This is a genomic window from Amedibacterium intestinale (genome assembly GCF_010537335.1).
Taxonomy (GTDB): domain Bacteria; phylum Bacillota_I; class Bacilli_A; order Erysipelotrichales; family Erysipelotrichaceae; genus Amedibacterium; species Amedibacterium intestinale.
Genome location: NZ_AP019711.1, coordinates 692056 through 749726, shown reverse-complemented (window position 1 = coordinate 749726; position 57671 = coordinate 692056). Strand labels below are relative to the sequence as shown.

Annotated in this window: 59 protein-coding genes and 2 other annotated features (2 of these 61 only partly in view); of the genes, 51 read left to right on the top strand and 8 right to left on the bottom strand. The window is 33.7% G+C overall.

The window, feature by feature from the left end; translation table 11 throughout:
• On the bottom strand, positions 1-351 hold the start of the coding sequence (locus tag A9CBEGH2_RS03785) for a LysR family transcriptional regulator (protein WP_163104260.1). It extends 546 nt beyond the left edge of the window; the window shows 351 of its 897 coding nt (coding positions 1-351); the start codon lies at positions 349-351; its stop codon lies beyond the left edge, outside the window.
• A 175-nt stretch (positions 352-526) separates the two neighbouring features.
• On the opposite strand from A9CBEGH2_RS03785, the gene A9CBEGH2_RS03780 reads away from it, so the two are divergent.
• The 13 genes from A9CBEGH2_RS03780 to A9CBEGH2_RS03720 all read left to right on the top strand — a co-directional run bounded on the left by A9CBEGH2_RS03780 (position 527) and on the right by A9CBEGH2_RS03720 (position 12942).
• On the top strand, positions 527-2521 hold the full coding sequence (locus tag A9CBEGH2_RS03780) for an oxidoreductase (RefSeq protein WP_118277212.1): 1995 nt from the start codon (positions 527-529) through the stop codon (positions 2519-2521).
• Positions 2522-2707: 186 nt separating this feature from the next.
• Positions 2708-3580 carry a shikimate dehydrogenase gene (locus tag A9CBEGH2_RS03775; protein WP_118277211.1) on the top strand — a complete coding sequence of 291 codons (873 nt, stop codon included), beginning with the start codon at positions 2708-2710 and terminating at the stop codon, positions 3578-3580.
• Between the two features lie 81 nt (positions 3581-3661).
• The gene (locus tag A9CBEGH2_RS03770) at positions 3662-4834 is read left to right on the top strand and encodes an MFS transporter (RefSeq protein WP_118277210.1); all 1173 of its coding nucleotides are present in this window, start codon (positions 3662-3664) and stop codon (positions 4832-4834) included.
• Positions 4835-4889: 55 nt separating this feature from the next.
• Positions 4890-5399 carry a TRAP transporter small permease gene (locus tag A9CBEGH2_RS03765; RefSeq protein WP_118277209.1) on the top strand — a complete coding sequence of 170 codons (510 nt, stop codon included), beginning with the start codon at positions 4890-4892 and terminating at the stop codon, positions 5397-5399.
• The gene (locus A9CBEGH2_RS03760) at positions 5396-6691 is read left to right on the top strand and encodes a TRAP transporter large permease (protein WP_118277208.1); all 1296 of its coding nucleotides are present in this window, start codon (positions 5396-5398) and stop codon (positions 6689-6691) included. Before A9CBEGH2_RS03765 ends, A9CBEGH2_RS03760 begins: the two co-directional genes overlap by 4 nt.
• A gap of 3 nt (positions 6692-6694) precedes the next feature.
• Positions 6695-7741, top strand: coding sequence for a TRAP transporter substrate-binding protein (locus tag A9CBEGH2_RS03755; protein WP_118277207.1), 1047 nt, complete (start codon positions 6695-6697; stop codon positions 7739-7741).
• Positions 7722-8483 (top strand): type I 3-dehydroquinate dehydratase, encoded by a 762-nt coding sequence (gene aroD, locus A9CBEGH2_RS03750; RefSeq protein ID WP_115714889.1) that lies wholly within the window; start codon positions 7722-7724, stop codon positions 8481-8483. The genes A9CBEGH2_RS03755 and aroD overlap by 20 nt, the downstream gene beginning before the upstream one ends.
• A gap of 132 nt (positions 8484-8615) precedes the next feature.
• Positions 8616-9458, top strand: coding sequence for a sulfide/dihydroorotate dehydrogenase-like FAD/NAD-binding protein (locus tag A9CBEGH2_RS03745; protein WP_115716048.1), 843 nt, complete (start codon positions 8616-8618; stop codon positions 9456-9458).
• A 2-nt stretch (positions 9459-9460) separates the two neighbouring features.
• Positions 9461-10852, top strand: coding sequence for an NADPH-dependent glutamate synthase (gene gltA / locus A9CBEGH2_RS03740; RefSeq protein WP_118277206.1), 1392 nt, complete (start codon positions 9461-9463; stop codon positions 10850-10852).
• A gap of 105 nt (positions 10853-10957) precedes the next feature.
• Positions 10958-11194, top strand: coding sequence for a hypothetical protein (locus tag A9CBEGH2_RS03735; RefSeq protein ID WP_118277205.1), 237 nt, complete (start codon positions 10958-10960; stop codon positions 11192-11194).
• 35 nt (positions 11195-11229) lie between these two features.
• Positions 11230-11667: a hypothetical protein gene (locus A9CBEGH2_RS03730; RefSeq protein WP_118277204.1), complete on the top strand. Its 438-nt coding sequence runs from the start codon at positions 11230-11232 to the stop codon at positions 11665-11667.
• Between the two features lie 73 nt (positions 11668-11740).
• A complete protein-coding gene (locus A9CBEGH2_RS03725) occupies positions 11741-12427 on the top strand; it encodes a hypothetical protein (RefSeq protein WP_118277203.1) in 687 nt (228 codons plus the stop codon).
• A complete protein-coding gene (locus A9CBEGH2_RS03720; protein ID WP_118277202.1) occupies positions 12424-12942 on the top strand; it encodes a hypothetical protein in 519 nt (172 codons plus the stop codon). Before A9CBEGH2_RS03725 ends, A9CBEGH2_RS03720 begins: the two co-directional genes overlap by 4 nt.
• 477 nt (positions 12943-13419) lie before the next feature.
• Here the strand turns inward: A9CBEGH2_RS03720 and A9CBEGH2_RS03715 are convergent, their stop codons facing one another.
• The gene (locus A9CBEGH2_RS03715; RefSeq protein ID WP_118361036.1) at positions 13420-13884 is read right to left on the bottom strand and encodes a hypothetical protein; all 465 of its coding nucleotides are present in this window, start codon (positions 13882-13884) and stop codon (positions 13420-13422) included.
• 654 nt (positions 13885-14538) lie between these two features.
• Between A9CBEGH2_RS03715 and A9CBEGH2_RS03710 the strand changes: the two genes are divergently transcribed.
• From A9CBEGH2_RS03710 to leuS, 7 genes are all read left to right on the top strand, one after another.
• Positions 14539-14871 carry a hypothetical protein gene (locus A9CBEGH2_RS03710; protein ID WP_147360238.1) on the top strand — a complete coding sequence of 111 codons (333 nt, stop codon included), beginning with the start codon at positions 14539-14541 and terminating at the stop codon, positions 14869-14871.
• Positions 14872-14913: 42 nt separating this feature from the next.
• Positions 14914-15708 (top strand): inositol monophosphatase family protein, encoded by a 795-nt coding sequence (locus A9CBEGH2_RS03705; protein WP_118277640.1) that lies wholly within the window; start codon positions 14914-14916, stop codon positions 15706-15708.
• 3 nt (positions 15709-15711) lie between these two features.
• Positions 15712-16275, top strand: coding sequence for a GNAT family N-acetyltransferase (locus tag A9CBEGH2_RS03700; RefSeq protein ID WP_232057308.1), 564 nt, complete (start codon positions 15712-15714; stop codon positions 16273-16275).
• A 17-nt stretch (positions 16276-16292) separates the two neighbouring features.
• The gene (locus tag A9CBEGH2_RS03695) at positions 16293-16619 is read left to right on the top strand and encodes an NUDIX hydrolase (protein WP_232057307.1); all 327 of its coding nucleotides are present in this window, start codon (positions 16293-16295) and stop codon (positions 16617-16619) included.
• Between the two features lie 116 nt (positions 16620-16735).
• A complete protein-coding gene (locus A9CBEGH2_RS03690; protein WP_115714885.1) occupies positions 16736-17104 on the top strand; it encodes a nuclear transport factor 2 family protein in 369 nt (122 codons plus the stop codon).
• A gap of 29 nt (positions 17105-17133) precedes the next feature.
• A complete protein-coding gene (locus A9CBEGH2_RS03685; RefSeq protein WP_115714884.1) occupies positions 17134-17718 on the top strand; it encodes a sugar O-acetyltransferase in 585 nt (194 codons plus the stop codon).
• A 221-nt stretch (positions 17719-17939) separates the two neighbouring features.
• Positions 17940-18137: a binding site (T-box leader), on the top strand.
• Positions 18138-18175: 38 nt separating this feature from the next.
• A complete protein-coding gene (leuS, locus tag A9CBEGH2_RS03680) occupies positions 18176-20560 on the top strand; it encodes a leucine--tRNA ligase (RefSeq protein ID WP_115714883.1) in 2385 nt (794 codons plus the stop codon).
• 217 nt (positions 20561-20777) lie between these two features.
• Here the strand turns inward: leuS and A9CBEGH2_RS03675 are convergent, their stop codons facing one another.
• On the bottom strand, positions 20778-21785 hold the full coding sequence (locus A9CBEGH2_RS03675; protein WP_115714882.1) for an aldo/keto reductase: 1008 nt from the start codon (positions 21783-21785) through the stop codon (positions 20778-20780).
• Positions 21786-21831: 46 nt separating this feature from the next.
• On the bottom strand, positions 21832-21957 hold the full coding sequence (locus tag A9CBEGH2_RS03670) for an acyltransferase (RefSeq protein WP_269473684.1): 126 nt from the start codon (positions 21955-21957) through the stop codon (positions 21832-21834).
• 214 nt (positions 21958-22171) lie between these two features.
• Between A9CBEGH2_RS03670 and A9CBEGH2_RS03665 the strand changes: the two genes are divergently transcribed.
• The 3 genes from A9CBEGH2_RS03665 to A9CBEGH2_RS03655 all read left to right on the top strand — a co-directional run bounded on the left by A9CBEGH2_RS03665 (position 22172) and on the right by A9CBEGH2_RS03655 (position 24949).
• Complete coding sequence (locus A9CBEGH2_RS03665; protein ID WP_118277639.1) at positions 22172-23074, top strand: LysR family transcriptional regulator; 903 nt, start codon at positions 22172-22174, stop codon at positions 23072-23074.
• Between the two features lie 197 nt (positions 23075-23271).
• A complete protein-coding gene (locus A9CBEGH2_RS03660; protein WP_115714880.1) occupies positions 23272-23793 on the top strand; it encodes an RNA polymerase sigma factor in 522 nt (173 codons plus the stop codon).
• The gene (locus A9CBEGH2_RS03655; protein WP_118277638.1) at positions 23747-24949 is read left to right on the top strand and encodes a hypothetical protein; all 1203 of its coding nucleotides are present in this window, start codon (positions 23747-23749) and stop codon (positions 24947-24949) included. The genes A9CBEGH2_RS03660 and A9CBEGH2_RS03655 overlap by 47 nt, the downstream gene beginning before the upstream one ends.
• A gap of 202 nt (positions 24950-25151) precedes the next feature.
• Here the strand turns inward: A9CBEGH2_RS03655 and A9CBEGH2_RS03650 are convergent, their stop codons facing one another.
• On the bottom strand, positions 25152-25913 hold the full coding sequence (locus tag A9CBEGH2_RS03650; protein ID WP_115714878.1) for a class I SAM-dependent methyltransferase: 762 nt from the start codon (positions 25911-25913) through the stop codon (positions 25152-25154).
• A gap of 265 nt (positions 25914-26178) precedes the next feature.
• On the opposite strand from A9CBEGH2_RS03650, the gene A9CBEGH2_RS03645 reads away from it, so the two are divergent.
• The 10 genes from A9CBEGH2_RS03645 to A9CBEGH2_RS03600 all read left to right on the top strand — a co-directional run bounded on the left by A9CBEGH2_RS03645 (position 26179) and on the right by A9CBEGH2_RS03600 (position 36730).
• A complete protein-coding gene (locus A9CBEGH2_RS03645) occupies positions 26179-26346 on the top strand; it encodes a hypothetical protein (protein WP_163104258.1) in 168 nt (55 codons plus the stop codon).
• 113 nt (positions 26347-26459) lie between these two features.
• Positions 26460-28202 carry an IS1634 family transposase gene (locus tag A9CBEGH2_RS03640; RefSeq protein WP_118277053.1) on the top strand — a complete coding sequence of 581 codons (1743 nt, stop codon included), beginning with the start codon at positions 26460-26462 and terminating at the stop codon, positions 28200-28202.
• 170 nt (positions 28203-28372) lie between these two features.
• Complete coding sequence (locus A9CBEGH2_RS03635; protein WP_118277637.1) at positions 28373-28603, top strand: hypothetical protein; 231 nt, start codon at positions 28373-28375, stop codon at positions 28601-28603.
• Positions 28604-28672: 69 nt separating this feature from the next.
• A complete protein-coding gene (locus tag A9CBEGH2_RS03630) occupies positions 28673-29410 on the top strand; it encodes a YebC/PmpR family DNA-binding transcriptional regulator (RefSeq protein WP_115714876.1) in 738 nt (245 codons plus the stop codon).
• 46 nt (positions 29411-29456) lie between these two features.
• Positions 29457-29972: a GNAT family N-acetyltransferase gene (locus A9CBEGH2_RS03625; RefSeq protein WP_115714875.1), complete on the top strand. Its 516-nt coding sequence runs from the start codon at positions 29457-29459 to the stop codon at positions 29970-29972.
• A 207-nt stretch (positions 29973-30179) separates the two neighbouring features.
• On the top strand, positions 30180-30593 hold the full coding sequence (locus A9CBEGH2_RS03620; protein ID WP_115714874.1) for a hypothetical protein: 414 nt from the start codon (positions 30180-30182) through the stop codon (positions 30591-30593).
• A gap of 93 nt (positions 30594-30686) precedes the next feature.
• Positions 30687-30890, top strand: a binding site (T-box leader).
• Positions 30891-30932: 42 nt separating this feature from the next.
• Positions 30933-32276, top strand: coding sequence for a histidine--tRNA ligase (gene hisS, locus A9CBEGH2_RS03615; RefSeq protein ID WP_115714873.1), 1344 nt, complete (start codon positions 30933-30935; stop codon positions 32274-32276).
• A 20-nt stretch (positions 32277-32296) separates the two neighbouring features.
• Complete coding sequence (gene aspS, locus A9CBEGH2_RS03610) at positions 32297-34036, top strand: aspartate--tRNA ligase (protein ID WP_118277635.1); 1740 nt, start codon at positions 32297-32299, stop codon at positions 34034-34036.
• A 441-nt stretch (positions 34037-34477) separates the two neighbouring features.
• Positions 34478-35053, top strand: coding sequence for an HD domain-containing protein (locus A9CBEGH2_RS03605; RefSeq protein ID WP_115714871.1), 576 nt, complete (start codon positions 34478-34480; stop codon positions 35051-35053).
• 183 nt (positions 35054-35236) lie between these two features.
• Positions 35237-36730 (top strand): IS1182 family transposase, encoded by a 1494-nt coding sequence (locus tag A9CBEGH2_RS03600; RefSeq protein ID WP_163051664.1) that lies wholly within the window; start codon positions 35237-35239, stop codon positions 36728-36730.
• Positions 36731-36747: 17 nt separating this feature from the next.
• Here A9CBEGH2_RS03600 and A9CBEGH2_RS03595 read toward each other — a convergent pair whose 3' ends face one another.
• Together A9CBEGH2_RS03595 and A9CBEGH2_RS03590 are read right to left on the bottom strand one after the other, a co-directional pair.
• Positions 36748-37695, bottom strand: a complete 948-nt coding sequence (locus A9CBEGH2_RS03595; protein ID WP_118277634.1) for a tRNA lysidine(34) synthetase — start codon at positions 37693-37695, stop codon at positions 36748-36750.
• A 227-nt stretch (positions 37696-37922) separates the two neighbouring features.
• Positions 37923-39665: an IS1634 family transposase gene (locus tag A9CBEGH2_RS03590; protein ID WP_118277053.1), complete on the bottom strand. Its 1743-nt coding sequence runs from the start codon at positions 39663-39665 to the stop codon at positions 37923-37925.
• A 398-nt stretch (positions 39666-40063) separates the two neighbouring features.
• On the opposite strand from A9CBEGH2_RS03590, the gene A9CBEGH2_RS03585 reads away from it, so the two are divergent.
• The 12 genes from A9CBEGH2_RS03585 (at position 40064) to A9CBEGH2_RS03530 (ending at position 52251) form a co-directional block, all read left to right on the top strand.
• Complete coding sequence (locus tag A9CBEGH2_RS03585; protein WP_118276659.1) at positions 40064-40813, top strand: alpha/beta fold hydrolase; 750 nt, start codon at positions 40064-40066, stop codon at positions 40811-40813.
• 160 nt (positions 40814-40973) lie between these two features.
• Entirely contained in the window at positions 40974-41804 is an 831-nt protein-coding gene (gene truB, locus A9CBEGH2_RS03580; protein WP_118276658.1) for a tRNA pseudouridine(55) synthase TruB, read from the top strand.
• 9 nt (positions 41805-41813) lie between these two features.
• Positions 41814-42767: a bifunctional riboflavin kinase/FAD synthetase gene (locus A9CBEGH2_RS03575; RefSeq protein WP_115714867.1), complete on the top strand. Its 954-nt coding sequence runs from the start codon at positions 41814-41816 to the stop codon at positions 42765-42767.
• The gene (locus A9CBEGH2_RS03570) at positions 42748-44121 is read left to right on the top strand and encodes a RelA/SpoT-related domain-containing protein (protein WP_118276657.1); all 1374 of its coding nucleotides are present in this window, start codon (positions 42748-42750) and stop codon (positions 44119-44121) included. Before A9CBEGH2_RS03575 ends, A9CBEGH2_RS03570 begins: the two co-directional genes overlap by 20 nt.
• A 54-nt stretch (positions 44122-44175) precedes the next feature.
• Positions 44176-44712: a stage III sporulation protein AH gene (locus A9CBEGH2_RS03565; protein ID WP_147360215.1), complete on the top strand. Its 537-nt coding sequence runs from the start codon at positions 44176-44178 to the stop codon at positions 44710-44712.
• A 159-nt stretch (positions 44713-44871) separates the two neighbouring features.
• A complete protein-coding gene (locus A9CBEGH2_RS03560; protein ID WP_118276654.1) occupies positions 44872-45531 on the top strand; it encodes a TVP38/TMEM64 family protein in 660 nt (219 codons plus the stop codon).
• A 94-nt stretch (positions 45532-45625) separates the two neighbouring features.
• Positions 45626-46303 carry a response regulator transcription factor gene (locus A9CBEGH2_RS03555; RefSeq protein WP_178085853.1) on the top strand — a complete coding sequence of 226 codons (678 nt, stop codon included), beginning with the start codon at positions 45626-45628 and terminating at the stop codon, positions 46301-46303.
• The gene (locus A9CBEGH2_RS03550; RefSeq protein WP_158572450.1) at positions 46300-47286 is read left to right on the top strand and encodes a sensor histidine kinase; all 987 of its coding nucleotides are present in this window, start codon (positions 46300-46302) and stop codon (positions 47284-47286) included. The genes A9CBEGH2_RS03555 and A9CBEGH2_RS03550 overlap by 4 nt, the downstream gene beginning before the upstream one ends.
• A gap of 97 nt (positions 47287-47383) precedes the next feature.
• A complete protein-coding gene (locus A9CBEGH2_RS03545) occupies positions 47384-48136 on the top strand; it encodes an ABC transporter ATP-binding protein (protein WP_115714862.1) in 753 nt (250 codons plus the stop codon).
• Positions 48137-48141: 5 nt separating this feature from the next.
• Positions 48142-50028 carry an FtsX-like permease family protein gene (locus tag A9CBEGH2_RS03540; protein ID WP_163104256.1) on the top strand — a complete coding sequence of 629 codons (1887 nt, stop codon included), beginning with the start codon at positions 48142-48144 and terminating at the stop codon, positions 50026-50028.
• Positions 50029-50172: 144 nt separating this feature from the next.
• Positions 50173-51414 (top strand): MFS transporter, encoded by a 1242-nt coding sequence (locus tag A9CBEGH2_RS03535; RefSeq protein WP_197739455.1) that lies wholly within the window; start codon positions 50173-50175, stop codon positions 51412-51414.
• Positions 51415-51426: 12 nt separating this feature from the next.
• Positions 51427-52251 carry a zinc dependent phospholipase C family protein gene (locus tag A9CBEGH2_RS03530; RefSeq protein WP_115714859.1) on the top strand — a complete coding sequence of 275 codons (825 nt, stop codon included), beginning with the start codon at positions 51427-51429 and terminating at the stop codon, positions 52249-52251.
• A gap of 152 nt (positions 52252-52403) precedes the next feature.
• Here A9CBEGH2_RS03530 and A9CBEGH2_RS03525 read toward each other — a convergent pair whose 3' ends face one another.
• Positions 52404-52991 (bottom strand): TetR/AcrR family transcriptional regulator C-terminal domain-containing protein, encoded by a 588-nt coding sequence (locus A9CBEGH2_RS03525; RefSeq protein WP_163051453.1) that lies wholly within the window; start codon positions 52989-52991, stop codon positions 52404-52406.
• A 140-nt stretch (positions 52992-53131) separates the two neighbouring features.
• On the opposite strand from A9CBEGH2_RS03525, the gene A9CBEGH2_RS03520 reads away from it, so the two are divergent.
• The 6 genes from A9CBEGH2_RS03520 to xseA form a co-directional block, all read left to right on the top strand.
• Entirely contained in the window at positions 53132-54022 is an 891-nt protein-coding gene (locus tag A9CBEGH2_RS03520) for an ABC transporter ATP-binding protein (RefSeq protein WP_232057326.1), read from the top strand.
• A gap of 85 nt (positions 54023-54107) precedes the next feature.
• On the top strand, positions 54108-54800 hold the full coding sequence (locus A9CBEGH2_RS03515) for an ABC transporter permease subunit (RefSeq protein WP_163104254.1): 693 nt from the start codon (positions 54108-54110) through the stop codon (positions 54798-54800).
• Between the two features lie 300 nt (positions 54801-55100).
• Positions 55101-55430: an Asp23/Gls24 family envelope stress response protein gene (locus A9CBEGH2_RS03510; protein ID WP_115714855.1), complete on the top strand. Its 330-nt coding sequence runs from the start codon at positions 55101-55103 to the stop codon at positions 55428-55430.
• A 48-nt stretch (positions 55431-55478) separates the two neighbouring features.
• The gene (locus A9CBEGH2_RS03505) at positions 55479-56384 is read left to right on the top strand and encodes a 5'-nucleotidase (protein ID WP_115714854.1); all 906 of its coding nucleotides are present in this window, start codon (positions 55479-55481) and stop codon (positions 56382-56384) included.
• A gap of 58 nt (positions 56385-56442) precedes the next feature.
• On the top strand, positions 56443-56823 hold the full coding sequence (gene nusB / locus A9CBEGH2_RS03500; RefSeq protein WP_115714853.1) for a transcription antitermination factor NusB: 381 nt from the start codon (positions 56443-56445) through the stop codon (positions 56821-56823).
• A protein-coding gene (xseA, locus tag A9CBEGH2_RS03495; RefSeq protein ID WP_118360966.1) for an exodeoxyribonuclease VII large subunit crosses the window boundary here: on the top strand, positions 56820-57671 show its 5' portion. Its footprint extends 477 nt past the window's final position; only the first 852 of its 1329 coding nucleotides appear in the window; its start codon is at positions 56820-56822; the stop codon falls past the right edge of the window. Before nusB ends, xseA begins: the two co-directional genes overlap by 4 nt.

Below are 57671 nucleotides of genomic sequence, written 5' to 3'. Positions count from 1 at the left end.
TTCTATGGATAAAAAGCTTTTTAATAACTGAGGAACAAATCGTGCTCCTAAAGTATAAATAAACCCTAAATCAATTTGTCCGTTTTTTGGAGAAGTTATAGACTGTAACACGCTTTGTCCTTTTTCGATTTGCAGAAGTCCTTCATTGATATAATTATAAAAGATTTTCCCATACTTTGTAAGTTTGATATTGCGACCTTGTTTTCCAAATAAATAAGCATTTAACTCTTCTTCTAAACAATGTATCGCATGTGAAAGGGAAGGCTGTGTAATCTTTAAAAGGGTTGCCGCATGTGTATAGTGTTCCGTTTCCGCAAGGACTTTAAAATAATATAAATAGTTTAAATTCATAAAGTTTCCTCCATTTCATCCTTATTATATAAAAGAAATATCGAAAATGACAAGTTAATCATAGATATTATCTATAAATAATGTAAAATAACTAAATTGTTTTTGTGTAATTGTAACGATTATAATAATTACGGTTAACTTGTGAATGAAATATCATTCATTTGAGGAGGAAAAGATGAATAAGTATAAAAAGTTATTTTCGCCAATTACCGTAAAAAATGTAACGATTCCAAATCGTGTCGTAATGACACCGATGGGAACAAACTTTGGTGAACAAAATGGGGAAATGAGTTTTCTTCATATCGACTACTATGAACAGCGAGCTATGGGTGGAGCTGGTCTTTTGATCGTAGAAAATGCTTGTGTGGACTATCCAGGCGGTTCCAATGGGACAACACAATTGAGAATCGATCATGACAACTACATGCCTAGATTATACAAATTGTGTGAAGAAGTGCATAAACATGGTACAAAAATTGCGATTCAGTTAAATCATGCCGGAGCCAGTGCATTAGAAGAACGTATTGGTATGCAGCCGGTTTCCGCTGGAAATCTTCCAAATAAAAAAGGAGGAAAAACACCACGTCCTTTAAAAACGGAAGAAATTTATGAAATCGTAAAAAAATATGGAAAAGCTGCAAAACGTGCACAAATCATCGGATTTGATGCTGTTGAAATTCACGCAGGACATTCTTATTTGATTTCACAGTTTTTATCGCCGCTAACCAATAATCGTGAGGATGAATTTGGTGGAAGTGCACAAAATCGTGCACGCTTTGCTAAACTGGTTATTGAAGAAGTACGTAAACAGGTAGGACCAATGTTTCCTATCTTGGTTAGAATTTCTGCAGATGAATTTTTGAAAGGTGGAAATACACTAGAGGATACATTGGAACTATTGACGTATTTCCAGGAAGAAGTGGATATTCTTGATGTATCGGCAGGTTTGGTAGATTCTATTCATTACCAGATTGATGCAAACTACTTAAAAGATGGCTGGAAATCTTATCTGGCAAAGGCAATAAGAGAAAAATTCAATAAACCTGTCATTACTTGCGGAAATATCCGAGATCCTAAAGTTGCGGAAGAAATTCTTGAAAGTGAAGATGCAGATTTTGTAGGTTTGGGTAGACAGCTGATTGCGGATCCTAATTGGCCAAACAAAGCGAAATATGGAAAAGAAGATGAAATTCGTAAATGTATTTCCTGTAATATTGGATGCAGTGGACATCGTATTGGCTTAAATCGTCCAATTCGCTGTACGGTAAATCCAAGTGTTAATATTGGAGATGGATATAAAGAAAAAAATATAAAGAAACCATGCAATGTGGTTGTTATCGGTGGAGGCAGTGCAGGTTTGGAAGCAGCATGTACTGCAGCAGAAGTTGGATGTACGACTTTCTTGATTGAAAAAGAAAAGGAACTTGGTGGATTAAGTGTCGCAATTTCTAAGATTCCAGAAAAGAAACGTCTGCATGATTTCCCTGCATATTTAATTCATCGTGCAGAAAAACTTCGAAATCTAATTGCCCTAACAGAAACGCAGGCCAATGTAAAACTGCTGCGTATGTTAAAACCTGATATTATTATAAATGCAAGTGGGTCTACACCTTTATTACCGCCAATTAAGGGGTTAAAGGAAAATATTGATAAAGATGAAACAAAAGTAAAAGGTATTTTAGGAATGATTTCACACATTGATTCTTATCCAGAAGACTGCACAGGTAAAAAAGTCGTAGTTGTAGGCGGTGGCGCTGTTGGACTTGATGTGGTAGAATTTTTCGCAAATCGAAATGCAGAGGTAAGTATTGTAGAAATGCAGCCGGTTGTTGGAAAAGATTTGGATGTCGTCACAAAAATTGGAACTTATGATATGCTGGAAAAACATCATGTAAATGTATTAACGGAAACAGCTTTGCAGGAAGTTGGAGATACATATTTCATGGTAAAACGTGCAGAGAACATAGAACGTTTAGATTTTGACTATGGTTTTGTATGCCTTGGAATGCGTTCTTATGCACCTCATCTATCTGAAATTGAAGAGGCTTTTGCACAGGAAGATGTAGAAATCATCAATATTGGTGACAGTGTAAGAGCTCGCCGTATCATTGATGGGGTTAGTGAAGGACGAAATATCATTAATATTTTAAAACGTAAAGAATTTATGTAAAAAATTGATAAGATGCCCATATCGGGGCATCTTATCAAAAAATTAATTCATAGAAGAATTCTATAGAAAAGATGAATAAACTTAATTGTTTTTATAGAATTATATCAATTATAATAATGTTACTTGTGAATGTGATAACATTCATCAGTCCTTTATAAAAAATCTAGAATATAGGAGGAATAGATTATGGCAGAAAGAATTACAGGACACACAGAATTGATTGGATTGATCGCAACACCAATTCGTCATTCAAAATCACCTACGATGCATAATGAAGCATTTGCGAAACTTGGTTTGGATTATGCTTACCTTGCATTTGAGGTTGGTACAGAACAGCTGGAAGATGCAGTAAAAGGATTTAAGGCATTGGGAGTACGTGGATATAATGTATCTATGCCAAACAAAACCGTTATTGGAAAGTATTTAGATAAATTATCTCCTGCAGCAGAATTGTGCGGTGCAGTAAATACAGTCGTAAATGACAATGGCGTGTTGACTGGCAATATTACAGATGGTATTGGATACATGAGATCTTTGAAAGATAAAGGATTTGATGTCATTGGAAAGAAAATGACAATTGTCGGTGCTGGTGGTGCTGCAACTGCAATTGAAATCCAAGCTGCCTTAGATGGCGTAAAAGAAATTTCCATTTTCAATCGCAAAGATGAATTCTGGGATAGAGCTGTACAAAATGTAAAAAATATCAATGAAAAAACAAACTGTAAGGCAACATTATTTGATTTGGATGACAAAGAAGCATTACGTCGTGAAATCGCAGACAGCTATCTGTTTGCGAATGCAACTGGTGTAGGTATGAAACCATTGGAAGGACAGATGGTAATTCCTGATGCAAGTTATCTTCGTCCAAACTTGATCGTAACAGATGTTGTATATATGCCTACAAAGACGAAACTTTTAGAAGTTGCGGAAGAAGTTGGCTGTCCATGTATGAATGGATTAGGTATGATGTTATACCAGGGTGCTGCTGCATTTAAAATGTGGACAGGAGAAGATATGCCAATTGCATACATGAAAGAAATTTTACATATTGAGGATTAACGTAGAGGAAAGCTGTGTTGAACACTGTTTTGACACAGCTATTTTTTAAAGTGAGATGGAAAGATATAGGAGAACATAAAAATGAATAAAAAATATTATCCAAGTGCATTTATATTATATTTAAACTTTTTTATCCATGGGATTGGGGCATCCATTCTAAGCCAATATAAAGCAGATTTAGCAATTCAGTGGAACTGTAGTGCAGAACAGGTTTTATTAGTAATTGCCGCAATGGGGCTGGGACGTTTGATTACACTTCCTTTCTCTGGTCCTTTATCCGATAAGCTGGGAAGAAGAATATCAACTCTTATAGGAATCCTATCTTATGCAGTATATTTTGTAGGAGTTGTTTATGCACCAAATATGTATTTGGCATATATTGCCGCAATCATTGGAGGAGCTGCAAACTCATTCTTAGATACAGGGGTTATTCCTGCTTGTGTTGAAATTTTAAAGCCAAACAGCGGACTAGCTACTTTGTGTACGAAATTAGGAATTTCTTTGGGACAGCTTGTGCTGCCATATATGATTTTATTTGTTGCGGACAACAATATGTCATTTAGAACTTTGTTTATTTTGATGGCTGTATGCATTGCGATTATCGGTGTGCTTGTTGTAAAACTTCCACTTCCAAAAGATGAAAAAGAAGAAGGAAAAGAAGAAGGTTTCTTTGAAAAATTAAAACACGCTAAATTTACTCCAGAAAGCATTGCATTGATCTTGATTGGGTTCACTTGTACATCAACTTTCCAGTTATGGTTAAACTGTAATCAGGAATTGGGAAAAATGGCTGGAATGACAAATCCGCAAACCATTCAGACATACTATGCTACAGGTACAATTTTAGCTGTATTGCTTACTGCAGTCTTAGTTAAAAAGATCAAGCAGGTACGCTTTCTTGCAGTCTATCCATTATGTGCATTATTATCATTAGTTGCAGTGTATTTTGTACAAACACCTCTTATGTGTCAAGTCGTAGGATTCTTAATGGGATTTTTTGCAGCTGGAGGAGTGCTGCAGCTTGCAACCGCAACTGTAAATGACTTATTCCCGCAAATCAAAGGAACGATCACAAGTATTATTATGATTGCTTCTTCTTTAGCGAATTATCTAATCTTATCTTTAGCTTCTGTAGTAAGTGCTGGAAGTGGTCCTTTAGGTGTTGTGATATTGAATATCGTTATTACAGGTTTGGGTGTTATTTTGGCAATATTTGTTAATATGCGTTTTAATAAACTCATTGAAAAAGTTTAAAACTTGTAAGGATATTAAAATTTCTATATACTGATACAGTACGAGGAGGAAGGTTATGAAGTTTTTTCACTGGTTAGATGAAAATTTGGAAGAAACTCTGTTAGTTCTATTTTTGTCCTGCATGACACTTGTTATGGGAGTTCAGGTTTTCTGTCGTTATCTTCTTAATTTTTCTTTGAGCTGGTCAGAAGAAATCACAAGATATTTATTTATCTGGTCTGCTTTTATAAGCATTAGCTATTGTATAAAAAAATGGATTTCGATTAAAATTGATCAAATCATCAAGTTGTTTCCAAAAAATATATACGTCGTATTTCAACTGCTTTTAAATCTTATTTTATTTCTGCTTTTTATCACTTTATCTTACTATGCCGTTTTCTATTTGCTGGACAGTATAGAAAGTGGGCAGGTAAGTCCTGCATGTCATTTACCGATGTATTTCGTACAAAGTGCACCGCTTGCTGGCTTTGTACTTGCATCTATTCGTGCTTTTCAGCAAATTTTACTGGATATTTCTAATATTCTGCATATTTTCATACAAAGAAGAAAGGAGAAAGTACAATGATGGCTTTATGGATCATGCTTTTGTTTGTTGTTTTGCTTCTTCTTTCTGTACCGATTTCTGCAGGTTTAAGTATCAGTTCTTTATTGCCTTCTTTACTGGATCCAAATTTTCCAGTAAAAGGAGAATACATCATTCGCTCTATGCTTGGAGGAATTGACTCTTTTCCATTACTGGCAATTCCTATGTTTGTTTTATCAGGAATCTTGATGGCAAGAGGCGGTGTTTCCAAACGTTTATTTGATATTTTTGCTTACTTTTTAGGAAATCGATTGGCAGGCATGCCATGTGCAGTTATTATTACCTGTTTATTTTATGGGGCAATTTCTGGAAGTGCTCCAGCTACGGTAGCCGCAGTTGGAAGCATGACGATTCCTATGCTGGTATCGATGGGATATGATAAAACTTTCATAACAGCTCTTGTTGCTGTTGCTGGAGGGCTAGGGGTCATTATACCGCCAAGTATTCCCTTTATTTTATATGGTATGGCTAGTGGAACAAGTGTTGGCGATATGTTTATGGCAGGTATTTTGCCAGGTATCTTTATTGCCTTGTTATTGATTTTGTATTCTTTATGGTATTGTAAACGTTATGGAGAAGATAAAGAGAAAATCCATGCGAAGATTAGTATCTTGCACCAAAAAGGGTTTAAAAAAGTATTCTTAGATAGCTTTTGGGCATTGTTAACACCGTTTATTATTCTTGGGTGTATTTATTCAGGTATTGCCTCTCCAACAGAAGCAGCTGTAATATCCGTTTTTTATGCATTGTTTATTTCTGTTTTCATATACAAAACATTGAAACTAAAAGATATGAAAGCAATTCTGGTAGAAAGTATACGTACCTTTGCACCATTGCTATTTATTCTTGCATCTGCTGTTGCGTTTTCAAGAGTTCTTACCTTGCTGCAAATTCCACAGCAGGCAGGAGAATTTATCTTGTCAAACTTTCATACGAAACTTTCCATCTTACTAATTATGAATGTAATTTTACTGGCAGTAGGCATGGTCATGGATACAAGCCCGGCAATTTTGATATTAACTCCTATTTTGCTTCCGATTGCACAGGGAGCGGGGATAAATCCAATACATTTTGGTATTATTATGGTAGTGAATCTGGCAATTGGTTTTGTTACTCCTCCAATCGGTATAAACCTTTTTGTAGCGAGTTCATTAACCGATATAGAAGTATTTAAAATCGCAAGAAAAGCATTGCCATTAGTTCTTATTTTCCTGGTTGCTTTGCTTATTCTTGCTTTGGTGCCGCAAATATCCTTGTTGCTGGCAGGAGGTTAGTGTATGAAAAAAAGATATACATATATGATGCTTGCAGCTATGCTTCTTTCCTGTTTTGGATGTCAAACAAAAAAGCAGGATCTTGCTGCTTCTTCTCAAACCTATCCAATCATTATCGCAACGGATTCTCCAAGTGATACTGTAACAGGATTATTTGCTGAGAAATTTGCACAGGAAGTGATTCGCCTTAGTGAAGGCAAAATACAGATGAAGGTGTATGACAATGGGGTATTAGGAGGAGATCGAGAGCTTTTAGAAAGCTGTAAAAACGATGATATTGCCTTTGTTGTACAAAGCAGTGCTCCACAGGTAAATTTTATGCCGAAACTTGCTGTGTTTGATCTGCCTGTTGCCTATACAGATATTTCATCGCTGCGTAAAGTTTTGGATGATGAAGATTTTTACAGTCAGATTTCTGATGTATATAAAGATGGAGGGTTTCATCTTATGGCTTTGGCAGATCAAAACTTTCGTGTTATGACAACCAATAAGAAAATTTCTTCTATAAATGATTTTAAGGGGTTGAAAATACGAACGATGGAAAATTCCAATCACATTGCTTTTTGGAAGGCGATAGGCGCCAACCCTACACCCATGACAATGTCGGAAGTATATATTGGCTTGCAGCAGGGAACCATTGATGCACAGGAAAATCCATATGAAGTCATTGTTTCCGCAAAGGTATATGAGCAGCAGGATTATGTTGCAGAAACAAATCATGTGCCGCATTTACTTAGTTTAATAACAAGCAACAGTTTTTACGATTCTTTGACAGTTGAACAGAAACAAATTTTTGATGAAGCAGCACTTCTCGCAAGAAATCATGCGCGCAAACAGGCAGATAAACGAGTTGAAAACAGATTGAAGATCATTGAAGAAAGTGGAACCAGAATGTTGCCTTTAACAGATGATCTGATTAATGAAATTAGAGAAAAAAGTAAACATGTATATGCCGATATACAAAAACAATGTGGAAATGAATTATATAATACATATTTAAAATATGGGAAAGAAAAAGGAGAAATACTTTATGAATACAGTAACAATTAGAAATGTAGAATTTGGAAAAGGAATGCCAAAGATTTGTGTTCCTATCGTTGGAAAAACAAAAGAAGATATTTTAACACAGCTTGAAAATATCATGAAAACACCTGTTGATATCATTGAATGGAGAATGGACTGGTTTGAAAATGTCACAAATATTTCTTCTGTTATTGATATGGCAAAAGAAATCCGTGAAGTATGCAAAGACACACCTCTTCTTGCGACTTTTAGAAGTCTAAAAGAAGGAGGAGAAAAAGAACTTGCACTTGCTGATTATGTAGCGTTGAATACAGAAGTTAGCAAATCTGGATATGTAGATGCGATAGATGTGGAGCTTTTCAGCGGGGACAAAGAAGTAGAAACAATTGTTTCTGCTGCTCATGAACATAATGTGAAAGTCATTATGTCAAATCATGATTTCCATGCAACCCCTGCAAAAGAAGAAATTATCAAACGATTATCAAAAATGCAGGATATGCATGCCGATATTCCAAAAATCGCTGTTATGCCTACTTGTAAAAAAGATGTATTGACATTACTGGAAGCAACATTGGAAATGTCTGAACAGCATGCAGATCGACCAATTATCACTATGTCAATGGCAAGTAATGGAATGATTTCTCGTTTAAGTGGGGAAGTATTTGGTTCCTGCTTAACATTTGGTGCGGTTGGAAAAGCAAGTGCTCCAGGACAAATGGATGTGCATGCATTAAAATCAGTATTGACTGCATTGCATAACAGTTTATAAGCGTATCGTTGTGTACGCTTTTTCTTTTTTTGTCATACCGTTTGAAACTTCTAAATATATATAATTAGGTTGCCTAACGATAAGAAAACAGGTAAAATATGTATGTTAAAAAATGAAAGAAAGGGTCGGCTTATGTATAAAATTGTAAGAAAAGAAAGTTTAAATCCAACAGTTACAAAAATGGTCATAGAAGCACCGATGGTTGCGAAAAAAGCAAAAGCGGGTCAGTTTATTATTCTTCGTGTGCATGAAGAAGGGGAACGTATTCCATTAACTGTTGCAGATTATGATAGAGAAAAGGGAACGATAACGATTATTTTCCAGATTGTCGGTGGAACAACGATGGAATTAAATAGGCTGAAGGAAGGAGATTTCCTGCAGGATTTTGTTGGTCCTTTAGGAAAGCCAAGTGAAGTCGAAGGTTTTAAGAAGGTATGTGTCATTGGGGGAGGCGTAGGATGTGCCATTGCATATCCTACCGCAAAAGCACTGCATGAAAATGGTGCACAGGTAACAAGTATTGCAGGGTTTAGAAATCAGGATCTTGTGATTTTGGAGAAGGAATTTCAAGATGTTTCTGATGCATATTATCTTGTTAGTGATGATGGGAGTACAGGTGAAAAAGGACTTGTTACCGATGTTTTGAAAAAACTGATTGAAAATGGAGAACAATTCGATGAAGTGATTGCGATTGGACCGCTTATCATGATGAAGTTTGTATGTCAGCTGACAAAACAATATAATATCAAAACGATGGTAAGCATGAATCCAATTATGATTGATGGTACTGGTATGTGTGGAGGATGCCGATTAAGTGTTGGCGGTGAAACAAAATTTGCCTGTGTTGATGGTCCAGACTTTGATGGTCATCTGGTTGATTTTGATGAAGCTATCGCAAGAAGCAGTATGTATCGTGAATTTGAAACAAGAAAAAGAGAAGAAAACTGTAATCTAATGAACAAGGAGGCGCAGTAAATATGCCAAATATGTCGTTAAAAAAAGTAGAAATGCCAATGCAGGATGCATTCGAAAGACGAAACAACTTTGAAGAAGTAACGCTTGGCTACACAGAAGAAATGGCAATGGAAGAAGCACAGCGCTGTTTAAACTGTAAAACAAGACCTTGTGTTAGTGGATGTCCAGTATCTGTGAAAATTCCTGATTTTATTTTAGAAGTAAAAGAAGGCAACTTTGAAAAAGCCTATCATATTCTTCATGAAACAAGTTCTTTGCCTGCGGTATGTGGTCGTGTATGTCCACAGGAAACTCAATGTGAAAAAGAATGTGTTCGCGGTATAAAAGGAGAAGCTGTTGCGATTGGACGATTGGAACGCTTTGTAGCTGACTGGTATCGGGAACATGTAAAAGAAAAGGTACAAAAACCTGCTTCCAATGGACATAAAGTGGCCGTTGTTGGAGCAGGACCTGCAGGGTTAACATGTGCAGGAGATCTTGCGAAAAAAGGATATCAGGTATCTGTATTTGAAGCACTGCATGTAGCAGGCGGTGTTTTAATGTATGGGATTCCAGAATTTCGTTTGCCAAAAGCAATCGTTCAGCATGAAATCAACGGTCTAAAAGAAATGGGTGTAGATATTCAGACAAATGTGGTGATTGGGCGAAGCGAATCTGTCGATGATTTGTTTGATGCAGGATATGAATCTGTTTTCATTGGCAGTGGAGCAGGACTTCCAAATTTCATGAATATGCCGGGAGAAAATTTAAAAGGGGTATATTCTGCCAATGAATTTTTAACTCGATGCAATTTGATGAAAGCTTATAAAGAAGATAGTGAAACACCGATTCAACATGCGAAAAAGGCAGTTGTTGTTGGTGGAGGAAATGTAGCGATGGATGCCGCAAGAAGTGCAAAACGTTTAGGTGTAGAAGAAGTAACCATCGTATATCGAAGAAGCATGGAAGAACTTCCTGCACGTAAAGAAGAAGTAGAACATGCGATGGAAGAAGGCATTATCTTTAAACTGTTAACAAACCCTGTTCGCGTACTTGGTGATGAAAATGGCTGGGTTAAAGGAATGGAATGTGTATCGATGGAATTGGGAGAACCAGATGCCAGCGGAAGAAGACGTCCAGTAGAAATTAAAGACAGTAACTTTATCATGGATGTTGATTGTATGATCATGGCAATTGGTACTTCTCCAAACCCTTTGATTCGCTCTACTACGGAAGGACTGGAAACGAATAGAAAAGGGTGTCTTGTTACAGATGAACATGGATTGACAACACGAGAAGGTGTGTATGCCGGAGGCGATGCAGTAACTGGTGCAGCAACTGTCATCTTAGCGATGGGAGCTGGAAAAGAAGCTGCCAAAGCAATGGATGCATATATACAAAACAAAGCAAAATAACGATTTGAAGCAGTGTGAAGACTGCTTCTTTTTCATTTTTGAAATATTTACATGCTGTTGTTTCTTTATCAAAAATCTGTTATTCTGTTCATGGTGATGCTACGTATGAATAAGAAATATTTAAATCTTCTGGCAGTATTTGCCTTGGTGTGTTTTTTTACATTATCCCTGGTTTTCCCATTGTTAAAAAATACCATGAAAATATGCGCACTGGGGGTATATGCGCTGGTAAGTTTTCTTTATATTAAGGAAAAGAAAAAAGAGGGAGAAAACATAGAGAAAGATGTACTGTTCAGTGCATGTGTAGTGCTTTTATTTGGCTATTTGTTTTTTATAGGTTGATTTCTTTCCTATGACATAGGTTAGGAGGAACAGCTTTGGAAAAGAAGCTATTGGCATGTTTTGTAGGGATTCCTATTATCTTAATGGTATTATTATCAGTTTTTTTGATGTATCAATCCTATGAAAAAGGGAAGAGTGAAGAGGCTTATACAATTTCCCTGACACAAGATGCCATTCATTTTGATGGAATAGTAGATCATGTTGTCGATTTTACAGATATACAAAACATCGAATACAAGAAAGAAACTTTTGAAGGAAAAAAGAGTGGAGCAGGGGAAGGTACCTCCACTTTTCTTGCTGGTGATGCCAAAGATAAAGAGCTTGGAAAGTGTAAAGCTTATGTATATTATGATAAACCTTATTATATTATCATATATACAGAGAATGATACTTTTGTATTTAATCTTCCAAAAAAGCAGGAATGTGAAAATCTATATAAGCAATTGGAACGTTATTTAAACAGGAATGAATGAAAGGTGATTTTATGTAACTAGATTTTTTAGCACTATTTATTATATTTTGAACAATTCAAAGGAGAACTTAGATATGAAGAAAAAGGCAATATTAGTATTATGCATTCTATTGCTAGTATGTGGCTGTAAAAAAGAATCTAAAACAGAGATTAAAGATAATTTTTATAACTATAATTTAAATGATCCAGTTGAAAAAGGATTCTATGAATATTCTATGGATTATAGTGGAATTAATCCAGCTTATGAAAGTGACTACATTGAACCTAGAAACTTAACCAATAATGAACTTGGCTTATCTTACATCACAACTCGCTACTTTCAAAAAGAAGTGGGAAGGGAATATGCTAGTAATTTAAATACTTATAATATTGGTCCTCACAAAAATAAATATAAACTAAAATTGGATGTGTATTACAAAGGGAAAAGTCTCAAAGAAAATATATTTATTATTCCCCCGTGTGACCATGTACAATACTTATATTATACGAATAAATTTTTTATAACTCGTGTTGCATTAATTGATGATGACACTATCCAGTCATACTATGAAACAGATTTAAACGAGTTTGTAGGTTATGACATCTATTGTGAAAGAGGTGAATATCGTTCATTTATTCCAACCAATAAATACCCAATTAAAAAGAATATGATTATTGATAAACGTTCACTATTTATAAATACGAAGGAGGAAGTTAATTCTGGAAACACAAATTATGATAAAAAACTTTTTATAACAATTAGTTTGGAGGTAGTGGAATGAAAAAAATAACTGCAATTATAGTGCTATTCATGACATTATTTTTTATAATTACGCCTGCAAATGCAAAAAGTGAAGTTACCATACATTTAGTAGAAGATAAACTTGCACGTACTTTCGATAATTTTTATAATGGAGATAAAAAAACAATATATGCTTTTGCATATGATACAAATAATACCCCTTTTTCTATTGAAATAGATTATTACTTGAATGAAGAATTATTCTATTATGAGATATATAAAGAAGAATTTGATTATGGAAGAGGAAATCTTTATATTGCTTTACTAGGAAAAGAAGTTTTATTGAGTTGTAGTAATCCATATAATAGAAAAAACAATCTACCTTTTGATAAAATTCTAAAGAAAGTAAATATACCTGAGAAATTGTCTCAAAAAGTAACATATTTACGTGAAGAAAAGAAAACCTTAAAACAAGGGAAAAATTTGATACTTTCAAGCGAAGCGGCATATGATAATGAATTGTATCGAGTAGAAGTTTTTGCTGTTCCAAACTAATAAAATAGTTAGAACGCTAACAACGCCTACTTATCACTCAAATTAGGTTTAATCAAATAAGTAATTAAAATATAATTTTGCTCGATAGACCTATCCTTCATTATGAAATTATCGCATAATTGTTTAAAATATTAATTTGACTTATATCTTGTCAACATGTTGTTTAAAACATCTGGTTTGCATTCTATATCCTTTGATAAAGGCATTTTCATCTTTTCTTTATATAATTATTCTTGTGACAGTGTGTATTCATCCTTCTTTAATAACAGCAAAATAATCCATGTATTGAATCTAGCTTAATTCTGGGTCATAATTATCAATGTTAATAAATTAAATGGTATTTTGAGTGACTCAGTTTACTATTAATAGTAAACTGAGTATTAAAAAAAGACTACATTTTACTGTAAACTATACCCTGTAAAATGGACAGCTAAAAAACCGCTAATAGGTAAATAACTACTCGTCTTATACTGTTATTTATATTTTTCTTTCTATCTTAAAAGGTTTATCAACAACCTCATATACTACTTTATTTAGATCAAAAAAATCAATTATTTCATTTTTTTTGCCATTTGGAATTTTTACCACTCCTCTTCTCCTACCAATTATAATAAATAAAAAGTCCTTTGATATAATTACTTTTGAGTAATTGCGTAATTTGTTATTTAAATAAATTTTAGTCCCAACAACTTTAAATCTTTTTTTCAATTGAAACATCTTATAAAAAATAAGCCTGATAAATATATATGATACAAAGTAAAGAATATCCATATTATTTATAGCCATCTTATTAATAAAGTAATAACCTAATTTAATACCATAATAAACAATTAAAAAATTAATTAGGTATTCTAGATATCTTAAATATGAATATTCTTTAAACAATAACTTGCAATCATTTTTATCTAATTTTGATTCAAACTCTAAACTTTCTTCTTTCATAAAATAATAAAATCCTTTCTTTAACATTAACATAAATACATATCGGTTCTAATTATTATATACACATTACAATACATTCAAAACATTGAATAAAGAATACGATCAAATCGAAAATATAGTTCTTTAATTAGAAAACTAATATAAAATATTTCATTAAACTCCCTACATGATTATATACTTGATAAACTTTTTAACAATTTGTATAATATCAATTATCACTCCATCCATAATAGCTCATAATGCATTCTCTTAAATAATAAATAATATTATTTAAGTCAGACCGTTGACAAAGTCGCTCTTTGAGCAGACTTTGTCATTCGGTCTTTTTTTATCCCCACTTTTGTATAAAAAACAGGTGATTTTAAGCTATCATTTACCAAAAATCACCTAGTAAAAGGAATCTTTCTACCACTTTTTTTAAATTGGTTTTATATATTTTCAAAATATATAGTTTGTCAACAACCTGTCTTAAATAATAAATAATATTATTTAAGTTTTCAATGTTTTTGTCTAGGATTTGATTTTATTGCTTCCGATTCCTCGATGATTGTATTTCCATACACTCTACTATATACATATTTAAAAATTTGGTGGTATTCCATGGTAGATTCCCTTTATTTCTTTTAGATGGTAAAAAACGAAGTGATTGGCTTTATGAATGTAGATGGGAATAGCGTATTAGGAGGTGCAGAATTTTATCCATCTCTTTATGTTCCTTATGATATTCCTAAGGCAGAAGACATCGCTTTTATAACATGTGGTTATTTATCAGATGAAGATTACGACTATAAAAGTGCTCTATTAAAAGCATTAGAAAACTATCTGTCTCAACAATATAAATACGTGGAGGTTATCACAGATGAAATTGGAACATTTCCAGATGGCAACCTAGATTTTTTTAAACAGCATGCTTATCATGATGATGGTGTTATTTTTGAAGATGCATATTGTAAACTTCATTTGATGTCAAAAAAGCTATCACAGTAAAAGGGGAAACTATTTATTTTAATATACAGGAGGTAGATTTCGATGATAAAAATAGAAAATAAGAAAATACTGGCTAGACAAATAGAAGAAATCATTAAAGAAGCTGGACAGTTTATCTTACATCATAAAATTGAAAAAGTTATGGAAAAGGGGAATGCTTCCAATGTGGTAACAAATATAGATATACAATGTCAAAATCTTATCATTGAGAAATGTAAAAAGGTTCTTCCTGACAGTGTTTTTCTAGCAGAGGAAGAAGGACAGCAGCAGATTAGTGAACAATTCACATGGGTCATTGACCCAATTGATGCCACAACAAACTATGTGTATGATTTTCATCATTCCTGTGTTTCTATAGGTTTGTATTATCAAAGAAAAGGCTTGATTGGAGTGGTTTATAACCCTTATCTTGATGAGTGTTTTGTTGGAATTGATGGGATAGGAAGTTTTTGTAATGGCAAAGCAATTCATGTGAGTCATCATCCTTTTCATGAGGCACTTATTATGATAGGAACATCTCCTTATGATAAGCATTTAGCGGAGATCACTTTTGCGATTATAAAGGAATTGTTCATAGAAGCACGTGATATTAGAAGAAGTGGAAGTGCTGCATTGGATCTGTGCTATTTAGCTTGTGGAAGAATTGATGCTTTCTATGAACAAAATTTACAGCCCTGGGATTATGGGGCTGGGAAAATCATCATTGAAAACACAGGAGGCAAAATAAAAGCTCTTGTAGAAAATGCTTTTGATGAATTAAAACCTACTGGTGTTATTTGTTCAAATGGACAATGTCAGGAAAGATTAGCAGAAATTGTTTTAAAATACAGCAGATGAGTGATGGTGAATGCTATGGAATTAAACACTAAAAGATTGACTTTGCGTCCATGGAAAGAAAGTGATGCAGAAGCTTTATATATGTATGCGAAAGATCCTCGCGTAGGTCCAAAAGCCGGCTGGGCTCCACATAAAAGCGTAGAAGAAAGCTTATCTATTATAAAACATCTTTTACAGGGAAAAGAATGTTATGCCATTTGTTTACGAGATGCAAAAACACCAATAGGGGCAATTGAATTAATGTTACATGAGAAAAGTGATGTGGCAGCAAGCAAGGATGCATGTGAATTGGGGTATTGGCTTGCTTATCCTTTTTGGGGCAAAGGTTATATGCTGGAAGCTGCAGAAGAACTGCTTCGACATGGTTTTGAAGATTTAGATATGAAACAAATATGGTGTGGTTATTACGAAGGAAATATGAATTCAAAACGTGTACAAGAAAAATGTGGGTTCTCTTATTACTGCACAATAAAAGATGTAGAAGTAGCTGCATTGCATGAAAAACGCACAAGACATACTACTCTTTTAAAAGAAGAAGATTGGAAAAGATTACATTCTAAAGTATAATCAGAAGGTGATACAAAATGGTAAGTGTAAAGTTTTATGACAGTGTAGAAGATTCTCTGCTTAAATTTGCGGTCATTATCGCAAAAGCTGATGGAAAATGGGTGTTCTGTAAACATAAAGAAAGAGATACATTTGAACTTGCAGGTGGTCATAGAGAAGAAAACGAAACAATTCTTGAAACGGCAAGTCGAGAATTAAGGGAAGAAACAGGTGCAGAAGAGTTTGAGATAAAACCAGTATGTGTATATTCTGTTACAGGGAAGACAAGAGTGGTTAAAGAAGAAAATGTGGAGACCTTCGGAATGCTTTTTGTGGCAGATATTTTCTCTTTTGGAAAAATTTAAAGTGAAATTGAAAAAATAGTTCTTAGTGATACTTTAATAACAGAATGGACGTATCCATCAATTCAGCCTAAACTTATAGAAGAAGCAAGAAAAAGAGGATATGTGAGGTGAAATAAATGAATATAAATGCGTATTGGAGATGTTGCCTGCATCAAAAAGCAGATGAATTAAAAACATATTTTCACGAGAATGCATATATTAACTGGCATAATACAAATGAACACTTTACAGTAGATGAATTTATTCAAGCAAATTGTGAATATCCAGGCAAATGGGATGGGGAAATACAACGAACTGAATATTTAAAAGATACTGTCATTACTGTAGTGCATGTTTTTTCATTAGATAAAACTATCTCTTGTCATGTAACTTCATTTATAAAGTTTCAGAATGACAAGATTATCTCTATTGATGAATACTGGGGTGATGATGGTTTACCGCCTACATGGAGGAAAAAGAAGAAAATAGGTACACCAATTCGATAAATTAGATAGATAGGAAGAATATGTAGAAAATGAAAGAAAAAGAGAAAATGAAACAAGGTTTGCTTTATGACGCAAATTATGATGATGAGTTATTGAAAGACAGGATTTCTTGTAAAGAACAGTGTTTTCAATATAATCAATTAAGACCATCACAAATAGAGGAACAAGAACAATTGATTCGCAGTTTATTCAAGAAGACAGGAAACTCCTTTTGTATTACAGCACCGTTTTGGTGTGATTATGGCTATCATATTGAAATAGGTGAAAACTTTTGTTCCAATCATAATTGTGTAATTTTAGATGGTGCAAAAGTAACATTTGGAGATAATGTATTCATTGGCCCTAATTGTGTTTTTTCTACCGCAGGACATCCTTTGGATGTAGAACAAAGAAATCAGGGGCTGGAATACGCTTATCCTATTTCTGTTGGAAATAATGTCTGGATTGGGATGGGAGTATTGGTACTTCCCGGTGTAAAAATTGGAAATAACAGTATTATAGGTGCTGGAAGTGTTGTAACAAAAGATATACCAGAAGGAGTTATTGCGGTTGGAAATCCATGCCGTATCCTTCGTAAAGTTACAGATGAGGATAAAAAGAAATATTGGAAATAAAAGATAGGAACATAACCCTTATGTGATATGCTGAAGGCATAAGGGTATAAAGCTTCAATTACACCAATATAACGTTGAATCAAGTTTTTAATCGCGTGTGATTTGATTGAAGTGAACCTTGTATTTAAGGTTATGGTTTACTGCAAACTGACTTGGACTTTGTTACATTTTTTATGCTGGAAATATTGACAAAACCTTACTGGTTTATTAAACTTATACAGGTAAAGGCGTTGAATTAAAGTAGTACCTTGTGAAATGGTTTAGAGAGTCGACTGGCTGGTGAAAAGTCGAAGCATGCAGCTTGGGAACTTGTTAAGGAGCCTGATAAGAACTTATCCGTTTTATCTTCGCGTTAAGAAGTAGAGTGCTCTGTAAAAAACAGGGAACTAAGGTGGTACCGCGTTTATGACGTCCTTAGAATAGGACGTTTTTTTATGTTTGGAAAGGAAAAGATAGTATGGGATTTGAACACAAGAAAATAGAAAAGAAATGGCAGGAGTATTGGGATACAAACAAAACATTTGAAACCGATGTATATGATTTCAGCAAGCCAAAGTTTTATGTATTGGATATGTTTCCTTATCCAAGTGGACAGGGGTTACATGTAGGACATCCAGAAGGTTATACAGCAAGTGATATTGTTTCTCGTTATAAACGCATGAAAGGATTTAATGTTTTACATCCAATGGGATGGGATGCTTTTGGGCTTCCTGCAGAACAGTATGCAATTAAAACAGGGAATCATCCTGCAGGTTTTACAGAAACTAATATTGAGACATTTAAGCGTCAGTTGAAAATGCTTGGTTTTTCTTATGACTGGAGCAAAGAAATTTCTACCGCAGATCCTCAGTATTACAAATGGACGCAGTGGATCTTTGAACAGATGTACAAAGATGGTTTAGCAAAAAATGTGGATATGCCTGTAAACTGGTGTGAAGAATTGGGAACGGTTTTGGCAAATGATGAAATTATTGATGGAAAAAGTGAGCGTGGAGGATATCCTGTTGTTCGTAAAAATATGAAACAATGGGTATTGGATATTCCAAAATATGCAGAGCGTTTATTGGCACAGCTGGATGATTTGGACTGGCCAGAATCTACAAAAGAAATGCAGCGTAACTGGATTGGAAAATCTGTTGGTGCGCATGTAAACTTTAAAGTAGATGGACATGAGGAAAGCTTTACGGTATTTACAACACGCTGTGATACTTTGTTTGGGGCAACGTATTGTGTACTTGCACCAGAACATGCATTAGTAGATAAAATTACGACACCTGAACAAAAGGAAGCTGTAGAAAGCTATAAGAAAGTATGTGCTTCTAAATCTGATTTGGAACGTACTGAATTAAACAAAGAAAAAACAGGAGTTTTTACAGGAGCATATGCCATCAATCCTGTAAATCATAAGAAAACACCAATCTGGATCAGTGATTATGTACTTGCAAGCTATGGTACAGGGGCAATCATGGCCGTTCCTGCACACGATACACGTGACTGGGAATTTGCGAAAAAATTTGGTATTGACATCATTCCAGTTTTGGAAGGCGGCGATGTTACAAAAGAAGCTTATACCGAAGATGGAAAACATATCAATTCTGATTTCTTAAACGGTATGGGAAAACAAGAAGCAATTGATACGATGATTGCATGGTTAGAAGAACATAAATGCGGTAAAAAACAGATCAATTATCGTTTACGTGAATGGATTTTTGCTCGTCAGCGTTATTGGGGAGAACCGATTCCGGTCGTACATTATGAAGATCATGATGAAGTTTTACCAATGGAAGAACTTCCACTGACACTTCCAGAACTAGAAGATTATGCGCCAAGCAAATCCGGAGAATCTCCATTAAACAAAGCAGTAGACTGGCTGAATTATAAAGGCGGTAAGCGTGAAACAAGTACTATGCCAGGTAGTGCAGGAAGCAGCTGGTATTATATGCGTTATATCGATCCTAAAAACAAAGAGGCTATTGGAGATAAAAAATTATTAGAACACTGGCTTCCTGTTGACTTGTATATTGGAGGAAGTGAACACGCAGTTGGACACTTGTTGTATTCTCGTTTCTGGAACAATTACTTATATGACAAAGGGGTTCTAGGAACAAAAGAACCATTCCAGAAACTATGCCATCAGGGAATGATCTTAGGTTCTAATGGAGAAAAAATGAGTAAATCCAGAGGAAACGTTATCAATCCGGATGATATTGTAAGAGATTATGGTGCAGATACCCTTCGTATTTATGAAATGTTTATGGGTCCTTTAGAGGCAAGCAAACCATGGAGCGAAAGCGGTGTTGATGGAAGCCGTAAATGGCTGGATCGTGTATATCGTTTGATTGCAGAATCTGGTAAAATCGTGAAAGAAAACGATCATTCTTTAGATAAGGTATATCATGCAACAGTTAAAAAGGTTACAAATGACATTGAAACTCTTGGATTCAATACAGCAATCTCACAAATGATGATTTTTGTGAATGAATGTTACAAAGCAGAAACAGTATACGAAGAATATGCGAAGGGATTTGTAAAACTGCTTTCTGTATTTGCTCCACACCTTGGAGAAGAAATGTGGCAGGTTGTCTTGAAACAGGAAGATACAATTGCCTATGCAGATTGGCCTACATATGATGAAAGCGTTCTTGTAGAAAGTGAAGTAGAAATCATTGCGCAGGTAAATGGAAAATTACGTGGTAAATTCTTGATTGCTGCAGGTTCAAATGAAGATGCATTAAAAGAAGAAGCTATGAAACTTCCAAATGTACAGGCCCAAATTGAAGGAAAAACAATCTGTAAGATTATTGTTATCAAAGGTAGAGTTGTTAACATCGTTGTAAAATAGGAAAATGAATGGCACTACTCATATTGAGGAGTGCCATTGTTTATGTGATTAAAATGAGTATACATCATGATAATAATATTGATTTAAATGTATAATTCTAATTTCAAAATATAAAATCCTCCACATTCCATAAACAATCATACAATGAGGAGGATTTTTCAATTTTCTTTTTATTACGAGTGAAGTGATATGAAAATATACATAAACAGTTACATGATTATTTCTTCCAATGATTCGAGAAAATCTTTTGTTGAGTTTCTACAATACCTCTATGTCCGTATATTTCACATTTGTCTAAAGCAGACTGTAGTTCATAAAATTCTTCATCTGTTAGCTCAATGTCCCATGCACTTAAATTTTCTATAATTCTTTCCTGATTTTTTGATCCTGGAATAGGGACAACGTTTGGATATTTCTTCAACATCCAAGCCAAAGAAATCTGAGCAGGTGTTGCTTTTTTCTTTTTTGCGTAATTTTGAAGTATATTTACGATTGGCTGATTGCCTTCGATATTTTCTTTTGTTAGCTGTGGAACAAACTTTCTAACATCATCCACTTTTTCAAATTCTGTTTTCGCAGTAATTTTCCCACTTAAAAAACCTGAGGCGATTGGTGAAAAAGGAACCACTCCAATATTTTTTTCAATGCAGTATGGAAAGATTTCATCATCACAATCTCTTTCTAAAATATTGTATAAATTTTGTACAGCTGTCACAGGTGTTACACGATGTGCTTTATCTAGTGTATCAACATCAACTTGTGATAAACCCCATCCTTTAATTAATCCTTCATCAATCAATTTTCCCATGACATACGCAACATCTTCGACAGGTACGAATTCGTTAACACGATGCAGATAATATAAATCAACGTAATCGGTTCTTAATCTTTTTAAAGATTTTTCTAAATGACTTTTAATTAAGTGATATAAGTCCATGTTTGGTGTGACTTCTTCATCATGGATATGAAGTTTCGTCGCAATCACAATGTTTTTTCTAAAACTTTCAACTGCTTCTCCTAAGATTTCTTCATTATGTCCTTCCCAATATAATTCATTTCCATAAACTTCAGCCGTATCAAAGAAAGTGCAGCCAAACGCATAAGCTTTTCTGATTGCTTCTATACTATATTGTTTTTCTGGAATTTTCCCATACCCATGAGAAAAGCCCATACACCCCATACCGATTGGGGAAACTTCTAATTTTCCAATAAATCTTTTTTTCATGTTGTTCTCTTTTCCTTATCTAACATTTCTATTTTTTATGTTTTTGCTATTCATTAATATATTTGATAAATTTAGCTGGATTCCCGCCGACAATACAATTATTAGGTACATCTTTAGTAACTACTGAACCAGCCGCAACAATAGAGTTCTTACCAACAGTTACTCCTAAAATGGTACTGCCAGCACCTATTCAGGCATTTTCTTTTAATAGTCTTTCTAATCTCTTCGAATTCTTTATCCATTAAAGATACGTGCTGTCCTAGTTTTAATTTTGCTTCTATTTTCATTTTATCACCTCATGTGTATTATATAAAATCATTTTCTATCTAAGAAGTGTTAAATGTGTTATAATTGTATCAACTAAAAGTTGATACGGAGGGTGGTTTATGTATAATCATTTACTTGATACATTTATTATTGTTGCTAAGTGTGGCAGTTTTCAAAAGGCGTCTGAAAAATTATTTATTTCCTCCACTTCCATTATGAAGCAAATGAATAAATTGGAACATGATCTTCAAGTAAGATTATTTAAAAGAACTTCAAAAGGAATTGAGCTAACTATGCAGGGGGAGTACATATACAAAGAATCACAAAAGATTATGCATCTTTCTAATACCATCCTAAAGGAGGCAAAAAAGTTATCAAATGAAACTACAATAAAAATTAAAATTGGCTCTTCCGAACTCTTTCCAAGTAAACTTTTAAGTAATATTTGGAATATTGTACAAAGTGAATGGCCAAATTTTGATTTAGAATTTATATCCTTTGAAGATAGTAGGCAAGGACAACATAATGCTTTTTCACAGCTTGGAGATAAATTCACATTTTTCGTAGGTACCTATCTTTCAACATTTCTAGGTACAAGATATAATGCGATGGAACTTGTCAAATTACCTTTATGTATAGGTGTTCCGATTCACCATAAACTTCAAAATAAAAAAGTGCTTGCTATATCAGATTTATATAATCAAGAAATCATCATGTTAAAAAACGGTGTTTCTCAATATTTGGACGATGCTCGAATAGAACTGCAAAAACATAAAGAAATAACGATCATCGATGTCGATGAATATGATATCAATACGTTTAATTTATGTATAAAAAGAAATTGCGTTATTATCACTTCTCCTAATTGGATAGACATACACCCAATGATTAAAACAATTAAACTTAACTGGGATTATAAAGTTCCTTTTGGAATCATCTATTCTACAAAACCGTCTAAAGAAACATTGAGGTTCTTAAAAATTATCTTTGAAGTTTATCAGACTCATCCTTGTTTTGAGTAATATACTTTAGCACTATAAACACTTGTTATAATTGTTCATTCTAATGATTGTAATAAGTGTTTTATTTCATTTGCATCTTGGAATAAATCCTAGATATTAATTCTGCATAATCTGAAGCATCTAAAATATAAGAATTTTTAACTTTATGTGCAGTATTTTAAGCAACAAAAACGTGTATATAGTGAAGGAGGGAGAAGATGAGAGAGGAAGAAATTGAAAGGATTGTTCATTCTTACAGTACGATGCTGCTTCGCTTTTCGATGCATCATGTGAAAGAAGAAGCACAGGCACAGGATATTGTACAAAATGTATTTATGAAATACATGGAAAAGCAGCCTGTTTTTATAGATGAAGAACATGAAAAAGCATGGTTATTAAGAGTTGCATCGAATATGTGCAAAGACTATCTAGGGCATTGGTGGAATCGGAAACGAAATCATCTTACTGTGAATGATACACAGTTTATAGAAAAAGCGAAAACTACAAGTTCTGTTTTGGATGAAGTACGTAAATTGTCTTTTCATCAAAGAAATGCAGTATTTCTATTTTATTTTGAGGGATACTCCATGAAGGAAATTGCACAAATTTTTCATGTGAAAGAAGGGACGGTTTCTTCATGGCTAACAAGAGCTAGAAAGCAGTTAAGAAAACAAATGGAAGAAGAGGTGTTATATGATGAATCGCTACCAAAAGGAAGTAGAACAGATTTGCGCAAATGAGCTATGGAAACAGAGAATGATCAATACAATACTACAAAAACAAAATGAAAAAAAGAAAAAACCGATGTTAGCATATGCAGTTGCTTTTTGTATAATTTGCATATTAGGAGCAGGGGTGCTTCGATGGATACCTGAAAAAAAACAACCGGTTCATTATGTAGATTCTTTGCCTGTCTTGTCTTTGCAGAAACCAGCTCCAAGAACAGGTAGTGTAAACTGTCGATATTGTACAGGATTTGAAGGCATTGATGTATATGATGAAAAAGAACTTCAGCATCTTTCTTTTTATGATTTTTCAAAACCGCTAGATAACTTGCCAGTAATTAAAAACAAAAATGTAATGGACAAATATGGATATTTTCATAATTCTATGACAAAAGAAGAGCAGGAGAAAAAATTAAAAAAATATGCAGATATTTTAGGAATGGAACATTATGAAATTACGACTAGTACAAAAAAAGAGGAAAGGAGTGAACTAAAAAATGAGAATATTAGGATTACGTTAGAAGATGGCGGAGAAAGCGTATTTGTTTGGTATGAATTTCCAAACATCAAAGAAAATAGTGTATTGCTTGTCAATAAAAATTGGAGCATCGAAAAAATAAAGAAAACAGTAAGAAACTACTGTCTAGATCATAAAGAACTGTTTCAAATAGAAAACCCATTGGTTGATGTAAGAGTGAACTATGGTGTTAGTCAAAATAATAAAGTAGAAAAGGGGTATTCTATTGAAGTTTATGAAACAGAAAAAAATCCTGTTGATAAATTTGTTTCACAACTTCAAAGTGTTAGTTTATATACGGATGAAGATGGGTATTTATACGGCTATCGTATCAATCAAAAAGACACATCAACTTCTATCGGAAATTATCCAATTAAATCTTTAGAAGAAGCAAAAGCAGAATTGCATAGTGGAAAATATCGCAGTGATGTAGGTTCTATGCCAGGTATCACAATTGATTTAGATGAGATAGCGTATAGTGAACTCGTTTATTTAGATGATGAAAGTTTAGATTATTTTCTTCCTTATTACAAATTTTATGTTCCAGTAGAATATGAAGACGATTATTTTACAAAACATCAGATCTCATTAAAAGAATATGGTGCTTTTTATGTACCTGCGATTGAGTCCAAATATTTAAAAGAGAGCAAATAAAAAATGAGTGTTCGATTTACATAGTATGTTGAACACTTTTTTGTGGTGCAAAATAAAGTTACAGTAGTTAATGAAAATGATATATGCAATATGTTGCTGGTCTTTAGAACTTGGCAGGATTGTAGAAAGCTATCATTATGTAAAAAACAAGCAGTTATATTTTAGGAAGTTAACTGCTTGTTTCTATAAGAAATATTAATGCTTATTTTTTCGCAATCAGCAAATATCTGTGAATTTGTGCTTCAACAAATCCTTTTCTTTCTAATTGTTTCTGGGCTTTATATAAACCTTTTAAATTGTTTTTAACAGAGAAGTTTGGAAACTCCCATGGAAGAACTTTCGCAAACCAAACCAGAGCACCAACATCATAAAAGTAGATAGGGCGAAATGCTTCTTGCGCATGCAGGATAGAAAAACCTGCATTTTTAAACTTTTCTTTAGCTATGGCTACATATTCTTCGGGATAGGGTAGCTTTGGAGAATTTTCATATAATAATTCAACCAAACCTCTATCATTTTCTGCTCCGACTTGTTCTGTAATAAAAATACCATTTGGTTTTAAGATTCGATAAATTTCTTTTTCATTTATTGAACCATGTCGATTGATGACGATGTCAAATTGATTATCATCAAATGGCAGTGCTTCTTTTACATCTACTTCCTTAAAATGAATACCAAGAGGAAGCAGGATCTTTTTGCATAATGCGACATTAGGTGGATAAGCTTCTGTAGCGCTTGTTTTTGAATAGGGATGATGAAGAGATAGTAAAAACTCTCCTCCACCTGTATCTAGATCTAAAATTTCATCATCTTTTTTGATATAAGATTTTACGATGTTTTTATAATCCCATGGCAAATCTTTTTCTTCTTCATAACGATACTGGATATATGAAAAATCCCATCCATGTATATTGGCCTGTCTTTCTTCTTTGTACCATTGTTTTACTAATTCGTTTGTATTCATAAATAACTACTCCTTTATCTCTTTCAGCTTTTCTATCTAAGGTGCAGTTATACTGATAACATAAATTATTTGACTCGATGCAATCCGTTATCAGATTTTAAAACTGCACCGAGTATTGGTCTCGAATCAAATTCTTCATCGAAGTCCACCTCATTTCTATCTTAAATAGATTATATCTCTGGTTAGTTATATATGCAACCTAAGTTTTTTTCTTGCGAATGATAATTGATTTATATTATACTAAAGAAAGAAATGAGGTATTTTTATGGATAGAAGAATAGCAGAGGCTTTATTTGTACAGTTGGAAAATTGTGTGATTCCCAAATATAGAGAGGAATGTTCCATGATTATTGATACATTTATAGAAGAGGAATTTAGTGAGGGCGAATTCAAGCGTTTAATTCGGGAGTTTGACACATATAAAATTTCATAAATTTACTATGGCGCTTTAAACAGGCGCTTTTCTTTTACTTTTTTTGTCAAATTTTATGTTCTATTATGTGCTATATTGTGCTATATGTGTTATTATTATATTGGGTGATGAATATGTACGTTGCAATCAATGGCACTGGCAATTCCAAAAGCATTTATATTATGAGTTCTTATCGCAAAAACAATGGTAAAACTTCTAGTCGCATTTTTAGAAAGCTTGGTCGATTAAATGACCTGCTTCCTCAATTTGATAATAATGAAGAAAAATTATTGGAATGGGCTCGTTCTGAAGCTAAAAAGGACACTTTATCCCATCAACAGGATACTGCACCTGTTCTCATACCTTTCTCTAGCGACAAAAAAATCAAAAAAAATGAAGTTTTGTTATTTAATGTTGGCTACCTATTCCTTCAATCCATCTGTTCCAATCTTCATTTTGACAATATTTGTCGTAATATTAAGAATCATCATAAATTCGAATATGATATCCATCGCATCCTCTGCGATCTTGTCTACGCTCGTGTTCTATATCCTTCCAGTAAACGCTCTTCTTTCTCTTTCGCTCATTCTCTGCTGGAACAGCCAAAGTATAAATTACAGGATATCTATCGTTCCTTATCTATATTGGCCGAGGAATCTGATTACATACAGGCGGAAGTTTATCGAAATTCTAACTTTCTTCATAAAAGAAACACAAAAGTTCTTTATTATGACTGTACGAACTATTACTTTGAAATCGAACAAGAAGATGAACTTAAAAAATACGGAAAAAGCAAAGAACATCGTCCAAATCCTATCGTAGGCATGGGGTTATTCATGGATGGAGATGGTTTCCCTTTAGCTTTTGATATCTTTCCCGGAAATCAAAACGAACAGAAATCCTTGAAACCATTAGAACATAAAGTTATTCAGGATTTCGACTGTTCCGAATTCATCTACTGCTCAGACAGTGGACTGGCATCACAGAATAACAAACTGTTCAATGATATAGGAGGAAGATCCTATGTCATTACACAGTCATTAAAAAAATTAAAGAAAGAAGATAGAGATATCGCTTTAAATACGAAACAATATCGAAAAGTAGGAAGCAGCACATTCATTGATTTGAAAGATCTTGATGAAAATGACCCAGAGGTATATGAATCCATCTATTATAAAGAAGTACCTATAGAATCTAAAAAGATATCGGAAACTCTTATCGTTACCTATTCTCCAAAATATAAAGCTTATCAGGAAAAGATAAGACAAGGGCAGATAGACAGAGCAAAAAACATGATAAGTAAAAATGGAAAAATCAAAAAGAATAGAAAAAATCCGAATGATCCAAGCAGATTTACAAAGAGGACTTCCATCACAGCGAATGGAGAAGTAGCAGAAGAAGAAATCTACGAAATCGATCAGGAGGCTATAGATAAAGAAGCAATGTATGATGGTTTCTATGCGGTAAGCACAGATATGGAAGGTGATGTAGCGGAGATCATCGCTATCAACAAACGCAGATGGCAGATCGAAGAGTGCTTTAGAATAATGAAAACGGATTTTGATGCACGACCAATCTATCTGCAAAGAGAAGACAGGATCAAAGCGCATTTCCTGATTTGTTTCTTGTCCCTTCTGATATATCGAATATTAGAATATAAATTAGAGAAAAAATATACATCTGAACAAATAATAGATACATTGAGAAAGATGAACGTAACAAAATTAAAAGAAGGATTAGGATATATACCTTCTTACACACGAACAGATTTAACAGATTTACTGCATGAGTTGTTTGGTTTTGAAACAGACAGAGAAATAATAAAACGATCCACAATGAGAAATATTATCAAATACACAAAAGAACATCATATATAGCACAATTCGTTACAAAGACAAAAAGTGCAAAAAAGCTTAATTCTAAAGTCTTTAATGCACTTTTTTCGCTTTCTAACTGTCAAAGACGAGGTTATATATGCAACCTAAGTTTTTTTCTTGCGAATGATAATTGATTTATATTATACTAAAGAAAGAAATGAGGTATTTTTATGGATAGAAGAATAGCAGAGGCTTTATTTGTACAGTTGGAAAATTGTGTGATTCCCAAATATAGAGAGGAATGTTCCATGATTATTGATACATTTATAGAAGAGGAATTTAGTGAGGGCGAATTCAAGCGTTTAATTGCTTATCTTATAAAGAGAGTGCAGACAGAAAAAAGAGCAGTAATTCTTAAAAAAATCGAAGAAAAAGTAGGAGAGATTGAACTGCCTGATTAAAAATCTATTTGCGTTTAAAAGTGTAAATATGCTATACTAGATAAGGAAATTTTGGAAGGTGATGAAACAATGGGTAGACATTTTGAAGTACGTGCTGCATCTATGGCAAAAACAGCAGCAGCAAAAACAAAATTATATTCTCGTTATGGAAAAGAAATTCTGGTAGCTGCAAAATCAGGTGTACCAGATCCAGATATGAACGTTGCTTTGAAAAAAGTAATTGAACGTGCAAAAGCAAATCAGGTACCAAATGATGTCATTAAAAGAGCAATTGAAAAAGCAAAAGGTGGAACAAATGAAAACTATTCTGCTGCTCGTTATGAAGGATTTGGTTCTGCAGGTGGTGGAACTGTCATTATTGACTGTTTAACAGATAATGCCAATCGTACGATTGCGGATTTGCGTGCAGCATTTAATAAATCACATGCAAAACTTGGTGTTAGTGGTTCTGTATCATTCAACTATGATCATGTTGGTTTGATCGTTATCAAATATGATGATGAAGAAGCTATGATGGATGCATTGATTATGGCGGAAGTAGAGCTAAAAGATATTGAAGTAGAAGATGGAACAATGACAATTACGGTTGAACCTACAGATTTAAATAAAGCAAAAACAGCAATTGAAGAATTGATTCCAGATGTTACATTTGATGTAATGGAAGATACCATGCTGGCAAATGAATATGTAGAACTTCAGGGAGAAGATTTGAAACTGTTCCAGCGTTTGGTAACATTGTTAGATGATGTTGATGATGTACAGCAGGTATATCATAACGTCAGCAACATTAATGAATCTGCGGAATAAGATGGGAAAGGGTGTTATGCCCTTTTTTTGTATAGGAGTGATAAGCATGTATACACAAACAGAGAGACTGCTTTTACGCAGTCCTTCAAAAGAAGATAAAGATGATTTTTTCGACATTGTTTCAGATCGGCAGACGTGTCTTGATGATGGAGGATATGAACCTTATCTAAAAAAAGATACAAAATTTGAAAAGGATTATGATCGTATTGTGAAAGAGGTGCAAGAAAGAATTTTTGTTGAACTAAAAGAAAACAACAAAATGATTGCGGCACTTCATATTATGCACACTTCTAAAAAGGACTGTATGGAAATAGGTTTCTGTATGAATAAGTCTTATAGAAGAAAAGGATATATGGAAGAAGCTTTACGTGCATTGATTTCCTTGCTGGATAAACAAAGTGATATAACAACATTATCTGCTAATGCATATTCGTACAATCTTGCTTCAAATAATTTGTTAAAGAAAATTGGATTTAAAGAAATTGCAAATAGAACATCTACCCAAATGCATCCTTTTCTAGGAGAAATAACTATCTTATATTATGAGTTACATCTAAAATAAAATGTTTCAAATGCGCAGCTTTTTATGAGCATAAAACATGAAATATTGTATTCCTGCTATTGAAAGAATATATTCTTAGCTGTATGATAAAGATGAAGGAAAGCTTCTGTTTCTTTAGGTAAACAGCTGCTTTTATAAATAAACAGTTAGATTCTGCCTGTAGTATGCATATTGATTATTATGTGCAGCTTTGAAGGAGGGATGTTTATGAAAAAGGTAGTATTGGCTGTGTCTTTTGTTTTCATTAGTTTTATGCTTATCGCCTGTTCTGATAAAGAGTCTCTAAAACAAGTAGATTCTAAGATTCTTGAACAATATCCTTATTTTGATGAACTTGAAGAAAACTATAATGGGAAAGTTTTTGATATTAGTACTTCGGATTGTAAATACATTGTCTTTTATCGTATGGGGATTGATCCAGATAGTGTTAAATTGCATCAGACAAATGCAGAGTATACAATTCAGTTTACAAAAAATAAAGATAATACAAAAGATGATATCTATGTGTATCGATTAAAACTGGATCCATCTTGTGGTACAGAGAATCAAAACTGTATACTTAAATGTTCAGATGGCAATACGGAATATCCATTCGAAACCGTATTTTTATCAAAAGATTAGATAAAAATAAATAATTTTTGATTATGTTGCGGTATAATTCATCGCTTATTTTATGCTTGGTATTGACAAAGAGTACAAAGACAGGTAAACTTTAAATAACCTATGAAAAAGAGATGTTTTTCAAATGGATTCCATGGCAGAGAAAAAGACCTTGGCTGTAAGTCTTTATGGATGAAGAAGAACAGGACACTTTGGAGGTATCACTAGGAAATGAGTGATCGTATTTCTGCGTTAAAGAAAATGAGTACCTGTTTACAGGTTGAAATAAGGTGGCACCACGTAAATTACGTCCTTTGTTGAGGACGTTTTTTTATTCTTTGATAGATAAGGAGGATATTTATGAACTATCAGGTCCCTAGAGGAACACAGGATATTCTGCCTAAGGATATTCGCAAATGGCACAGATTAGAAGAATTGATTCGCCAGTTTTGTCATGTATATAACTATGATGAAATTCGTACCCCTATTTTTGAACATACAAACGTATTTAAAAGAGGAAATGATTCCAGTGATATGGTAAATAAGGAAATGTATACATTCCAATTAGAAAACAGCAAGACATCCTTAACACTTCGTCCAGAAGGAACTGCAGGTGTTGTGCGCTCTTTTGTAGAAAATAAACTTTTTGGAAGTGCCGATTTACCGGTAAAAATGTATTATGTAGGTCCGCAGTTTCGTCATGAAAGACCACAAAAAGGAAGAATGCGTATCTTTCATCAGTTTGGTGTAGAGGTTATTGGCGCAAAAAGTCCTATGCTTGATGTAGAAACAATTGCGTTAGGCTGGTCTTTTGTATCTGCATTAGGATTAAAAGATATGAAAGTATTAATTAATACGCTGGGGGATGATGCATCAAGAGATGCTTATCGCACTGCATTAAAAGAACATTTTAAAAATGATATTGATGATATGTGTGCAGATTGTAAACGTCGTTATGAACAAAATCCTTTGCGTATTTTGGATTGCAAAGTAGATCATGAAAAAGAAATCATGAAAACTGCACCAAAAATGCAGGACTATCTAAACGAAGAAAGTCAGGCATATTTTGAAGAAGTTTTAGAAGGCTTAGATGCTTTAGGTATTCCTTATGAAGTAGATGATCGTTTGGTACGTGGATTGGATTATTATACACATACTGTATTTGAAGTCGTTTCTGTAAATAAGGAAATGGGGGCACAGTCTACCGTATTTGCTGGTGGACGCTACGATGGACTTGTAGAATATTTTGGCGGTCCACAAGGTATGAGCGGCATTGGATGGGCCATGGGACTGGAACGTTTGTTGATTGCCTGTGAAGCAGAGGGTATTTCTTTGGATGAAGAAGAAGGATTAGATGCTTATGTTTTATGTCTTTCTCCAAGTGTGAAAAAAGAAGCTTTACAGGTTGTATCCTTGCTTCGTGCAAACGGCTATCGAAGCGATACAGATTATCTTGGAAGATCTTTTAAAGCACAGTTTAAGACGGTCGATCGTAAAAAGGCGCGTATTGCGATATTGATTGGTGAAGATGAAGTTGAAAAAGGGGAAGTAACAATAAAAGATACCCTGCATAAGACACAGCAAAGTGTTCCTTTTGATGACATTATTGACAGCATGGATGCTTTGTTTGAGGAAGAAAATGAAGAATGTACTTGTGGTGAAGAAAACTGTACATGCGGACATCATCACCATCATGAAGAATAGAGAGGAATGAAATAAGGATTATGAAACGTACACATACAAATGGGGAACTGCGTTTAAGTGATGCAGGGAAAAAAGTTAGTTTAATTGGATGGGTTGCAAAGAGAAGAAATTTTGGTTCTTTGGTATTTATTGATTTGCGTGATCGAAGTGGTATTACACAGCTTGTATTCGATGAAACTATTTCAGAACAGATCAAAGAAGTTCGTAATGAATATATTTTAGAAGTTAGTGGAACAGTTTTAGAAAGAAAAGATAAAAACGATAAACTTCCTACTGGAGATATTGAAGTAAAAGTAGAAGAAGTTGTAATTGTAAACAGTGCAGAAACAACTCCAATCATTGTGGCAGATGATACAGATGCATTAGAAGATACACGTTTGAAATATCGTTATTTGGATTTAAGACGTCCTGTTATGCAGAAAAAACTAATGATGCGTCATCAAATTACAAGAAGCATGCGTGAATATTTGGATAATCATGCCTTTATTGAAATTGAAACACCAATGCTTGGAAGAAGTACACCAGAAGGAGCACGTGATTATCTTGTGCCTAGTCGTGTACATCCAGGAAGTTTTTATGCACTGCCACAATCTCCACAGCTTTACAAACAGTTATTAATGGTATCTGGATTTGAACGTTATTATCAGTTCGCAAGATGTTTTAGAGATGAAGATTTACGTGCTGATCGTCAAACAGATTTTACGCAGGTCGATTTGGAAACAAGTTTTTTAAGTGATGTAGAAATTCAGACAATGATGGAAGAAATGCTTCAAAAACTGATGAAAGATGTAAAAGGAATGGATATTACAACTCCATTTCCACGTTTAACATGGGAAGAAGCTATGAATCGCTATGGAAGCGATAAACCAGACAATCGTTTTGGTATGGAACTTCAGGAAATTACTTCTTTATTTGAAAATTCTTCTTTTAAAGTGTTTAAGGATTGCGTAGAGGCAAAAGGAAGTATCAAAGCAGTTGTTGTTCCTAATATGGCACATATGACACGTAAAGAAATTGATAAAGTTACAGAACTTGCGAAGAAAAATGGGGCAAAAGGATTAGTAACTTTAAAATATATGGACAATGTATTAAGTGGACCTATTGTGAAATTCTTATCTGATGATGAAATTCATGCCGTATGTGATACATTGAAATTAAAAGAACAGGATTTAGTTTTAATTGTCAGCGATAAATGGAACACAACATGCAATGTATTAGGTGCTTTGCGTAACCACTTTGGAAGTGTTTTAGGACTTAAAAAACTGGATGAATTCTCTTTCTTGTGGGTAACAGACTTCCCAATGTTTGAATACAGTGAGGAAGATGGCAGATGGTATGCAATGCATCATCCATTTACACGTCCAAAAGATGAAGATATGCAATATATTGACAGCGACCCTGGTAAAGTACATGCAATCGCTTATGACATCGTATTAAATGGTTATGAACTTGGTGGAGGTTCTTTACGTATTTATGATGGTGCTATGCAGGATAAAATGTTTGAAGTCTTAGGGTTCACTGAAGAAAAAATTCAGGAAAATTTCGGATGGTTTGTAGATGCGTTAAAATATGGTACACCTCCTCATGGCGGTTTGGCATTTGGGCTTGATCGTATCGCTATGATTTTATCTGAAAGTGAATCGATTCGAGATGTTATCGCATTCCCTAAAAACGCAAATGCAAAATGTCCAATGAGTGATGCGCCAACACCTGTTGATGAAGAACAGTTAAAAGAATTGCATCTAAATATTGAAAAATAGGAAGTATCCTATTCATATATTAGAAGGAGCTTTATAGATTTATTATAAGGCTCTTTTTATACAACGATGAGTGAATATTTCATATGTGTGTCAGGTTATGCTTTTAAAAGTATATTCTTAATTCGTTAAAAAATTACAAAAAATGGAACGTGAAAAAAATGAATGTCAAGAGTATTCTTTTACAAATTATCTGCTATACTATTAATGTCCAGAAAGCATAAATTTTTCCTACGCTTAGAGATAAGGGAGAACGGATGTCGCTCTTTGGTGTGAATACCTGCTACGGGTAGGGATCCTAAAAATTTGCGCAGTTCACCCACCTGTACTTACAGGGAAAGATCTCTCTTTCTGGACACAATATAGTGATTGAACAGGCGAATGCCTGTTTTGTTTTATATCGTTGTATGCTATACTCAATATAAAGAAAAAGAGGTAGTTTATATGGATTATAAAGAGCGTTTTGTATCAATTTATAAAGAAAAGATTCATCGAGATGGAAGTGAAAAATTATTAGAGTATTTATTGTCAGCACAATCCGATTTTTTCAGTGCACCGGCAAGTACACGTTTTCATGGTTCTCATGCACAGGGTCTTGTGGAGCATAGCTTAAATGTGTATGACTGTTTATGTGATTATGTAGAAAGAAATCGAGTAAAAACCATGTACAATATGAATTTTTCTGAGGAAAGCCTTGCGATCGTTGCACTTTTACATGATATATGCAAAGTAAACTGTTACAAGGAAAGTACAAGAAATGTAAAAGTGGATGGCGTATGGACACAAGTTCCATATTATGAATATGAAGATCATCTTCCTTATGGACATGGAGAAAAAAGTGTTTATATTATCACTGGATTTATGCGCTTGACAAGAGAAGAGGCTTTTGCGATTCGTTATCATATGGGATTTTCCGGTAATGAAGATGCTAGAAGCATAGGGTATTCTTTTGAAAATTATCCTTTATCTTTTGCGTTAAGTGTAGCAGATATGGAAGCAACCTACTTTTTAGAAAAATAATAAGTAAAAAAGCCCGCTTGGGCTTTTCAGACTGTTGACAAAGGTGTCGACAGTCTATTTTTTATATGATAGAATAAAAGAGGCAAAAAGATTCCTATTTTACCCAAAAACATATGGTTCTTTTTGCCTTTTATAATGCTCAAAATGGTATAATAAAAGTGGGTAAAATAGGAGTGATTACATATGGCAATGACAAAAAGAAATGGAAAAAATGATACTATCATACTGAATACAATAGAAGAATTAGTACCACAGGATCATGATGTCAGAATGCTGGAAAGCTGTATCGACTGGAATTTTATCTACCCTCTTGTAGAAAATCTTTACAGTGATGTTGGAAGACCAAGCATAGATCCTGTGGTTCTTTTTAAAATGATCTTCATCAATATTATTTTCGGAATAGATTCAATGAGAAAGACTTGTAAAGAAATACAAGTAAATCTTGCATATCGCTGGTTTCTAGGAATCTCCATGGATGAAAGGGTGCCAAATTATTCTACCTGGAGTCAAAATTATATCCGAAGATATAGTAACAGCGAAGTATTTGAAAAAATATTTGATCAGATATTGAAACAGGCAATCTCTTATGGCTTTGTAGATATGGAAACTGTATATGGAGACTCCACACATCAAAAGGCAAATGCGAATAAAAACAAGTATACAGATGAAGAAGTTGAAATCATGAAGAAAATATATGAAAACGATCTGCTGGATGAGATAAACAAAGATCGCGAGGAACATGGGAAAAAGCCGATAAAATCAAATGAAAAGGAAGAACTGAATTTCGATGAGGAAACAGGAAAGCTGAAAAGGGACATACAAACAAAGCATATCAAAATCAGTAAAACAGATTCGGAGAGTGGCTGTTTCCATAAAGGTGAAAAAGAAAAATGTTTTGCTTATTCACATCAAACATTTTGCGATAGAAATGGATTTGTACTGGCAAGCGTATGTGTTGCGGGAAACGTACATGACAGCGTGTCTTTCTTTTCAGCGTATAAAGTATTAAACGATAAATATATGGATCAAATAAAAAATGTATGTCTGGATGCGGGCTATATAACACCGGCAATATGTAAGACGGTATTAGAAAATGGGCAAAAAATGTATGCGCCTTATAAAAGACCAATGACAAAGAAAGGATATTATAAGAAGTACGAGTATGTATATGATGAAGGATATGACTGTTATCTGTGTCCAAATAATAAGGTGCTTTCATACAGCACGACAAACAAGCTTGGATATAAAGAATACAAATCAAATCCAAAGGATTGTGAGAACTGTCCTTTAAGAGGAAGATGTACATCATCAAAGAACTTTCAGAAAGTAGTGACACGTCATGTATGGGAGGAATACCGGGAGGAGGTAATGGATGAGATAAGACATACACCGGAATGGAAAGAAATCTATCCAAGGCGTAAAGAAAGCATAGAGAGGGTGTTCGCAGACTGTAAAGAACATCACACGTTGAGATATACCAGGTTAAGAGGGCTACAAAAAAATCAGCATCAGTCGCTGATGATTTTTGCGTGTTATAATCTAAAAAGAATGTCCAGATGGAGGTGGAAAAACCTCTCTAAAACTGCACAAAATCTAATAAAAAGCACAATTTTAAATTATTTTAAGAAAAAAGAAAAGCGATACTTGTTTATAAGTACCACTTTGTCAACAATCTGAAAAGCCCGCTTGGGCTTTTATTTTACATATTTTTCATAAATATCCTGTATTCTGCATATGTGCTGTAAAGCTTTCCAGGCATCTTCTTTCTCAATTCGCAAATGACGTTTTTGTTTTGGTTCTTCTTTTGGAGTATATACAAGGAAATAATGGGTTCCTCTTTGAGCGATAGCCATACCATCTTCTTCCAGCAGAATTTCTGCCTGCTGGTCTTTATCTTTTGACTTTACTTCTGTATGGATACGATGCCATAATTCATTCTGTTCTTCATTGGAAAGCATGGTTAAAAAATTCTGTTTAGCCATTGGATATGTCTCATATAAAGAGGTAAGCATATCTTTCATCGCCTGACGCTGTGTATATCCATCATTTGGACAGGTACTTTTTACAAATGGGATCTGATTGATCTCCAATGCCTGTAAAATATCACTTTCATAGCTGTAAATCAATGGGCGAATGAAAGTAATATCTGCTTTTGATAAATACATCATAGGTAAAAAGGTAGAAATTTTACCTCCGTAAATTGCATTCATCATTAATGTTTCAATCGCATCATCTGCATGATGTCCAAAAGCCACTTTGTTACAGTTTAATTCTTTCGCAGCTTCATTTACCGTTGCTTTTTTAAACTTTGAACAAAGAGAACATTTTATCTTTCCATCTTTATCAGGATGCATTTTTAATATATCATATACTTTTGAATCAAACTGATGAAATTCTATACCATGTTTTTCACAAAAACTTACGACTTCCTGAAAGTCCATATTAGGAAAACCAAGCTTGATATGAATACCAATAACCTTAAAGTTTTTTCCTTTGAATTTGGAGTACATGTGCAGAGCAGTTAACAAAACCATACTGTCTTTTCCTCCGCTGACACCAACTCCTATACGATCTCCATCTTGAATCAGACCATAATCCAAATCTGCTTTTCTTATATCTCCTAAAATCTTTTGTAGATTCATATATTCACTTCCTTTATAAAATCTGCTTTATTATATCATGATTTTATGAAAATGAAGCAGTATATATTTGTTTTGTTTCTAGCGTTTTATTTTCGAAAAAAAAGATGAAAAAATGAAATTTAAAAAAGTGCTATAATCTCGTCTTTGACAGTTAGAAAGCGAAAAAAGTGCATTAAAGACTTTAGAATTAAGCTTTTTTGCACTTTTTGTCTTTGTAACGAATTGTGCTATATATGATGTTCTTTTGTGTATTTGATAATATTTCTCATTGTGGATCGTTTTATTATTTCTCTGTCTGTTTCAAAACCAAACAACTCATGCAGTAAATCTGTTAAATCTGTTCGTGTGTAAGAAGGTATATATCCTAATCCTTCTTTTAATTTTGTTACGTTCATCTTTCTCAATGTATCTATTATTTGTTCAGATGTATATTTTTTCTCTAATTTATATTCTAATATTCGATATATCAGAAGGGACAAGAAACAAATCAGGAAATGCGCTTTGATCCTGTCTTCTCTTTGCAGATAGATTGGTCGTGCATCAAAATCCGTTTTCATTATTCTAAAGCACTCTTCGATCTGCCATCTGCGTTTGTTGATAGCGATGATCTCCGCTACATCACCTTCCATATCTGTGCTTACCGCATAGAAACCATCATACATTGCTTCTTTATCTATAGCCTCCTGATCGATTTCGTAGATTTCTTCTTCTGCTACTTCTCCATTCGCTGTGATGGAAGTCCTCTTTGTAAATCTGCTTGGATCATTCGGATTTTTTCTATTCTTTTTGATTTTTCCATTTTTACTTATCATGTTTTTTGCTCTGTCTATCTGCCCTTGTCTTATCTTTTCCTGATAAGCTTTATATTTTGGAGAATAGGTAACGATAAGAGTTTCCGATATCTTTTTAGATTCTATAGGTACTTCTTTATAATAGATGGATTCATATACCTCTGGGTCATTTTCATCAAGATCTTTCAAATCAATGAATGTGCTGCTTCCTACTTTTCGATATTGTTTCGTATTTAAAGCGATATCTCTATCTTCTTTCTTTAATTTTTTTAATGACTGTGTAATGACATAGGATCTTCCTCCTATATCATTGAACAGTTTGTTATTCTGTGATGCCAGTCCACTGTCTGAGCAGTAGATGAATTCGGAACAGTCGAAATCCTGAATAACTTTATGTTCTAATGGTTTCAAGGATTTCTGTTCGTTTTGATTTCCGGGAAAGATATCAAAAGCTAAAGGGAAACCATCTCCATCCATGAATAACCCCATGCCTACGATAGGATTTGGACGATGTTCTTTGCTTTTTCCGTATTTTTTAAGTTCATCTTCTTGTTCGATTTCAAAGTAATAGTTCGTACAGTCATAATAAAGAACTTTTGTGTTTCTTTTATGAAGAAAGTTAGAATTTCGATAAACTTCCGCCTGTATGTAATCAGATTCCTCGGCCAATATAGATAAGGAACGATAGATATCCTGTAATTTATACTTTGGCTGTTCCAGCAGAGAATGAGCGAAAGAGAAAGAAGAGCGTTTACTGGAAGGATATAGAACACGAGCGTAGACAAGATCGCAGAGGATGCGATGGATATCATATTCGAATTTATGATGATTCTTAATATTACGACAAATATTGTCAAAATGAAGATTGGAACAGATGGATTGAAGGAATAGGTAGCCAACATTAAATAACAAAACTTCATTTTTTTTGATTTTTTTGTCGCTAGAGAAAGGTATGAGAACAGGTGCAGTATCCTGTTGATGGGATAAAGTGTCCTTTTTAGCTTCAGAACGAGCCCATTCCAATAATTTTTCTTCATTATTATCAAATTGAGGAAGCAGGTCATTTAATCGACCAAGCTTTCTAAAAATGCGACTAGAAGTTTTACCATTGTTTTTGCGATAAGAACTCATAATATAAATGCTTTTGGAATTGCCAGTGCCATTGATTGCAACGTACATATTCATCACCCAATATAATAATAACACATATAGCACAATATAGCACATAATAGAACATAAAATTTGACAAAAAAAGTATAAGAAAAGCGCCTGTTTAAAGCGCCATAGTAAATTTATGAAATTTTATATGTGTCAAACTCCCGAAAATGAAGCAGTATATATTTGTTTTGTTTCTAGCGTTTTATTTTCGAAAAAAAAGATGAAAAAATGAAATTTAAAAAAGTGCTATAATAAGTGTAAGGATTGGAATTTGAAAGAGAAAATATGAACGAGAAAGATGAAAAGAAAGGAGGATAAGGATATGGGTATTTTTGTAACTTTGTAATAGCAAGGTGTATTCGTGCTGTTACGCCTTGCTAATCAAACGATATGAATACCATTGATTAGGAGGCAAAATTATGTCATATTTTAATTATCAGTCAAAAAGAATATTCTACAGGGAAACAGGACATGGAAAACCACTTATTTTACTGCATGGAGATAGCGCTTCTTCCACTATGTTTGAAATGCTGCTGCCACTCTATCAGGAACATTTTCAAGTAATTTTAATAGATTTTTTAGGAAATGGAAAATCCGATAGAGTAGATAAATTTCCAGCAGACTTGTGGATTTCACAAGCACAACAAGTGATTGCGCTTATTGAACACTTACATTTAAAGAAAGTTAATCTGTTAGGAACAAGTGGTGGTGCCTGGGTTGGAATCAATACAGCCTTAGAACGTCCAGACCTTATAGAAAAAGTGATTGCGGATAGTTTTGATTGCAGAACCTTGCATTCAACTTTTTCAGAAGACCTAAAAAAAGAACGTGAATATGCAAAACATGATACATTCGCAAAACAGTTTTATGAATGGTGTCAAGGCGAGGATTGGGAAACAGTAGTCGATCTTAACACACAGGCACTTGTTGCATGTGCAGAAAAACACATTTCTTTATTTTCTAAACCATTGGAATATTTAGCGGTTCCTATTCTATTTACAGGAAGTCTTGAGGATGATATGTGTCGAAAAGATATGTTAAAAGAATATATGGAAATGAAAAAGCTGTTAAAACATTCTAGCATTCATATGTTTTGTACTGGAAAACATCCTGCAATTGCAAGCAATGCAGAGAAGTTTGCAGAGATCGTACTTGCGTTTTTAAAATGATGAAAGAACTATGCGTTTAGTCTATGGACTAATCGCATTTTCTATATACAAAACATTTTAAAATTCCAATATTCTATATAGAAACCTATCTATATAATTTTATAAGGTATTCATACATCGTATTTTATAGAAAGTATGCTATAATGGATGAGGTGATTACATGGATGGTATTTTACTTATAAATAAAGAAACAGGTATGACATCTCATGATGTTGTAAATAAATTGCGTAAAATTTTACATATAAAACGTATTGGACATAGTGGAACATTAGATCCACAGGCTAGTGGTGTTTTGCTTGTTATGGTTGGAAAAGCCTGCAAAGTCCTTCCTTTTCTTGAAGATACAGATAAAGAATATATTGCGAAAATGGTTTTAGGAAAAAAAACAATCAGTGATGATATATGGGAAGAAGTGCTGGAAGAAAAAGCAATCACACCAATTTCTGATTTCCAGTCCGTGCTGGATACATTTAAAGGAGAAATTAAACAGCTTCCTCCAATGATTTCCAGTATCAAGGTAAATGGAAAAAAACTGTATGAATATGCTCGTGCCAATCAGGAGGTAGAACGTCCTGTTCGTACAATTACGATATATGATATTGAAGCCTTGGATGAAAAAGAACTTTGTTTTCGTGTAAGCTGCAGCAGTGGGACATATGTTCGATCTTTATGTCATGATATTGCGGAAAAGACAAACAATTTTGGATGTATGAGTTCTTTGATTCGTACAAAAGTAGGACGTTTTACATTAGAGGACTGTGTTACGATAAAAGATGTAGAAGAAGGAAATTATATTCTTCATCCTGTTAAAGAGGTTTTATCTCATTATAAAGAGATAAAGATATCGGATACAAAAGATGTTGTGAATGGCAGAAAAGTGCATTTGAATTGTGAAGCGGATGAGGTTTTGCTTACTCACCAAGAAGAAGCTTTGGCAATTTATCGTCGTGAACATGGCGATGTGTTTGGCTGCGTACGCGGTTTATGGTAGGTGAAATTTATGAAGGTATTGCATTTTAACTTACATGAAAAGTTTAAACAGCCAAAAGAAGAAATTACTGCATGTATCGGTTATTTTGATGGTCTACATTTAGGACATCAAAAACTTATCAAAAAAGTAATGGAACTTGCAAGCAGTGATCATACAAAAAAGGCTTTAATTACCTTTTCTCCCGATCCCTGGGTCGTCTTGAAGCATTTAGAAAATATTCCTCATATCACACCAATGAAACATCGTATTGAATTGGGAGAAGAAATGGGGCTTGATTACTGGATCATTTTACATTTTGACAGAGAACTTGCCCATTTAAGCGTGGAAGAATTTCATGAACGTGTACTAAACTGCCTGCATTTAAAAACATTGGTATGCGGGTTTGATTATCACTATGGAAACAAAGGTCTTGGAGATGTTCATACTTTAAAGAAACAAGATGTTTTTCAAGTAGAGGTTATCGAGGAAGTAAGCAGTGATGATAAAAAAATCAGTTCCACAAGAATTGAAGAACTGCTTACATCGGGAAACATTGAAAAAGCCAATGAGTTTTTAGGCAGAGCCTATGAAATTCGTGGAATCATTCGAAAAGGACGCTGTCAGGGGAGAAAACATGGATTTCCTACTGCAAATCTAGAAGTATGTGACCATTACCTTCCTTTGGGTGGAGGTGTTTATATCGGTGAGGTTTATGTTAAGGGGACATGGCATCAGGCAATGATCAACATCGGACATAATCCGACCTATAACTTTCAAAAAGAAATCTCCATTGAAGCACATATTTTAAATTTTGATGAAGATATCTATGGAGAACAGGTACGTTATCGTTTTCTTTCCTTTATTCGAGCAGAGAAAAAATTTAGCGATGTAAATGAACTATGCGAACAATTGCGAAAAGATTTGCATGCTACAAAACAATATTTTAAGCAAGGGAGTGGCAAATATGCGACTGCAGGTATTTGATACAATTGAAGAAACTTTAGATTTACTAGAAAAAAAAGAGGCTTTCCATCATGAAGTAAAACACGAGTTACATGCTGTATTAAAACAATTGCTGGCAGGCTGTAATGATATGGTTGTTGGTTTAAATTCACGTGTAAAGACAAAAGATAGTTTGCGTGAGAAAATTATACGCAATCGTTTATATGTGAAATATGACAGCGCCCAGGATATTTTAGATACACTAAGCGATCTTGTTGGATTTATTATCGAATGCCGATTCATAGAAGATGAATTTAAAGTTTTGACACATCTTCGCAAAGTTATGAATGTAAAAGGGGAAGATGGGTATTATTTTCATCCTGATTTTCCAAACTTTCATCTGGAACATGGCTCAAGACAGCCGCAAATACAAAAAAATGGTTTTTCCATTTATCGTATAGATGGATATTTTCTTAAAGATGGACAAAGAGTTAACATAGAACTACAAATAAAAGCACTGGTACATTCTTTCTGGGGTGATATTGAACATAAACTTGTTTACAAAAATACAAATTATTATGTATACGATGATTTTATGAAAGACTTACTGGCAAGTATCAAAGCAAATTTAACGATTACTGATCGTCAGCTGAACATCATTTATGATCAAATGCAGGAAGATTCCAAAGATGGGAAAATCATTAGTGAAAGCAGTTTTGAAAGACAGATTTCAAAGGCTATCAATGATTTGTTTGCTCAAAAGATGTATGAATCTTTGGGGTTTACCTTGAATTTAAAAAATACTTCAACGATTTTAGGGCATTATTTATTTATAAAAGATATACGCTATGGAGGGGTCAGCAACGATCGAATCTCAGCCTTGTTTAAAACTTTCAAGAAATTAAATTCAACAAAAATGGATTTTGAAAGTGAAATCGAGGTTAGTGATAATTTTTATTCGCCAGATATTTTTGTACATACCCTTGGAACCTATTTGATTTCTGTTATCAATACAGACTATGACTGGTTTATCTTCTTTAAGATGTTGTTTTCTATTGAACCAGGGAATAACTTTGAAGACTTTACTTTGTTTTTAAATGTAATTAAAAATTATCTTGTCGATAATTACTGGCTAAATACAAGTTTTGTAAAACTTTCGATGGAGCAAAGCAGTCTTTTGCATGATGAACTGGCGAAAATGCTGGCTGCATCTTTAACAGAAATTGGTACAATTGAAATCATTTATGACAAACATATGCTTGCGATCAACAAAGCGTTTGTTGTTTTTGTTGAAGAGCTGGAAAAGCGTGTGATATCCTACTCTGATTTTATGCAGTATCAAAGTGCATACTATGATGAATGGCTGCATCGTTTAAGAAAAATATTTGTAGATTGACATACAAAAAGTCCTTTTTGCATATGCTTTAGCAGGCAAGGAGGACTTTTATTTATGAATAAACAGGCACTGGCTTTTTTAACGATGTTTTCTTTGATTCTCATGTTAAGTGTATATTATGTTACGCTGCCCAATGATAATATGAGCGTTATGACACAAGATGGAAAAGCACAAAGTGAAGCAATGATGGAAGAAGAAAACAAAGAAGAGAACAAAGAAAACACGAAAGAAACAGAAGAAAAGAACACAGATGAGGTACTTGCACTGCAGGAAGAAATCGAAAAAAAAGAGGATGAAGAAATCCACAAGCAGGAAACTATCGTTTCAAAAGACAATACATCAAGCGAGGACAAGCAAAATGCAGTAGCAAAAATGGAATCCATCAAAGATGCGAAAGAACTGCAGAAAAAAATAGTGGAAGCATTAAAACAGCAAAACATAAAAAGCGCTGTTGAAATTACTGATAAAAACTGTATCATAAATGTATTTAACATGGAAAACAACATGGAAAATGCGAAAAAAGCAATGAATGCAGCCTACAGCATTACAAAAGATGCATATTTTATCGAAGTTGTTTTTAAAGATGCATAAAAATAAATGGCAGATGGCAACTTAAAATAAAAGACCTTCTGCTTTTTATATACGCATAAGTTAAATAAAGTGTTATTTTTTATTAAGAATCTTATAAGAATTGTATCCTCTTTTGGTTTATTTTTATTTCTTATAATAAACAGGAAAGAGGCTAGTAGTATGAATAAAATAATAAGCAGAAAAAGAACGTTGCAAATCATCGTAATTCTGTGTATTCTGGGAGTCACGATTTATGGTCTACGCTTTATAGATTTTAAGCAGGTATTACAGCAGGTAGAAAAACTTCCTTTCTTTTTAAAATCCATTACAATGATTCTTTTCATTATGCTTCAGGTTGTTTTTGCCTTGTTTCCAGGGGAACCGCTGGAGCTGGCAAGTGGGTTTTTATTTGGAAATTTCTATGGAACATTGCTTTGTTTAGCTGGTTCTTGTCTTGGTACTTTCTTTGTTTATTATCTTGTAAAGTTTTTTAAACATAAAATCATTAATTTGTTTTTCAGTAAAGAAAAAGTACAGGAAGTTGAGCAAATGCTTTCAAAAAACAAAAGCAAGTTTTGGATATTTTTAATTTTTCTTGTTCCAGGCAGTCCAAAAGATATTTTGACATATGTAGCAAGTCTTGGGAATATAAACCTTGTACGATGGCTGATCATGACAACACTGGGAAGAATTCCAAGCATTCTTACTTCTACGTATTTGTCTGCCTCTTTAAAAGAAGGAGATATCATTTCTGCGCTTATTGTATTGCTTCTTACAATTGCCATGGTCATACTTGGAGGGATATATTATCGCTATAGTGTAAAGAAAAGCAATGCCTGATCAATGTAACATTCTACCTCACATTTTTGTAATGTTATCCTTTATGTATTGAAAAAACATGGAGGTGTTTTATAATAGCAATTGAGGTGAAAGCATGGAAAACATTCGTATATTGATTGTCGAAGATGATGTTGTGTTAGCTAGAGAACTGCAGGAGTTTTTATCTAAATGGGGGTATATGGCAGTATGTGCCAAACAATTTGATAATCTTATAGAAGAGATGTCTTTATATGCTCCAAAGCTTGTTCTTATGGATATAAACCTTCCTTTTTATGATGGCTTTTACTGGTGCTTTAAAATACGAGAATCTTCTAATGTTCCTGTTTTATTTATCAGCAGCCGAAGCGATGATAAAGATAAGATCATGGCAATCGCACAAGGTGGAGATGACTATGTAGAAAAGCCATTTCATTTAGAATTGTTAAAGGCAAAAATAGAGGCAATCCTTAGAAGAACCTACCAGTATAAAGTAGAACATAAAATTTATTTACATACCGATTTATATTTTGAAAGCAGTACAAGTTCTTTATATTACAAGCAGAAAAAACTGGAATTAACGAAATCAGAAAATATTGTTTTATCTGTTTTGGCACAGCATAAACCTTCTATTGTGGCTAGAGATGCGCTTATGGATGCTTTATGGAATACAAATGAATTTATTTCCGATAATACATTAAATGTTGTGATATCTAGACTACGAACAAAGCTAAAAGATATATGCAAAGAAGATGTCATACATACAAAGAAAGGGCAGGGGTATTTTATCGCATGAGATACATAAGGAAACATGCCGGCTATCTTCTAGTCCTTGTTCTGCTTTTTCTTTTCTTTAATCTTTATTATATTTTTCTAATACCTAATATGCAGTTGCATTATCTTATCTATCTAGATATACTGCTTGCTGTTTGTCTGGGTATCTTTTTTACGATCGATGGTTACTTCTTTTATAAACAACAGATAAAAAAACAAAAACTTTTAACAGAGGATTATGTTATCGCAAAAGAAATGGAAGAATTTGAAAACATTGATATTGCCTTGCATGATGGAAATGTGTATGAAGCACAAATCCACAAAGAAATAGAGAATCAGCAGGATCTGCAAGATTACATAACCAAATGGTGCCATGAAATAAAAATCCCTTTATCTGCGTGTTTATTAATGAATGAAAAAATGGAAGATGCAGTTTTAAAACAGCAAATAAAAGAACAGCTGGAACGTATGAATCAGCTTTTAAACGCAGCTTTAGTTGGCTGTAAAGTACAAAGCAGTTTGTATGATTTGCAGATAAAGAAAGTTGATGTAAAAGACTGTGTACAAACCTCGATTAAAAACAATCGTTTCTTTTTGATACAGAATCATTTTGATATCTTTGTTGAAATACAGGATGCATGTGTCTATTCCGATAAGGAATGGCTTGTTTATGTATTGGATCAGCTTATGAGCAATGCGATAAAATATGCGAAAAATCGTCATGAAATTCATATTTGGACAGAAAACAGGGAAAATACGACAATCTTATTCTTTGAAGATCATGGAGAAGGAATTCAAGATGTTGATATTCGAAGAATATTTGAAAAAGGCTATACCGGTAATAATCATCATAATGGGAAATACAAATCTACAGGTATGGGGCTGTATATGGTCATGTTAATTATGAAAAAACTGGGACATGAGATCCAAGTAGAAAGTGAATTCGGAAACTATACAAGATTTTCTATAACCTTTCATGAAAACAAAGACTACTTTCTTCTTTAACGTTGCATAAATGTAAGCTAGACATTAAGGTTGTAATGCTGGTGTAAGGTTTCTATAAGCGTGCTCATTTATACTGTAGGTGTAAGGAGGAATTACAATGAAAGAGAATAAAGTAGTTGAAATAAAAAATCTTGTGAAAAGCTATGGTGCAAGAGGATTTCAGACAAAAGTATTAAAAGGAATTGATTTAACGATTTTTAAAAATGATTTTATCGCTATCATGGGGCCAAGTGGTTCAGGGAAGACAACCTTATTAAATATGCTTTCTACTATTGATAAACCAACACATGGAACTATCTTGCTTGATGGCATGGATATTACAAAGGCGGGAAATAAGGAATTATCAAATATAAGAAAAGATAAAATTGGTTTTATTTTTCAGGACTATAATTTACTGGATACCATGACACTGCAGGATAATATCGCACTTCCTTTATCTTTAAATGGAGTAGCAAGCAGCACATGCATACAGAAAACAAAGGAATTGGCTGCTATGTTTGGTTTGGAAGAACATTTAAAAAAATATCCATACCAGCTATCTGGAGGACAAAAACAAAGAGGGGCAGCTTGCAGAGCATTGATAAGTGATCCCAAGATTCTTTTTGCGGATGAGCCAACCGGTGCTTTGGATTCAAAGGCAAGTCATGATTTGATGGAATGTTTAAAAATGGTAAATGATGCACAAAAAGCAACGATTCTTATGGTAACCCATGATGCATTTAGTGCTTCTTATGCAAAAGATGTTTATATTCTTAAGGATGGTTCTATTACATGCAAGCTCAGCAAGGGAAATGATCGAAAAGAGTTTTATGATCGCATCATTGAGATGCAGGCTTCTATGGGAGAGTGATTGCGATGCGTATGTTTTCACTGGCAGTTCAAAATTTTAAATCCAGTTTTCGAAGTTATGTATCCCTCATTCTTTCTTTAGCATTTACCATTCTTGTTTTATATAATTTCAGCAGCTTGCTTAACAGCGGCATATTGAATCAGCTGGGAGAAACCAATGCCAGAAACATTGAAATATGTATTCAGGTACTGTCCTTTGTGATTGGCTGTTTTATGTTTTTCTTTATATGGTATTCTACCAACGTATTTCTAACAAAAAGAAAAAAGGAAATTGGTATTTATGCATTTATGGGACTTTCCAATCAAAAAATAGGAAAATTGTATATGATAGAAACAATGTTGATTGGATGTGTTTCTTTATTGCTTGGTATTATTTTTGGTATTTTAACTTCACAGCTGTTTGTGATGATCTTGATGGCTATATCCAGTATAGCTATAGATATTCATTTTTCCATCTCCTTAAGCTCTGTACTTTCTACTTCTCTTATTTTTCTTGTGATGTATATGATTTTTGTAGGGAAGGGCTATATCAATATTGTTAGAAGCAGTGTATTAAGTATGCTGAATGCCAATCGACAAAACGAATATGTAAAACAGAATATCTTCATTTTACTTATAAAGGCAATCTTTGGTATTGGTTTTATGGCAGCAGGATTTTATCTTGCGACAAAAGATGCAGGTATGGAAGTCATGTTTAATGTATTAACTGCTGTTATTTTTGTAGTCATTGGTATTTATTTTATCTTTGGAGGTTTTTTGCCTTTATGTATACAGGCATTAACGAAAAGAAAAAGATTTCTTTATAAAAAAGAAAGAACCCTGTGGATCAACTCTATTGTTTTTCGTATGAAAAAGAATTATCGTACCTTGGCAATCGTATGTGTATTGATGCTATGTTCCATAACAGCCTTAGCTTTTGGCTTTGCGATGAAAAACAGATACAACAGTATGGTTCACTTTGAAAATACGTATACCTTTCAAATCTTAAGCGATCGTACAGGACGTAAAGAAGAATTTAAAAAGGATATCGAAAAACAAAACACAGTAACTTATGCATCTGCTGTTGAGGTAAATGTAATCGATAAGAAATATACAAATACTACGTATTCAACTCCAGTTGCCGTTATACCGTATTCACAGATAAAAACATTGGCAAAAGACACGAATATGGAATTTGCACTTCCTATGCCATCCAATGACGAGTATATAGAACTTCATCACATATACTTAATGTCTTTGACAAATGATTCGATTACAAGAAAAGAGACAATCAATGGCATTGATTATACATCCATCAAAAAAACAGCTACTCCTTATCTTGGATATCTGCAGGAAAATATGGATTATATGATTGTGAATGATGAAGTTTATAAACAGATGAAACCTCTTGGACAATCGTTCTACATGTACAATTATAAGATCAAACAGCCAGAAAACTTTGCAGCCAGTGTAGAAAGCCTGCAGGCTAATCCACACTGTCATGGACTTGTGAAAATTGATCCAAACAGAGAAGATATCAAATGGATAAAAATTTTATATAGTGTTTCTATCTTTGTGTTCATGGTATTTGTCTTTGCCAGCGGAAGCATTCTGTTTATGAAATTATACAACGATACATTTGATGAAAAAGAACGATATGATATTTTGAAAAAAATAGGTATCAGTCATAAGGCTTTAAAAAAATCAATTGCCAAGGAACTTGCATTTTCGTATGTATCTACTTTGTTTGTTATGAGCATATCTTCTTATTTCTCGGTAAAGGCTATTGGAAATTTGATGCAGGCATCTTCCTTGCTTTCTGTAAATGTGATAAGTGCACTTATCATCTATGCTTTCTTCTTCCTTTGTTATCTTGTATCCAACTATTTGTATCAAAAGCAATTACGATTATAATATTTATAAAATTAGGGATAGACATACCGTTCTATTCCTTTTTTTCATAAAGGAAACCATATTTTAACAATTTTATATGATGAAATTTAAAAAAATAGTGTATAGTATTTACGTATGTAATTTTAAAGGAAGGAACTTTGTATGATGAAAACAAAACTTACAAAACTGGAAAAATACTGGGTACTGTATGATGTAGGCAATTCTGCATTTATATTGCTGGTATCTACGATTATTCCTATTTATTATAACTCACTGGCAGAAGCACAGGGAATTTCCAGTGTAGATTATCTTGCGACTTGGGGTTATGCCGCAAGTTTTTGTACCATTCTTATCGCACTTGTTGGTCCTGTACTTGGAACAATTGCGGATAATAAAGGATTTAAAAAGCCAATTTTTACTTTATCAATGATGTTAGGTGTCATTGGCTGTGCAGCATTGTCGCTTCCTGCAACATGGATTGGATTTTTAGCAGTATTTGTTATTGCGAAAATTGGATACAATGCAAGTCTTATTTTTTATGATTCTATGTTGCCAGATGTTACGAGTACAGATCGTATGGATATGGTCTCTTCTCATGGCTATGCATGGGGATATTTAGGAAGCTGTATTCCTTTTGTGCTATCCCTTGTACTTGTACTTTTTTATGAAAATATTGGTATTACGATTACAATGGCAATGGCGATTGCATTTTTGATCAATGCGGCATGGTGGTTTTTGGTAACCATTCCATTATTAAAAAACTATGAACAAAAACATCATGTAGAGCATCATGAAGATATCATAAAAACAAGTTTTCAGCGTTTAGGACATTCTTTATCCGAAATTAAAAACAATAAAGGCATTTTACTTTTCTTATTGGCATTCTTCTTTTATATTGATGGTGTTTACACAATTATTGATATGGCAACCGCCTATGGAAGTGCATTGGGCTTAAACACAGAAGGTTTGCTGCTGGCACTGCTTGTAACACAAATCGTTGCCTTTCCTGCATCTTTATACTTTTCGTATTTATCAAAAAAAGTAAATACAGGAAAACTGGTAAAAATCTGTATTGTCGCTTATACGCTAATTTCTGTTTTTGCGATTGGCTTAGATACCCAATGGGAGTTCTGGGTTCTTGCGGTATTTGTTGGAATGTTTCAAGGTGGGGTTCAGGCATTGTCAAGATCTTATTTTGCGAAAATCATTCCTGCAGAAAAAAGCGGAGAATATTTTGGCTTATATGATATTTGCGGTAAAGGAGCATCTTTTTTAGGAACTTTTCTTGTAGGTGTATTTGCACAGATTACAGGACAGGCAAATGGTGGTATCTTTATTTTAACTGTCATGTTCATCATTGGATTTTTCCTGTTTACAAAGGCAGACCATATCAATCAGAAAAAATAAAGGAGAGATTTTATGCCTGCAATTTATGCTCACGATACTTTTGGGAAACTTGTTTCGAAACAGCTTCCTAAAGAGATACAAGATATTATTAAAACTTATCCATCCGCATTTCGTATTGGTTTACAAGGGCCAGATCCTTTGTTTTATCATCGCCCTTATGCTTCCAATGATGTAAAAAAAGAGGGAAGTCGCATGCATCGAGAATCTTGTGCCAGCTTTCTTCAAAAAACAATGCATCATGTTAAAAAAGAAGGCGTCAACAGCAAAGAGTTTGCCTATCTTTTAGGTTTTCTCTGTCATTTTACATTAGACAGTGAATGCCACCCTTACATTGATGCATACATTGAGCCAAGAAATCTGGGACATTTGTTTTTAGAAAGTGAATTTGAGAAATATATGATGCGAAAAGATGGAATCGATCCTATTCATACAGATATTTCAAACATTATTCCAACAGATATGCAGACAGCAAAAGCAATGTCTGTATTTTATGAAACATTGGATGAAACCTCCGCACAAAAAGTATTAAAAGAAATGCGAAGAGAAAAACGGTTGTTATATACACCATACTTATGGAAAGAAAAACTTTTTGTAAAAGTCTTTAAAATGATTGGTCACTTTGATGATATGGGTGGACTTCTTTTACAAAGTGAAGATGATAAGCGCTGTGATGAAAGCAATGCCTATCTATATAAAAAACTGCATGAAAGTGTTCCTCTAGCAGTTTCTTTACTAAAAAACATTTATGAAGTTATACAGGATAAAGCAGAATTATCTCCACGTTTTTACCGCAACTTTGAAACACTGGAAGAATATGAGATTCCTGATGTGAAATAACTTATACCGCAACAATATAGTAATACCTTTTCCATCTTTATGAAAAGTTTAGAAAATAAAAAGCCCAAATCTAGAGTACGAAATACCATTTATGGTGCTAGACTCTTGACAGGGCTTTTTCTATTTACGACGAAGAAGATAAATAAACTAGACTATGCTTTGCTATCTTCATAAATACTCTGTAATTCTGTTTTAAGAGAAGTTAAAACTCCTTTTGTAGAAATATCATATATTTTCTGAAGAATGTCTTGTTCTGAAATAAGCTTTCCTTTTTGATACCAGTAATTAATGACACCTAACACTGCAGAAATCTGATATTCTAACAGGATTTCTATTTTTTCATAAACTTTCGTGTTGGGTTTTACATTTTCAGATATAAGCAGTAAAAACTCTTTTTTAATCTTATCGCTTAGAACATAATGATTTTGCCGTTTAAACAATAATTCAATATATTTATCCTGCTGCTGAAAATATGTTAAAAGTACACTGCCCATCAAATCTTTTTGCAATAAGTTGTAAAAGTTTTGTGATGAGAATACATTTCTTTTAACAGGAAATAAAATATCATAGACAGCTTTATCAAATAAGGCATAAATATTTTCAAAATGATTATAGAAAGTAGCACGATTGTATCCTGCTATTTGACATAGCTGATTGATGGATATTTTTTCGATGGGCTTTTTTTCATATAATTGCCAAAAGGCGCTAATAAAATCCTGCTCTGTATTACGTTTATCCATAAGTAACCTCTCCGATATCGTATAGCTAGAATTATAACATAAAAATAGACAATCCGTACTTAATTGTTGATTGAAACATAGTATAGAAATCATTAAAATGATAGCGATAAATTTTTGAAAGGAGTGCATTTCAATTGAATATGATCGATATCCAGCACCTTACAAAAGACTATGGTCAAGGAAAAGGTGTGTTTGATGTTACATTATCTATAAAAAAAGGGGAGGTCTATGGATACTTAGGTCCAAATGGAGCTGGCAAATCTACAACGATGCGTCATTTAATGGGCTTTAGTAAACCGCAAAAAGGAAGCGTATATATACAGGGGATGGACTGCTGGAGTAAACAGAAAAAGATTCAAAGACATGTTGGCTATCTTCCTGGTGAAATATCTTTTCCAGATGATATGACAGGACTTGCCTATTTAAAACTAATTGCGAAGATGAGAAAGATGAACGATTTTTCCTATGCAGAAAAATTATTTTCTTTTTTTGAGATAGATCCTAATACAGGCATGAAAAGAATGTCAAAAGGGATGAAACAAAAAATTGGTATTATCGCTGCTTTTATGCATGATCCTGATATTCTTTTATTGGATGAGCCAACCAGCGGTTTAGACCCTCTTATGCAAAATCGCTTTATTGAATTGGTCGAGCAGGAAAAAATGAATGGTAAAACGATTATATTATCTTCGCATATCTTTGATGAAGTAGAAAAAACATGTGATAGAATTGGTATGATACGAAATGGAAAACTCATTCAGGAAGTCACAGTCGATGAATTGCGTCATTCACAATTCAAGACTTATAAAATCGAACTTTTAGATACTTTAAGTTTTGAAAAATTAAAACAGGCATATCCAAATGCCGAACATAAAGAAAAACACAAGCAAATGATCATATCTATCAATGATAGTGAAATCAATCATTTGCTATCTGTTTTATCAACGTGTCATGTTGCATTTTTGAAAGAAGAAAAACATACACTGGAAGAATATTTTATGAAATTTTATGGAGGGGATAAAAATGATTAGTATACCTTACTTTAAACAAATTGCGAAATCAAATGCTAAGTTTTAAGGGGTATTTACTCTTGTTTTATGTGTATTTCTTATTGTTATGACAAATGTATTTACCCCCGAAACAATAAATGGCTTTCAAAGTGCTACGAAGGGAACAGCTGTATCGCACATCATGGAAGGGAATGGGACATTGATTGGTTTTATGTCAAATTCATTTTATGCAATTATGGCAATCATTTTCCCTATGGTCTATTCTATTATGGTGGGCAATCGAATGATAGCTGAAAAAGTTGACAAGGGGAATATGGCAGGGTTTCTTTCTACACCAACAACAAGATTACAGATTACTGTTTCCAGTGCTGTTTATTTCGTATTATCCTTAGCACTCATGTGGGGCATTTCTTCTATTGTTGGTATTATCGCAGCAAACACTTTTCAACCAGACGCACTAGATATTGATACCTTTTTATTACTAAATTTAGGGGCGTTTCTTTATCATTTGGTAATCAGCAGTATTTGTTTTTGTGCATCTTGTATTTTCAATAGTTCGAAAAACTCTTTGACCTTTGGAGCTGGAATTCCATTATATTTTTTTGTTGTCAGTCTATTTATCAAACTATCAGACAGCCTTGATTTTTTGAAATACTTTACCTTGAATACACTATATGATACACAGAAAATTGTTGAGGGCAGTGGATATGCAGGAGATTTTATTGTTATGCTGATAATTTCCTTTTGCTTATATACTGTCGGTATTGTTTGGTTTCAGAAAAAAGATTTGCCACTATAAATAAAAATATTTTGTTTAAATACTGAAAAGCTCGTGCTTAATTTTAAAATTGTACGGCTTTTTTCTTTATAGAGTAATTAAAAGAATTTTATATTTGATTTTAGTGAGAGAAAAGATAAAATTTAATAATCATCCTTTCTACATCTTCTGTATGGATGCTTGCAGGCCTAATTATATGAATAATGAAACAAAGGATATACAGATAGTATCATCACGACATATTCTTAAGAAATTTTTGAGGAAGTCACTTTGCAAGGTTATCATTATTTGATATAATGAACATAAGAAGGTGGTAAAACTATGGCACAGGAATATATTGCGTTAAAAGAAAAAAACAATGATGGCGTGATTGCGCTTAGTACATCTGCTTTTTCAACGATTGCGAAAATTGTTGTGGAGGAAGATGAAAATTTGAAGCTTGCGAAACCAAGCAGTCCGCTAAAATATCCATTGAATTGCAAAATTGTGGATGATCAGCTGATTTTATCTGTTGATGTAAAAGTCAAATACAATGTAAATGTGCAGGATGTCTGCAGTAAAGTACAAAGTAAGATCTTTGAAAATATTGAACATATGACCGGGTATAAACCTGATGTAATTGATATCCGTGTATCTGGCTTTAGTTTTTAAAGAAATCCCTTACGGATTTCTTTTTTTTAGGAAGGAGTGTGTTGTTGTTTGGTAAGTTTAAAGAATTGTCTGGTAATTGGAATTAGTTCACGTGCCTTATTTGATTTGGATGAAGAAAATCGGATTTTTGAAGAACAGGGTTTGGATGCATATGCAAAATGGCAAATTGATCATGAACAGGATATTTTACGTCCAGGAAGTGGGTTTGCGTTAGTAAAGGCATTATTAAAACTAAATGAAATCAGTAAAGAGCGTGTTGTAGAAGTACTTGTTATGTCCAGAAATTCTCCGGATACCTCTTTAAGAATTTTCTCATCCATCGAACATTATGGATTGGACATTACACGAGCTGTATTAAGTGGAGGAACTTCGCTTTCTGCATACTTAAAAGCGTTTGGTGTTGATTTGTTTTTAAGTGCGAATGAAGGGGATGTAAAGGATGCCATCAACAGTGGTTTTGCGGCTGGGCGCATTTATACGAATACGATTTATGATTTTGACCCAATGAAGGAATTGAAACAGATTCGTATTGCTTTTGATGGGGATGCGGTTTTGTTTAGTGATGAAGCAGAACGTATTTTCCAAAAAGATGGATTAGAGGCGTTTGTAGAAAATGAAAAACAAAATGCACGAAAAGAACTTCCAGAAGGACCTTTCGCGAAGTTTTTAAAGACCATCAGTGATTTACAGAAACGTTTTGAACCGGAAAGCTCTCCGATTCGTACCGCACTTGTTACAGCACGCAATGCTCCAGCACATGAGCGTGTTGTACGTACTTTGCGTGCATGGGATGTACGTATTGATGAAGCCTTCTTTTTAGGAGGTATTTCAAAAACAGAAGTGTTAAAAGCTTTTGAACCTCATATCTTCTTTGATGATCAAAAAGTGCATGCGGATTCTGCAAGCAATGTAGTACCTAGTGCACAGGTTCCATGGAAGAATGAAAAACAGTAAAATGGTATTACTTAAACTGCTTTTATGATAAAATAAAATAGTGAAATGGAGGATTTTTATGGCAGCGGTTAGACATAAATTAAGAGAACAGGCGATGACGAGCCTTTATCAGCATTTATTATTGAAAAAAGATATTCGAGAGGCGGTATATGATGTCGTTGGGACAAATGAAATTGATCCTTTCCTTTATACCATTACCATTGATGCGGTAAAGTATAAAGACAGTTATATCAAACAGATTGATGCACAGCTTCGTGATGGCTGGACATTTGAGCGTTTAGGGTTTGTAGAAAGATCAATTCTTCTTTTGGCATGTTGTGAAATTGATTTGGAAACAGCACCAAAAGCAATTGTTATTAACGAAGCTATTACATTAGCGAAACGTTATTGTGATGATGATACATACAAACTTGTAAATGGAGTGTTAGACCGTCTATGAAACAAAATGTTTTCAGTGTTTCTTCTTTAGTTCATTATCTAAAGCAAACACTGGATAACGACAGCAATATTCGCTCAATTCTTATCAAAGGAGAAATCAGCAACTTTACAAATCATCGAAGTGGACACTGGTATTTTACTTTGAAAGATGCGAAATCTCGTATTAGCTGTGTGATGTTTGCATCCTATGCATCTCGATGCCGTTTCTTGCCAAAAGAGGGAACAAAAGTCATTGTAAGTGCTTCAGTTTCTATGTATGAAGCTGGCGGAAGTTTACAGTTATATGTAAATGGCATGCAGGCAGATGGGCTTGGCGATTTGTTTTTACAGCTGGAACAGATAAAAAAGAAACTTTCTATGGAAGGACTGTTTGATCCAAACCATAAAAAATCACTTCCTGTATATCCTATGCGAATTGGTGTTATCAGTGCTAGAACAGGTGCTGCCATACAGGATATTCTGACAACGATTTCTCGAAGATGGCCATTAGCTGAAGTTTGTTTTTATCCAAGTCTTGTACAGGGAATTTCTGCCAGTGAGGATATTATAAAAAATCTAATGCGAGCAGATGCTGATGGACATGATGTCATTTTGCTGGCAAGAGGTGGAGGTTCTATAGAAGATTTATGGTGTTTTAATGATGAAAAACTGGCACGTTGTATCTATGCAATGCATACGGTCATTGTAACTGGAGTTGGCCATGAAACAGACACGACACTGGTGGATTATGTAAGTGATGCCAGAGCACCAACACCAACAGCAGCCGCAGAACTTATTACACCGAATATTTCAGAAGTTGGTTTGCATATCATGAAGATGAAAACCGTATTGGTCAATGATATGAAACAT

What these genes read in the sequence shown, in the direction of transcription:
- A9CBEGH2_RS03780 (WP_118277212.1), top strand. Translation starts at nt 527, where the DNA reads ATGAATAAGTATAAAAAGTTATTTTCGCCAATTACCGTAAAAAATGTA.
- A9CBEGH2_RS03775 (WP_118277211.1), top strand. Translation starts at nt 2,708, where the DNA reads ATGGCAGAAAGAATTACAGGACACACAGAATTGATTGGATTGATCGCA.
- A9CBEGH2_RS03770 (WP_118277210.1), top strand. Translation starts at nt 3,662, where the DNA reads ATGAATAAAAAATATTATCCAAGTGCATTTATATTATATTTAAACTTT.
- A9CBEGH2_RS03765 (WP_118277209.1), top strand. Translation starts at nt 4,890, where the DNA reads ATGAAGTTTTTTCACTGGTTAGATGAAAATTTGGAAGAAACTCTGTTA.
- A9CBEGH2_RS03760 (WP_118277208.1), top strand. Translation starts at nt 5,396, where the DNA reads ATGATGGCTTTATGGATCATGCTTTTGTTTGTTGTTTTGCTTCTTCTT.
- A9CBEGH2_RS03755 (WP_118277207.1), top strand. Translation starts at nt 6,695, where the DNA reads ATGAAAAAAAGATATACATATATGATGCTTGCAGCTATGCTTCTTTCC.
- aroD (WP_115714889.1), top strand. Translation starts at nt 7,722, where the DNA reads ATGAATACAGTAACAATTAGAAATGTAGAATTTGGAAAAGGAATGCCA.
- A9CBEGH2_RS03745 (WP_115716048.1), top strand. Translation starts at nt 8,616, where the DNA reads ATGTATAAAATTGTAAGAAAAGAAAGTTTAAATCCAACAGTTACAAAA.
- gltA (WP_118277206.1), top strand. Translation starts at nt 9,461, where the DNA reads ATGCCAAATATGTCGTTAAAAAAAGTAGAAATGCCAATGCAGGATGCA.
- A9CBEGH2_RS03735 (WP_118277205.1), top strand. Translation starts at nt 10,958, where the DNA reads ATGAATAAGAAATATTTAAATCTTCTGGCAGTATTTGCCTTGGTGTGT.
- A9CBEGH2_RS03725 (WP_118277203.1), top strand. Translation starts at nt 11,741, where the DNA reads ATGAAGAAAAAGGCAATATTAGTATTATGCATTCTATTGCTAGTATGT.
- A9CBEGH2_RS03720 (WP_118277202.1), top strand. Translation starts at nt 12,424, where the DNA reads ATGAAAAAAATAACTGCAATTATAGTGCTATTCATGACATTATTTTTT.
- A9CBEGH2_RS03715 (WP_118361036.1), bottom strand. Translation starts at nt 13,884, where the DNA reads ATGAAAGAAGAAAGTTTAGAGTTTGAATCAAAATTAGATAAAAATGAT.
- A9CBEGH2_RS03710 (WP_147360238.1), top strand. Translation starts at nt 14,539, where the DNA reads ATGAATGTAGATGGGAATAGCGTATTAGGAGGTGCAGAATTTTATCCA.
- A9CBEGH2_RS03705 (WP_118277640.1), top strand. Translation starts at nt 14,914, where the DNA reads ATGATAAAAATAGAAAATAAGAAAATACTGGCTAGACAAATAGAAGAA.
- A9CBEGH2_RS03700 (WP_232057308.1), top strand. Translation starts at nt 15,712, where the DNA reads ATGGTGAATGCTATGGAATTAAACACTAAAAGATTGACTTTGCGTCCA.
- A9CBEGH2_RS03695 (WP_232057307.1), top strand. Translation starts at nt 16,293, where the DNA reads ATGGTAAGTGTAAAGTTTTATGACAGTGTAGAAGATTCTCTGCTTAAA.
- A9CBEGH2_RS03690 (WP_115714885.1), top strand. Translation starts at nt 16,736, where the DNA reads ATGAATATAAATGCGTATTGGAGATGTTGCCTGCATCAAAAAGCAGAT.
- A9CBEGH2_RS03685 (WP_115714884.1), top strand. Translation starts at nt 17,134, where the DNA reads ATGAAAGAAAAAGAGAAAATGAAACAAGGTTTGCTTTATGACGCAAAT.
- leuS (WP_115714883.1), top strand. Translation starts at nt 18,176, where the DNA reads ATGGGATTTGAACACAAGAAAATAGAAAAGAAATGGCAGGAGTATTGG.
- A9CBEGH2_RS03675 (WP_115714882.1), bottom strand. Translation starts at nt 21,785, where the DNA reads ATGAAAAAAAGATTTATTGGAAAATTAGAAGTTTCCCCAATCGGTATG.
- A9CBEGH2_RS03665 (WP_118277639.1), top strand. Translation starts at nt 22,172, where the DNA reads ATGTATAATCATTTACTTGATACATTTATTATTGTTGCTAAGTGTGGC.
- A9CBEGH2_RS03660 (WP_115714880.1), top strand. Translation starts at nt 23,272, where the DNA reads ATGAGAGAGGAAGAAATTGAAAGGATTGTTCATTCTTACAGTACGATG.
- A9CBEGH2_RS03655 (WP_118277638.1), top strand. Translation starts at nt 23,747, where the DNA reads ATGATGAATCGCTACCAAAAGGAAGTAGAACAGATTTGCGCAAATGAG.
- A9CBEGH2_RS03650 (WP_115714878.1), bottom strand. Translation starts at nt 25,913, where the DNA reads ATGAATACAAACGAATTAGTAAAACAATGGTACAAAGAAGAAAGACAG.
- A9CBEGH2_RS03645 (WP_163104258.1), top strand. Translation starts at nt 26,179, where the DNA reads ATGGATAGAAGAATAGCAGAGGCTTTATTTGTACAGTTGGAAAATTGT.
- A9CBEGH2_RS03640 (WP_118277053.1), top strand. Translation starts at nt 26,460, where the DNA reads ATGTACGTTGCAATCAATGGCACTGGCAATTCCAAAAGCATTTATATT.
- A9CBEGH2_RS03635 (WP_118277637.1), top strand. Translation starts at nt 28,373, where the DNA reads ATGGATAGAAGAATAGCAGAGGCTTTATTTGTACAGTTGGAAAATTGT.
- A9CBEGH2_RS03630 (WP_115714876.1), top strand. Translation starts at nt 28,673, where the DNA reads ATGGGTAGACATTTTGAAGTACGTGCTGCATCTATGGCAAAAACAGCA.
- A9CBEGH2_RS03625 (WP_115714875.1), top strand. Translation starts at nt 29,457, where the DNA reads ATGTATACACAAACAGAGAGACTGCTTTTACGCAGTCCTTCAAAAGAA.
- A9CBEGH2_RS03620 (WP_115714874.1), top strand. Translation starts at nt 30,180, where the DNA reads ATGAAAAAGGTAGTATTGGCTGTGTCTTTTGTTTTCATTAGTTTTATG.
- hisS (WP_115714873.1), top strand. Translation starts at nt 30,933, where the DNA reads ATGAACTATCAGGTCCCTAGAGGAACACAGGATATTCTGCCTAAGGAT.
- aspS (WP_118277635.1), top strand. Translation starts at nt 32,297, where the DNA reads ATGAAACGTACACATACAAATGGGGAACTGCGTTTAAGTGATGCAGGG.
- A9CBEGH2_RS03605 (WP_115714871.1), top strand. Translation starts at nt 34,478, where the DNA reads ATGGATTATAAAGAGCGTTTTGTATCAATTTATAAAGAAAAGATTCAT.
- A9CBEGH2_RS03600 (WP_163051664.1), top strand. Translation starts at nt 35,237, where the DNA reads ATGGCAATGACAAAAAGAAATGGAAAAAATGATACTATCATACTGAAT.
- A9CBEGH2_RS03595 (WP_118277634.1), bottom strand. Translation starts at nt 37,695, where the DNA reads ATGAATCTACAAAAGATTTTAGGAGATATAAGAAAAGCAGATTTGGAT.
- A9CBEGH2_RS03590 (WP_118277053.1), bottom strand. Translation starts at nt 39,665, where the DNA reads ATGTACGTTGCAATCAATGGCACTGGCAATTCCAAAAGCATTTATATT.
- A9CBEGH2_RS03585 (WP_118276659.1), top strand. Translation starts at nt 40,064, where the DNA reads ATGTCATATTTTAATTATCAGTCAAAAAGAATATTCTACAGGGAAACA.
- truB (WP_118276658.1), top strand. Translation starts at nt 40,974, where the DNA reads ATGGATGGTATTTTACTTATAAATAAAGAAACAGGTATGACATCTCAT.
- A9CBEGH2_RS03575 (WP_115714867.1), top strand. Translation starts at nt 41,814, where the DNA reads ATGAAGGTATTGCATTTTAACTTACATGAAAAGTTTAAACAGCCAAAA.
- A9CBEGH2_RS03570 (WP_118276657.1), top strand. Translation starts at nt 42,748, where the DNA reads ATGCGACTGCAGGTATTTGATACAATTGAAGAAACTTTAGATTTACTA.
- A9CBEGH2_RS03565 (WP_147360215.1), top strand. Translation starts at nt 44,176, where the DNA reads ATGAATAAACAGGCACTGGCTTTTTTAACGATGTTTTCTTTGATTCTC.
- A9CBEGH2_RS03560 (WP_118276654.1), top strand. Translation starts at nt 44,872, where the DNA reads ATGAATAAAATAATAAGCAGAAAAAGAACGTTGCAAATCATCGTAATT.
- A9CBEGH2_RS03555 (WP_178085853.1), top strand. Translation starts at nt 45,626, where the DNA reads ATGGAAAACATTCGTATATTGATTGTCGAAGATGATGTTGTGTTAGCT.
- A9CBEGH2_RS03550 (WP_158572450.1), top strand. Translation starts at nt 46,300, where the DNA reads ATGAGATACATAAGGAAACATGCCGGCTATCTTCTAGTCCTTGTTCTG.
- A9CBEGH2_RS03545 (WP_115714862.1), top strand. Translation starts at nt 47,384, where the DNA reads ATGAAAGAGAATAAAGTAGTTGAAATAAAAAATCTTGTGAAAAGCTAT.
- A9CBEGH2_RS03540 (WP_163104256.1), top strand. Translation starts at nt 48,142, where the DNA reads ATGCGTATGTTTTCACTGGCAGTTCAAAATTTTAAATCCAGTTTTCGA.
- A9CBEGH2_RS03535 (WP_197739455.1), top strand. Translation starts at nt 50,173, where the DNA reads ATGAAAACAAAACTTACAAAACTGGAAAAATACTGGGTACTGTATGAT.
- A9CBEGH2_RS03530 (WP_115714859.1), top strand. Translation starts at nt 51,427, where the DNA reads ATGCCTGCAATTTATGCTCACGATACTTTTGGGAAACTTGTTTCGAAA.
- A9CBEGH2_RS03525 (WP_163051453.1), bottom strand. Translation starts at nt 52,991, where the DNA reads ATGGATAAACGTAATACAGAGCAGGATTTTATTAGCGCCTTTTGGCAA.
- A9CBEGH2_RS03520 (WP_232057326.1), top strand. Translation starts at nt 53,132, where the DNA reads ATGATCGATATCCAGCACCTTACAAAAGACTATGGTCAAGGAAAAGGT.
- A9CBEGH2_RS03515 (WP_163104254.1), top strand. Translation starts at nt 54,108, where the DNA reads ATGACAAATGTATTTACCCCCGAAACAATAAATGGCTTTCAAAGTGCT.
- A9CBEGH2_RS03510 (WP_115714855.1), top strand. Translation starts at nt 55,101, where the DNA reads ATGGCACAGGAATATATTGCGTTAAAAGAAAAAAACAATGATGGCGTG.
- nusB (WP_115714853.1), top strand. Translation starts at nt 56,443, where the DNA reads ATGGCAGCGGTTAGACATAAATTAAGAGAACAGGCGATGACGAGCCTT.